Source organism: Planococcus koreensis (genome assembly GCF_004761975.1).
GTDB lineage: Bacteria > Bacillota > Bacilli > Bacillales_A > Planococcaceae > Planococcus > Planococcus koreensis.
Window position 1 is genome coordinate 1 of the sequence record NZ_RQII01000042.1, and the last position, 57,671, is coordinate 57,671.

The 57,671-nt window shown below is 48.7% G+C and carries 58 protein-coding genes and 1 pseudogene; 16 read left to right on the forward strand and 43 right to left on the reverse strand.

Annotated features, from left to right (window positions below; genetic code table 11):
* Positions 1-114: 114 nt before the first annotated feature.
* The 15 genes from EGV91_RS09895 to EGV91_RS09965 all read right to left on the reverse strand — a co-directional run bounded on the left by EGV91_RS09895 (position 115) and on the right by EGV91_RS09965 (position 14,067).
* Entirely contained in the window at positions 115-423 is a 309-nt protein-coding gene (locus EGV91_RS09895; RefSeq protein ID WP_135503256.1) for a DUF4870 domain-containing protein, read from the reverse strand.
* A gap of 72 nt (positions 424-495) precedes the next feature.
* On the reverse strand, positions 496-1,479 hold the full coding sequence (locus EGV91_RS09900; RefSeq protein ID WP_135503259.1) for a zinc-binding dehydrogenase: 984 nt from the start codon (positions 1,477-1,479) through the stop codon (positions 496-498).
* 5 nt (positions 1,480-1,484) lie between these two features.
* Entirely contained in the window at positions 1,485-2,417 is a 933-nt protein-coding gene (locus tag EGV91_RS09905; RefSeq protein WP_135503262.1) for an ArsA family ATPase, read from the reverse strand.
* A 24-nt stretch (positions 2,418-2,441) separates the two neighbouring features.
* Entirely contained in the window at positions 2,442-2,699 is a 258-nt protein-coding gene (locus EGV91_RS09910; protein ID WP_135503264.1) for a cory-CC-star protein, read from the reverse strand.
* 75 nt (positions 2,700-2,774) lie between these two features.
* Entirely contained in the window at positions 2,775-4,511 is a 1,737-nt protein-coding gene (locus EGV91_RS09915) for a carbon starvation CstA family protein (protein WP_135503267.1), read from the reverse strand.
* A 110-nt stretch (positions 4,512-4,621) separates the two neighbouring features.
* A complete protein-coding gene (locus EGV91_RS09920) occupies positions 4,622-5,533 on the reverse strand; it encodes a ketopantoate reductase family protein (protein WP_135503270.1) in 912 nt (303 codons plus the stop codon).
* Positions 5,534-5,661: 128 nt separating this feature from the next.
* Positions 5,662-6,636, reverse strand: coding sequence for a quinone oxidoreductase family protein (locus EGV91_RS09925; protein WP_135503273.1), 975 nt, complete (start codon positions 6,634-6,636; stop codon positions 5,662-5,664).
* Between the two features lie 11 nt (positions 6,637-6,647).
* A complete protein-coding gene (locus EGV91_RS09930) occupies positions 6,648-8,423 on the reverse strand; it encodes an acyl-CoA dehydrogenase family protein (protein WP_135503276.1) in 1,776 nt (591 codons plus the stop codon).
* Complete coding sequence (locus EGV91_RS09935; RefSeq protein ID WP_175580296.1) at positions 8,413-9,501, reverse strand: phosphotransferase family protein; 1,089 nt, start codon at positions 9,499-9,501, stop codon at positions 8,413-8,415. The genes EGV91_RS09930 and EGV91_RS09935 overlap by 11 nt, the downstream gene beginning before the upstream one ends.
* 3 nt (positions 9,502-9,504) lie before the next feature.
* Positions 9,505-9,912: an acyl-CoA thioesterase gene (locus EGV91_RS09940; RefSeq protein WP_135503279.1), complete on the reverse strand. Its 408-nt coding sequence runs from the start codon at positions 9,910-9,912 to the stop codon at positions 9,505-9,507.
* 15 nt (positions 9,913-9,927) lie between these two features.
* A complete protein-coding gene (locus tag EGV91_RS09945) occupies positions 9,928-10,707 on the reverse strand; it encodes an enoyl-CoA hydratase/isomerase family protein (RefSeq protein WP_135503281.1) in 780 nt (259 codons plus the stop codon).
* Between the two features lie 5 nt (positions 10,708-10,712).
* Entirely contained in the window at positions 10,713-11,591 is an 879-nt protein-coding gene (locus EGV91_RS09950; protein WP_135503284.1) for a 3-hydroxyacyl-CoA dehydrogenase family protein, read from the reverse strand.
* Positions 11,569-12,165 carry a TetR/AcrR family transcriptional regulator gene (locus tag EGV91_RS09955; RefSeq protein WP_135503287.1) on the reverse strand — a complete coding sequence of 199 codons (597 nt, stop codon included), beginning with the start codon at positions 12,163-12,165 and terminating at the stop codon, positions 11,569-11,571. The genes EGV91_RS09950 and EGV91_RS09955 overlap by 23 nt, the downstream gene beginning before the upstream one ends.
* Positions 12,166-12,181: 16 nt before the next feature.
* Positions 12,182-12,955, reverse strand: coding sequence for an SDR family oxidoreductase (locus tag EGV91_RS09960; protein ID WP_135503290.1), 774 nt, complete (start codon positions 12,953-12,955; stop codon positions 12,182-12,184).
* Positions 12,956-13,116: 161 nt separating this feature from the next.
* The gene (locus EGV91_RS09965) at positions 13,117-14,067 is read right to left on the reverse strand and encodes a threonine/serine dehydratase family protein (RefSeq protein ID WP_135503293.1); all 951 of its coding nucleotides are present in this window, start codon (positions 14,065-14,067) and stop codon (positions 13,117-13,119) included.
* Positions 14,068-14,220: 153 nt separating this feature from the next.
* Here EGV91_RS09965 and EGV91_RS09970 point away from each other — a divergent pair, with 153 nt between their 5' ends.
* Both EGV91_RS09970 and EGV91_RS09975 read left to right on the forward strand, forming a co-directional pair.
* Entirely contained in the window at positions 14,221-14,778 is a 558-nt protein-coding gene (locus tag EGV91_RS09970) for an SLOG family protein (protein WP_135503296.1), read from the forward strand.
* Between the two features lie 85 nt (positions 14,779-14,863).
* On the forward strand, positions 14,864-16,354 hold the full coding sequence (locus EGV91_RS09975) for a glycine betaine uptake BCCT transporter (protein WP_135503299.1): 1,491 nt from the start codon (positions 14,864-14,866) through the stop codon (positions 16,352-16,354).
* 34 nt (positions 16,355-16,388) lie between these two features.
* Here the strand turns inward: EGV91_RS09975 and EGV91_RS09980 are convergent, their stop codons facing one another.
* Positions 16,389-17,285 (reverse strand): catalase family peroxidase, encoded by an 897-nt coding sequence (locus EGV91_RS09980; RefSeq protein WP_135503301.1) that lies wholly within the window; start codon positions 17,283-17,285, stop codon positions 16,389-16,391.
* A gap of 96 nt (positions 17,286-17,381) precedes the next feature.
* Between EGV91_RS09980 and EGV91_RS09985 the strand changes: the two genes are divergently transcribed.
* The 3 genes from EGV91_RS09985 (at position 17,382) to EGV91_RS09995 (ending at position 19,768) form a co-directional block, all read left to right on the forward strand.
* Positions 17,382-17,648 carry a GNAT family N-acetyltransferase gene (locus EGV91_RS09985; RefSeq protein WP_135503303.1) on the forward strand — a complete coding sequence of 89 codons (267 nt, stop codon included), beginning with the start codon at positions 17,382-17,384 and terminating at the stop codon, positions 17,646-17,648.
* A gap of 116 nt (positions 17,649-17,764) precedes the next feature.
* Positions 17,765-19,030 (forward strand): erythromycin esterase family protein, encoded by a 1,266-nt coding sequence (locus tag EGV91_RS09990; protein WP_135503304.1) that lies wholly within the window; start codon positions 17,765-17,767, stop codon positions 19,028-19,030.
* A gap of 27 nt (positions 19,031-19,057) precedes the next feature.
* Entirely contained in the window at positions 19,058-19,768 is a 711-nt protein-coding gene (locus EGV91_RS09995; RefSeq protein WP_135503306.1) for a hypothetical protein, read from the forward strand.
* Between the two features lie 83 nt (positions 19,769-19,851).
* Here EGV91_RS09995 and EGV91_RS10000 read toward each other — a convergent pair whose 3' ends face one another.
* Positions 19,852-20,535, reverse strand: coding sequence for a hypothetical protein (locus EGV91_RS10000; protein ID WP_135503308.1), 684 nt, complete (start codon positions 20,533-20,535; stop codon positions 19,852-19,854).
* A gap of 134 nt (positions 20,536-20,669) precedes the next feature.
* On the opposite strand from EGV91_RS10000, the gene EGV91_RS10005 reads away from it, so the two are divergent.
* A complete protein-coding gene (locus EGV91_RS10005) occupies positions 20,670-20,975 on the forward strand; it encodes a hypothetical protein (protein ID WP_135503310.1) in 306 nt (101 codons plus the stop codon).
* A gap of 27 nt (positions 20,976-21,002) precedes the next feature.
* On the opposite strand, the gene EGV91_RS10010 is transcribed toward EGV91_RS10005, so the two are convergent.
* The 4 genes from EGV91_RS10010 to EGV91_RS10025 all read right to left on the reverse strand — a co-directional run bounded on the left by EGV91_RS10010 (position 21,003) and on the right by EGV91_RS10025 (position 24,004).
* Positions 21,003-21,212, reverse strand: coding sequence for a hypothetical protein (locus tag EGV91_RS10010; protein WP_241666166.1), 210 nt, complete (start codon positions 21,210-21,212; stop codon positions 21,003-21,005).
* A 108-nt stretch (positions 21,213-21,320) separates the two neighbouring features.
* The gene (locus tag EGV91_RS10015) at positions 21,321-22,271 is read right to left on the reverse strand and encodes an ATP-grasp domain-containing protein (RefSeq protein ID WP_135503313.1); all 951 of its coding nucleotides are present in this window, start codon (positions 22,269-22,271) and stop codon (positions 21,321-21,323) included.
* A 10-nt stretch (positions 22,272-22,281) separates the two neighbouring features.
* Positions 22,282-23,340: an LLM class flavin-dependent oxidoreductase gene (locus EGV91_RS10020; protein WP_135503315.1), complete on the reverse strand. Its 1,059-nt coding sequence runs from the start codon at positions 23,338-23,340 to the stop codon at positions 22,282-22,284.
* Positions 23,341-23,521: 181 nt separating this feature from the next.
* On the reverse strand, positions 23,522-24,004 hold the full coding sequence (locus tag EGV91_RS10025; protein ID WP_135503317.1) for a PaaI family thioesterase: 483 nt from the start codon (positions 24,002-24,004) through the stop codon (positions 23,522-23,524).
* A 703-nt stretch (positions 24,005-24,707) separates the two neighbouring features.
* Here EGV91_RS10025 and pepF point away from each other — a divergent pair.
* Positions 24,708-26,519 (forward strand): oligoendopeptidase F, encoded by a 1,812-nt coding sequence (gene pepF, locus EGV91_RS10030; RefSeq protein ID WP_135503318.1) that lies wholly within the window; start codon positions 24,708-24,710, stop codon positions 26,517-26,519.
* Between the two features lie 29 nt (positions 26,520-26,548).
* Here pepF and EGV91_RS10035 read toward each other — a convergent pair whose 3' ends face one another.
* The 4 genes from EGV91_RS10035 to EGV91_RS10050 all read right to left on the reverse strand — a co-directional run bounded on the left by EGV91_RS10035 (position 26,549) and on the right by EGV91_RS10050 (position 29,414).
* Complete coding sequence (locus tag EGV91_RS10035; protein ID WP_135503320.1) at positions 26,549-26,818, reverse strand: hypothetical protein; 270 nt, start codon at positions 26,816-26,818, stop codon at positions 26,549-26,551.
* A gap of 99 nt (positions 26,819-26,917) precedes the next feature.
* The gene (locus tag EGV91_RS10040; protein ID WP_135503321.1) at positions 26,918-27,559 is read right to left on the reverse strand and encodes an NAD(P)-dependent oxidoreductase; all 642 of its coding nucleotides are present in this window, start codon (positions 27,557-27,559) and stop codon (positions 26,918-26,920) included.
* A gap of 18 nt (positions 27,560-27,577) precedes the next feature.
* Positions 27,578-28,588, reverse strand: coding sequence for an LLM class flavin-dependent oxidoreductase (locus EGV91_RS10045; RefSeq protein WP_135503323.1), 1,011 nt, complete (start codon positions 28,586-28,588; stop codon positions 27,578-27,580).
* Positions 28,589-28,679: 91 nt separating this feature from the next.
* Positions 28,680-29,414, reverse strand: a complete 735-nt coding sequence (locus EGV91_RS10050; protein WP_135503325.1) for an MBL fold metallo-hydrolase — start codon at positions 29,412-29,414, stop codon at positions 28,680-28,682.
* 126 nt (positions 29,415-29,540) lie between these two features.
* Between EGV91_RS10050 and EGV91_RS10055 the strand changes: the two genes are divergently transcribed.
* From EGV91_RS10055 to EGV91_RS10070, 4 genes and pseudogenes are all read left to right on the forward strand, one after another.
* Positions 29,541-29,855, forward strand: a complete 315-nt coding sequence (locus tag EGV91_RS10055; protein WP_135503327.1) for a YflT domain-containing protein — start codon at positions 29,541-29,543, stop codon at positions 29,853-29,855.
* A 238-nt stretch (positions 29,856-30,093) separates the two neighbouring features.
* Positions 30,094-31,158 carry a YkvI family membrane protein gene (locus EGV91_RS10060; RefSeq protein ID WP_135503329.1) on the forward strand — a complete coding sequence of 355 codons (1,065 nt, stop codon included), beginning with the start codon at positions 30,094-30,096 and terminating at the stop codon, positions 31,156-31,158.
* A gap of 88 nt (positions 31,159-31,246) precedes the next feature.
* A pseudogene (locus EGV91_RS10065) lies at positions 31,247-32,403 on the forward strand (acyl-CoA dehydrogenase family protein).
* A gap of 6 nt (positions 32,404-32,409) precedes the next feature.
* Positions 32,410-32,709: a DUF3219 family protein gene (locus EGV91_RS10070; protein WP_135503331.1), complete on the forward strand. Its 300-nt coding sequence runs from the start codon at positions 32,410-32,412 to the stop codon at positions 32,707-32,709.
* A gap of 77 nt (positions 32,710-32,786) precedes the next feature.
* On the opposite strand, the gene EGV91_RS10075 is transcribed toward EGV91_RS10070, so the two are convergent.
* From EGV91_RS10075 to glgB, 8 genes are all read right to left on the reverse strand, one after another.
* On the reverse strand, positions 32,787-33,053 hold the full coding sequence (locus EGV91_RS10075) for a DUF3006 family protein (protein ID WP_135503333.1): 267 nt from the start codon (positions 33,051-33,053) through the stop codon (positions 32,787-32,789).
* A gap of 4 nt (positions 33,054-33,057) precedes the next feature.
* Entirely contained in the window at positions 33,058-34,152 is a 1,095-nt protein-coding gene (locus EGV91_RS10080) for an MBL fold metallo-hydrolase (RefSeq protein WP_241666167.1), read from the reverse strand.
* Positions 34,153-34,294: 142 nt separating this feature from the next.
* A complete protein-coding gene (locus EGV91_RS10085; protein WP_135503335.1) occupies positions 34,295-35,104 on the reverse strand; it encodes an SDR family oxidoreductase in 810 nt (269 codons plus the stop codon).
* A gap of 17 nt (positions 35,105-35,121) precedes the next feature.
* On the reverse strand, positions 35,122-37,512 hold the full coding sequence (locus EGV91_RS10090) for a glycogen/starch/alpha-glucan phosphorylase (RefSeq protein WP_135503337.1): 2,391 nt from the start codon (positions 37,510-37,512) through the stop codon (positions 35,122-35,124).
* 8 nt (positions 37,513-37,520) lie between these two features.
* Entirely contained in the window at positions 37,521-38,957 is a 1,437-nt protein-coding gene (glgA, locus tag EGV91_RS10095) for a glycogen synthase GlgA (RefSeq protein WP_135503339.1), read from the reverse strand.
* The gene (locus EGV91_RS10100; protein ID WP_135503341.1) at positions 38,954-39,976 is read right to left on the reverse strand and encodes a GlgC family sugar phosphate nucleotidyltransferase; all 1,023 of its coding nucleotides are present in this window, start codon (positions 39,974-39,976) and stop codon (positions 38,954-38,956) included. Before EGV91_RS10100 ends, glgA begins: the two co-directional genes overlap by 4 nt.
* Complete coding sequence (locus tag EGV91_RS10105) at positions 39,973-41,121, reverse strand: glucose-1-phosphate adenylyltransferase (RefSeq protein WP_277751543.1); 1,149 nt, start codon at positions 41,119-41,121, stop codon at positions 39,973-39,975. The genes EGV91_RS10100 and EGV91_RS10105 overlap by 4 nt, the downstream gene beginning before the upstream one ends.
* A 2-nt stretch (positions 41,122-41,123) precedes the next feature.
* Positions 41,124-43,001, reverse strand: coding sequence for a 1,4-alpha-glucan branching protein GlgB (gene glgB, locus EGV91_RS10110; RefSeq protein ID WP_135503344.1), 1,878 nt, complete (start codon positions 42,999-43,001; stop codon positions 41,124-41,126).
* Positions 43,002-43,434: 433 nt separating this feature from the next.
* On the opposite strand from glgB, the gene EGV91_RS10115 reads away from it, so the two are divergent.
* Together EGV91_RS10115 and EGV91_RS10120 are read left to right on the forward strand one after the other, a co-directional pair.
* Positions 43,435-43,968 (forward strand): SCO family protein, encoded by a 534-nt coding sequence (locus EGV91_RS10115; protein WP_175580300.1) that lies wholly within the window; start codon positions 43,435-43,437, stop codon positions 43,966-43,968.
* Between the two features lie 3 nt (positions 43,969-43,971).
* On the forward strand, positions 43,972-44,301 hold the full coding sequence (locus tag EGV91_RS10120) for a hypothetical protein (protein WP_135503348.1): 330 nt from the start codon (positions 43,972-43,974) through the stop codon (positions 44,299-44,301).
* Positions 44,302-44,391: 90 nt separating this feature from the next.
* Here the strand turns inward: EGV91_RS10120 and EGV91_RS10125 are convergent, their stop codons facing one another.
* Complete coding sequence (locus EGV91_RS10125; RefSeq protein WP_135503350.1) at positions 44,392-45,432, reverse strand: lactonase family protein; 1,041 nt, start codon at positions 45,430-45,432, stop codon at positions 44,392-44,394.
* Between the two features lie 313 nt (positions 45,433-45,745).
* Between EGV91_RS10125 and EGV91_RS10130 the strand changes: the two genes are divergently transcribed.
* Positions 45,746-46,654: a proline dehydrogenase family protein gene (locus EGV91_RS10130; RefSeq protein WP_135503352.1), complete on the forward strand. Its 909-nt coding sequence runs from the start codon at positions 45,746-45,748 to the stop codon at positions 46,652-46,654.
* Between the two features lie 51 nt (positions 46,655-46,705).
* Here the strand turns inward: EGV91_RS10130 and EGV91_RS10135 are convergent, their stop codons facing one another.
* The gene (locus tag EGV91_RS10135; RefSeq protein ID WP_135503353.1) at positions 46,706-47,644 is read right to left on the reverse strand and encodes a ring-cleaving dioxygenase; all 939 of its coding nucleotides are present in this window, start codon (positions 47,642-47,644) and stop codon (positions 46,706-46,708) included.
* Between the two features lie 120 nt (positions 47,645-47,764).
* Positions 47,765-48,409 (reverse strand): hypothetical protein, encoded by a 645-nt coding sequence (locus EGV91_RS10140; protein WP_135503355.1) that lies wholly within the window; start codon positions 48,407-48,409, stop codon positions 47,765-47,767.
* A gap of 191 nt (positions 48,410-48,600) precedes the next feature.
* Here EGV91_RS10140 and EGV91_RS10145 point away from each other — a divergent pair, with 191 nt between their 5' ends.
* Positions 48,601-49,602: an alpha/beta hydrolase gene (locus EGV91_RS10145; RefSeq protein WP_135503357.1), complete on the forward strand. Its 1,002-nt coding sequence runs from the start codon at positions 48,601-48,603 to the stop codon at positions 49,600-49,602.
* An 80-nt stretch (positions 49,603-49,682) separates the two neighbouring features.
* Here EGV91_RS10145 and EGV91_RS10150 read toward each other — a convergent pair whose 3' ends face one another.
* Positions 49,683-50,084, reverse strand: coding sequence for an acyl-CoA thioesterase (locus tag EGV91_RS10150; RefSeq protein WP_135503359.1), 402 nt, complete (start codon positions 50,082-50,084; stop codon positions 49,683-49,685).
* 206 nt (positions 50,085-50,290) lie between these two features.
* On the opposite strand from EGV91_RS10150, the gene EGV91_RS10155 reads away from it, so the two are divergent.
* The gene (locus tag EGV91_RS10155) at positions 50,291-51,544 is read left to right on the forward strand and encodes an MFS transporter (RefSeq protein ID WP_135503360.1); all 1,254 of its coding nucleotides are present in this window, start codon (positions 50,291-50,293) and stop codon (positions 51,542-51,544) included.
* 36 nt (positions 51,545-51,580) lie between these two features.
* Here the strand turns inward: EGV91_RS10155 and EGV91_RS10160 are convergent, their stop codons facing one another.
* The 6 genes from EGV91_RS10160 to EGV91_RS10185 form a co-directional block, all read right to left on the reverse strand.
* Entirely contained in the window at positions 51,581-52,561 is a 981-nt protein-coding gene (locus EGV91_RS10160; protein ID WP_135503362.1) for a proline dehydrogenase family protein, read from the reverse strand.
* A 303-nt stretch (positions 52,562-52,864) separates the two neighbouring features.
* A complete protein-coding gene (locus EGV91_RS10165) occupies positions 52,865-53,479 on the reverse strand; it encodes a PH domain-containing protein (protein ID WP_135503364.1) in 615 nt (204 codons plus the stop codon).
* A 141-nt stretch (positions 53,480-53,620) separates the two neighbouring features.
* Positions 53,621-54,118: a TspO/MBR family protein gene (locus EGV91_RS10170; RefSeq protein WP_135503366.1), complete on the reverse strand. Its 498-nt coding sequence runs from the start codon at positions 54,116-54,118 to the stop codon at positions 53,621-53,623.
* Positions 54,119-54,150: 32 nt separating this feature from the next.
* Entirely contained in the window at positions 54,151-55,458 is a 1,308-nt protein-coding gene (locus EGV91_RS10175; protein ID WP_135503368.1) for a DUF4139 domain-containing protein, read from the reverse strand.
* A gap of 151 nt (positions 55,459-55,609) precedes the next feature.
* A complete protein-coding gene (locus EGV91_RS10180) occupies positions 55,610-55,837 on the reverse strand; it encodes a hypothetical protein (RefSeq protein WP_241666168.1) in 228 nt (75 codons plus the stop codon).
* A 7-nt stretch (positions 55,838-55,844) separates the two neighbouring features.
* The gene (locus EGV91_RS10185; RefSeq protein ID WP_135503369.1) at positions 55,845-57,509 is read right to left on the reverse strand and encodes a formate--tetrahydrofolate ligase; all 1,665 of its coding nucleotides are present in this window, start codon (positions 57,507-57,509) and stop codon (positions 55,845-55,847) included.
* Between the last annotated feature and the right edge of the window lie 162 nt (positions 57,510-57,671).

Below are 57,671 nucleotides of genomic sequence, written 5' to 3' on the forward strand. Positions count from 1 at the left end.
CGCTCTGCAACGGGCGAAATACGCTCTACAAACCTTAAAATACGCCCCATAACCAGCAAAATACGCTTCTCACCCGATTTTATTCCAATAAAAAAAGCCCTCGAGGGGCTTTTTTCATTGATACCATGCTCCGACAATCGGATAATCGAATTTTTCGTTGTTCAATGCTTTGATGATGCCCATAACCGGCACGATGATCGTCATCAAACCGAAAATGATGATCATCGGAATGCCGATGATGACAAATATCAGCAAACTTGAAATGAAGATCAACACGCCCATCGCAAGCTGGAACAGCAATGCCTGAATCGACAATTTCTTCACTTCTTGGTCGCTCGTAATCAGGAACACGATAAACGGCACTAAAAATGGCGCAAAGAACGCGCTGGCGTGGACGAGCACTTTCAACCCTGTGTTTTCCATCCTCTTGACCTCCAGTCAATTTTCTTGCTTCTTACCTATTATACGGAGGAGCGGCTGAAAAGTTTCAAGAATTTATTCGCTGATGCGCAAAACGACTTTGCCGAATTGCTTGCCGGCAGCCAGGTAATCAAAAGCTTCCTGGGCTTCATCCAAAGCAAAAGTTTTATCGACTATTGGATGCGTAGTGTATTGTTCCATATGGGCAATCAAGTCGCGCAGTTCTTCGCGGCAACCCATCGTTGAGCCGAATAATTGGTATTGGCCGTAGAAAAAGCTGCGCAAATTGAAATCGACGTTGTCTGCAGTGGTCGCACCGAAAATGACGATGCGCCCGCCTTTTTTCAGCGCTTCCAACGACCGGTTGAATGTGGCGCCGCCGACGCTGTCAATGACCAGGTCAACGGTTTCGTCTGCTAATTCTTCAACCCAGTTGCTGTCTGTTGCGATGGCGCGGTCTGCTCCGATGCGCAGCGCATGTTGGCGCTTTTCTTCGCTGCGCGATGTCACGATGACGCGGGCTCCGGTATTTTTCGCGTACTGAATGAGGAATGTCGCCACTCCGCTGCCCGCTCCCGGGATGAACAAAGTCTGCCCTTTTTCCAATTGCCCTTTTGTGAAAAGTGCACGGTATCCTGTCAGCGCCGGCAGCACGAGGCCACCCGCTTCTTCCCAGCTCATATGGGCCGGTTTGCGCTCGATCTGCTCGGCAGAAATCGCGATTTTCTCAGCGAACGTCCCGTGGTCCGGCATGCCGAGAATATCAAATTCCGCCGGCGGTGCGTCGCTATTGGCAAACCAGCGCAATGCCGGGTTGATGATGACTTCGTCCCCTTCGGAAAAAACCATCACCCCTTCACCCACCGACTCAATAATGCCCGCTCCGTCAGAACCGACCACCAATGCCTCAGGATTGTCGCCATAACGTTTCAGCAACCCAAGGTCGCGGCGGTTGATGCCCGCTGTTTTCAAACGGACGACAACTTCGCCGCTTTTCGCCTCCGGCTCTTGCATGTCTTTCAATTTAAATTGCCCTGCTTCCATAACAAATGCTTTCAATTGCGTCACCCTTCCGTAAATTGTGCACTGAACAGTTCCAATTGCTCCATGCTGATGATATCTTGCGAGAACAACGGAATAAAAATCAATTCCTGCTTCGGAAATGTTTCTTTGATCAGCTCCAGATACTTCTGTTCGTGCTTTTTCCGTTCCATCAAAAATTCGCCATCCGCCTCTTCAGGCAGCACCTTGTTTATGATCAGCGTCTTTACGTGCAGATGGTATTTATGCAAGAGCTCCAAGGCTTTTTTCGTTTCCAGAATCGGCAGGCGCTCCGGATTCAGCACAAAGATGAAGCCGGTTTCCTTTTCGTTCAACAGGATGTCGCGTGCTTTCGAAAACCGTTCCTGGCGTTCGCGCAGCACTTCATAAATGGGATCCTCCCTCGGCTGGCCGTCATTCAAGAGCGCCGTGTAGTTTGCATTTGTTTTCCGCCTTTTTTCGAGCAGCCCTTCGATCCACACGCCCATCAATTCAGGCAGCGTCAGCAAACGGATGGTGTGCCCGGTCGGCGCTGTATCAAAGACCAGCTTATCAAAATTTTTGCGCTCTTCCAAAATGATATGGATCAGTTTGTCGAACAACGCCGCTTCATCCGCGCCAGGAGAAGCTTTCGCCGTATCGAGCTGGCGGTTCACTTCCTCCATCATGCTCGTATGGACCGTCCCTTTGATGTTCGCCTTTACCCCTTTGATGTAATTATCCGTTTCGATTTCCGGATCGATTTCAAGAGCAAAGAGATTGTCGGCGATTTCGATGGTCTTGCCGCCGATTTCACGGTTAAAGATGTCGCCGACATTATGCGCCGGATCGGTGGAAACCAATAAGGTTTTATGGCCTTCCTTAGCCGATTTCCAAGCGATTGCGGCTGCCGAAGTTGATTTCCCGACCCCACCTTTGCCGCCGACAAAGATGATGCTTTTTGTTAAGACATCCATTAGTACCCCTCACTTCCTCAATGTTCAACAGCAGCGGATGCCGCTTAAAGGAGATTTTTCCATCCCCATCCGCAAATGCCAATCGTGAAATTCTTCAATCATATACGGGTACAATTCAAGCGTATAATAATAGACGGGGTTCGGGATCCCGAGCATTTCCGAATACAGCATCAACAGGAACATGTCATCCTCAGCACGCAATTCGCGCGCGATTTCGGTGCGGTGCGGCAATTCCAAGACTTCTTCGTAATAAGCGATCAGTTTTTTCAGCTTATCAAGCATGTCTGCACACCCCCTTCATATGTATAAAGAGAAGGGATCACAGCGTACATGATCCCTTCCGGCAGCCAAACCCGTCTATTCAATCTCTTCAAATCCAGGATCTTTTTTGCTGAGCAGCGCTTGTGCCGCTGTCAAGATGATCCACAGCGTAAAGACGAAAATGATAGCACCGAAAACGAAGAGCAATGTATTAGGCGAATCTGCGTACCAAGCCCATTGCAGGAATACCTGCTGGAACATCGCCCATAGCGTCATGAACATAAGGAAAATCATCGGTATGATGGTGATCATGTAATTTCGCCCGAGTTTTCTCAGCCAAATCGAGATCAACAATAAGCTGATGCCGGCCAATAGCTGATTCGATGTACCAAATAACGGCCACAGCAAGTATCCGCCTGAGCCGAAGCCGTTAGGCCCTTCCGGAATCAACACAAGTGCCGCACTTGCCACGACTGCGATTGTTGTCGCGACGTGTTTTTTCTCCAATGAAGGAATGTTGTACTCGACTCCCAGCTCCGAGATGATGTAGCGCATCAAGCGGACAGAAGTATCGAGCGTCGTTGCAGCGAACGATACGACAATGATGGATACGATGGTCGCAGCGACTTCTCCAGGGATCAACAACCCTTCAGCCAATTTCGAGGCCCCTTGGATAAATGCGCCAAGGCCCGCTCCGCTCGACGCCTGGAAGCTGCTGTAGGTTGCAAAAAATGCTTCACGGTCCGGGAAGAACGTGATAACCGCAATGATCGAAATTAAGGCCAGAACCCCTTCGCCTACAGCTCCTAAATAGCCGACAAAACGGGCATCGGTTTCTTTATCGAGCTGTTTTGATGAAGTCCCGGATGACACAAGCCCGTGGAAGCCGGAAATCGCGCCGCAGGCAATGGTAATGAATAACAGCGGGAACCAGGAAACATCTGCGTCAGGGTTTGAAATTGGCGCTGTGATGTCCGGATTCGTAAACAATAGCCCAAGGTACAAGATGCCCAATCCGACGATCAATTGATGTGAGTTGATAAAGTCGCGCGGCTGAAGCAATTGCCAAACCGGCAATGTAGACGCGATATAAACGTAGATCATCAAGACGATGATCCAAATGAAGAACGCCGTCGAAATGGCACCAAGGCCGAATAATCCTGCACCTTCTTCTCCACCCATATAGCGGACCAAATCGATTTGCAGGAAATCCACTTGGCTTGAGATGACGGCTGTAAAATACATGACCGCCAGCGCTACAAGTGAAGGCACCAGCATTTTCTTGTTTTTCTTATAAACTGCATGGCCAATCCACACCGCCAACGGAATTTGGATGAAGACCGGCAGCACACTGGCCGGGAATGAGATGAATAAGTTCGCGATTACCCAAGCGAATACAGCGTTGACCATAAGCACCAGGATGAGGATGATAAAGAGAAACAATACTTTCCCGCGCTGGCCGATCAATCGGTGCGCCAAGGTCCCGACCGACTGCCCTTTATTGCGGACAGACAGCACCAAAGTTCCAAAATCATGGACCCCCGCTGCAAAAACCGTTCCCAGCACAACCCATAGAACCGCAGGCAGCCAGCCCCAATAAACCGCGATCGCCGGACCAAGGATCGGCGCAGCTCCCGCTACAGACGTAAAATGGTGGCCCCACAAAACAAATTTGTTTGTCGGGACGAAATCCACACCATCTTTGTATTTGTGAGCAGGTGTGACGTAATTCGGATCCAATCTAAAAATCTTCTCCGCGACGAATTTCGAATAAAACCGGTAACCTAAAATGAATACAAAAATTCCGATTGCCGCTAACGCGATTGCATTCAAGCACCTCAACTCCTCGTCATTTTTTCAAGCCACGTACACGCTTGTTCTTCAAGCATAAATAACTTCCAGAAGAATGTAAACGTTTTCAGAGGAATTGTTCAATTATTCCGTTAATTTATTTCGTAAAGTTTTAATTTCGTATAAATCGCGTCAAGAACCGGGACGGCAATTTTTTCAGCTGCTGCTTTCTCCAAAAGATATCCCTGCAGGTGGTCGGCTTCGATTGCCTGCCCCTTCTCCATGTCGCGCTGCATCGATGATTTCATGCCAGGCTGAAGCGAATTGATCTTGGCCAGCTGATTTTCCGCAATCGTTTCTTTTACAGGGGCGCCGATCGCTTTCATGACTGACACAAGTTCCTGCAAGAGTGCTGCAATGGTGCGCTGGCCGGATTCCAAATCGCGAATGGGGCCGATCGGCGACTCCATTGCCGCAGTAATGCCTGACATCGCTGTGATGAACAAATATTTATGCCACATATCCTGTTCAATATTCGCACTCAGGGAAAAATCGGCTTTTGTGCCCTCGAACGCTCTTTGCACTTCGAGGATGCGGCCGGTCTCTTTTCCTGATCGCTCACCAAAGACCAACTGATTCATCGGGCTCGTCTGGACGATTGTGCCGTTTTCGTCGAGCGTGGTTTCGATGAAACAAAGCCCGCCAAGCACCCGCTCTTCTCCGAACGCCGCCACCAAGTCATCGACATGTGAAATCCCGTTCAATAACGGAAGAATCATTCCGTCTACGCCTACGTACGGACGAATGTCTTCGATTGCGTCTTCCAGCTGATAGGATTTTACCGTTAAAATGACCAGATCAAACTGTTCTTCTTGCTGCTGAGCGGTAATCAGTTTCGGGACCAGTTTGACGTCACCGTTAACACTTTTGATATTCAAGCCGGTTTGCTCAAGCTGCGCTTTCCTGCGGCTGCGGACTAAGAAAGTGACATCCTGTCCAGTCTCCATCAGCCTCGCACCAAAATAACCGCCGATTCCTCCGGCTCCAACTATTAAAATTTTCATATTAACCCTCTCCCTTCTTTATATTGTCTCATTATTCTTGCAAATACCCCAAGGATTTTTACTGCGGTCCATAAAAAAAGGCAGAGCGCTGCTGCGCCTGCCTTTTCCGTATATGCACATTTCCACACTCAAGGCTTGAGCACGAGTTTGCCGATTGTCTTCCGGCCCTGCAGCATTTGATGGGCCTGCGCCGCTTCTTCAAGCGGGTAACTCCCACCTATCGTCAGCGTCAACTGCCCGCTCGCCATATAGCCGAGCAACTCTTTGAAGCTTTGTTGGAACAGCACCGGGTTGCGCATGATCTGTGGCAGGAAAAATCCGATGACGGATTGGTTCTTGCGCATCAATTGGCCAGGATTGAACGTGGCTTGCTGGCCGCTCGCCGCTCCAAATATCACAAGTCGGCCGAATGAGGCGAGGCATTTCACCGTTTGGTTGAAGACATCTCCGCCAACCATTTCCAAGGCAACATCAACGCCTTTTCCTTCGGTGATCTCTTTTACTTTCTCCACCCAGCCGTCTTCCGAATAATTCACGACGTGCGTCGCACCCATCTTTTTCGCGTGCGCCAACTTTTCATCGGTGCTTGCCGTGGCGATGATTTTGCTGGCACCGAAGATTTTTGCCAATTGCACAGCGATTGCGCCAACTCCGCCTGCCGCCGCGTGGATCAACACGGTTTCGCCCGGTGCGAGGCGTCCCATTGTCTTGAGGATATGATAAGCACTCAACCCTTGCAGCGGCAATGCTACCGCTTGGTCGAAATCGACATTATCCGGAACCGGCGTCAACACCCGCTCGTCAACTGCCACGTATTGCGAATAGCCGCCGGATTCGATCAATGCCACCACGCGCTGTCCTTTGCTGAAATTCCGGACATCGTTCCCTGTTTCCACAATAACGCCAGCCACTTCCGAACCCGGCACATACGGAAGCGCAGTCGGCACGACATACTGCCCTTCGCGCCTGGCCGTATCCGCGTAATTGACGCCGCTCGACTTCACTTCAATCAATACTTCGCTGCTTCTTGGCTGCGGTTTTTCCGCGTCGCTCCATTTCAGGACTTCGGGTCCGCCGAATTCTTCAAATTTGATGACTTTCATTTTGTTCCTCCTTATGACGTGAATTGTTCCGCCGCCAGTATTTTCTGTGCAATGCTGCGTTTCGCTGCTTTGGCTCCTGACCGCTGAAGCCTGCTCAACTCTTTCGTAATGGCAGGAACAGAATCATGCAGCTCCCTTTCAGAAGCTGTGCCTTGAAGAAGCTTCCGGGCGTTGAATTCAGTTTCCAGCAATGCTTCATCTACCAGTGCATTTGCCATCTCGATTTTCAAAGCCGCCTGCAGTTCGCCATTAACGTCTATCGCTTTCGCTGTTCTCAAGACAGCCGATTCAACAGCGAATAAACCAATAGCGATATCGGCCAAGTTCATCAATGTTTCCTGTTCATCCGCTAATTTGGATCCGTATGTCCGGTAGGCGATGCCTGCACACAACAGAAAGACGCGGCGAATCGCTTGCACCGCTTCTATTTCCCGGGAAATAACGCTGATTGAACCGACTTTGGGAGTCTGCATTTCTTCCATAGCCTGCGCGGCAGCGGCTTCAAGCGGTATTTGCCCTTTTCCAGCCGCTTTCAGAAGATTCCCTGGGATGAGCAGCCTATTCACTTCATTGGTGCCTTCGAATATCCGGTTGATGCGTGAATCGCGGTAAATCTGTTCGATTTTGTATTCTTTAATATAGCCATAGCCTCCGTGCAATTGGAGCGCTTCGTCCGCCACAAAATCCAAAGTTTCTGAACCGTATACCTTGCAGATGGCGCATTCCGTTGCGTATTCCATCATTCGCTTGGCGATCAGTCCATGGTCCTCTGCATCATACAGCCCTTCCAATGCATCTTCGAGATGCCCTGCTGTCCGGTATTGCAGCGATTCCGCCGCATAAATCCGCATCGCCATGCCCGCGATTTTTTCTTGCGTTGCAGTGAAATCCGCAATCGCTTTACCGAATTGCCGGCGTTCTTTCGTGTATTTCACAGTCAGCTCCAACGCGTATTTGGCTGCCCCCATCGTCGCCGAGCCCAAGTTGAAACGGCCCAGATTCAGGACATTCAACGCAATGACATGGCCTTTTCCGACTTCACCCAGCAGATTTTCAACCGGCACTTGGCAATCTTCGAAAATCACTGAACGGGTAGATGAGCCTTTGATGCCCATTTTCTGTTCCTCAGCCCCCAGCGCCAATCCCGGAAAATCCTTTTCGACGATAAAAGCCGTAAAAGCGTGATTGTCCACTTTTGCGTAAACGATGAACGTATCGGAAAACGCCGCATTCGTGATGAACATCTTCGTGCCGTTCAGCAAGTAATGGGTTCCCTCGCTATTTAATGTTGCCGTCGTCTGGGCTGCCAAGGCATCCGATCCTGCATTCGGCTCTGTCAGGCAGTATGCACCGATAAATTCACCGGATGCCAACTTCGGCAAATAACGGGCCTTCTGGTCAGCCGTACCAAAATACGTGATCGGCAATGTGGCGATGCACGTGTGATTCGAATGCGCGACGCCATAGCCGCCAGCCGGTCCGAGCGCTTCCCCGACGATGCCTTTGCTGATTTTATCCAATCCGAGTCCTCCGTATTGCTCCGGCACACTATGTCCCAGCAAACCAAGTACCCCTGCTTTATCCAATAACGTCTTGACCAGCGTGAAATCCTGCTGCTCGATTTTCTCGTTATGCGGCCGTACTTCGTTTTCCAAAAAACGTTTCGCCGTTTTGTAAATCATTAGGTGTTCTTCTGTAAAGTCTTCGGGCGTGAACACCCCTTCTGCAGACGGCGCTCTATATAAAAAGCTGCCGCCCCGGTATGCCAAAGTTTTATCACTGACCATTTCCGCCTGCCTCCTTTTTCTTCGCCGTCTTAAGGGCGTGGTTAATGAGGATTTCCACGAACGGGGCAAGCTGCGCAAACCGTTTGTCAGCGGTTTGCCCCTTTTTGTACCGGTAATAAATTTGCTGGCAGATAACCGCCAATTTAAAGCTTGCGAACGTCACGTAGAAATCGATATTCGACACGTCACGCCCGCTTTTTTCCGCATAACGCTCGATAAATTCCTGCCTCGTATAAAACCCTTCCGTAACTGTCACGGGCGCTTTCCCAAAACCTTTCTTCAGCGCTTCCGGATCATCCTTTTCCATCCAATAACTCATTGCTGCGCCAAGATCGGCCAGCGGATCGCCAACTGTCGTCATTTCCCAGTCGAACAAGCCGGTGATCTCACTGAAGTCTTCGGAAAACATCGTGTTGTTCAATTTGAAGTCGTAATGGATGATAGCAGGTTCCGGCGATTTCGGAATATGCGCAAGCAGCCAAGCGGCCAATTCTTCCGCTTCCGGTATATCGTCCGTTTTTGCGCGTTCGTAGCGGCTGATCCATCCTGTCACTTGGCGCTCCATGAACCCCTCCGGCTTCGCCAGTTCAGCGAGCGCTGTCCCTTTATAATCGATGGCATGCAGCTCTACCAACTGGTCCACCATCAACTCGGAAATCCGGCGCCCTAATTCCGCAGACGGCTCAACGCCTTGCGGAAATTCCGTGTCGAGCACGACGCCATGCCGCCTTTCCATGACAAAAAACGGACTGCCGACGATTTTCGTATCATGCGAAAAAACGTATGGCTTCGGTGCAGCTGGAAAAAGTGGATGCAATGCGGAAAGAATGGTGAATTCGCGTTCCATGTCATGAGCCCTCGGCGCTACGGGCCCAAGCGGCGGACGCCTCAATACCCCTTCCCATCCGCCGATGGCCAATGCGTAAGTCAGATTCGAATGCCCGGCACCAAATTGGCGGATTTCCAATTCACCTTCAGACAACCCGCTAATCGTGCTTTTCAGAAATTGATGCAGCTTGGCGCTGTCCAGTTCTTCTCCTGGCCGTACCGCTATCGTTCCGTTCAGAGTTTTTGCCATCTCTTACACCTCTTCCACATACTTCTCAAGCTGGCTGCGGATATTGTCCGGCAAGCGTTCACTTTTCTGCTTTTTAAAATCAAAACACACAGCGCCCGCCTCGCCTTCCGCAATCAATTGGCCGGTTTCAGCATCCTCAATCCGGTGGCCGATCATGAAACTCGAATTGCCGATTTTGGTGATAAATGAACTGATTTTCAACTTCTGGTCAAAAAATGCCTGATTGGTGAAATTACAGGTTGCCGACAACAAGATGACGTTCCACTTTTCAAGTTCCATCTCAAACCCCAGCGCCCTGAACAATTCAATCCGGGCTTCTTCCAAATAGATGAAATAACTGATATTGCTGACATGCCCGAGGGCATCCGTTTCACTGAAGCGGACTTTCACCGTGATTTCATGCGCTGCCATCTTTGCTGCACCCCTTCACTTGTTTTGGAATTGCGGTGTTCTTTTATCGATAAAAGCCTGGACGCCTTCCCGGACATCGGCCGTCTGGAACACTTCTTCGAACAACCCAGCTTCAAGTTCCACCCCTTGCCCGACCGTCAGTTCCATTCCTTCGCCAACCGCCTTTTTGATGCGGGACAAAGCAGGAAGCGAAAAGCCCCCGATGCGCTGCGCCATTTTCCTGGCCGTTTCCATGCCCTGACCTTTCGGGACGACTTTATTGACAAGGCCGATTTTTTCCGCCTCCGCTGCAGAAACAGCTTGTCCCGTAAACATCAATTCCTTGGCTTTCGCCTCTCCAACAAGGCGCGGCAGCCGTTGTGTCCCGCCTCCGCCTGGAAACAGCCCGAGCGTTATTTCTGGAAGTCCGATTTGTGCGTGGTCCTCGGCAATCCGAATATCGCAGCACAGCGCCAATTCGCATCCCCCGCCGAATGTCAGTCCGTTCAGCATGGCAATCACCGGCTTTTCAAAGCACTCGATCCGATTTAAAATCTCATGCGTTTCCATGAACTTGCCCTTCAGTGCAGGCTGTCCGATCAAGTTCGGGAACTCTTTGATATCCGCACCTGCAGCGAATACGTTTTCACCTTGGCCAGTAAGAATAACCGCATTGACGCCCACGTCTTCTCCCAACTCGCCGAACGCTTTATCCAGCTCTTTGAACACTTGGCTGCTGATGACGTTCATCGGCGGATTCACGATTGTGACCACCGCATAGCCCTGAGCTTTTTCTATATGTACAAGTTGCGCCATTCCGCTTACACCTCCACTTTCTGATAATCGTAAAACCCTTTGCCTGTTTTCCGGCCCAGCTCGCCATTTTCCACTTTTTCTTTGATGAAGTCCGCCGGTTTGTCTGCCGGATCGCCTGTTTCTGCGTATTGCTGCTGCATGACGTCGTAGACGATATCGATGCCCGACAAGTCCATCAATTCAAACGGGCCGATAGGATGGCGCAGCGCTTTTTTCACAATCAAATCGATTTCCTTGAAATCCGCTATGCCTTCTTTGTATAAATGGAGCGCTTCTTTTTGCAGCGCACCCAGCAAACGGTTCGCCACAAAACCCGAAATTTCTTTGCGCAGCAAAACACCGGTCCTGTTTATGCGTTTGCAGAGCTCCATCGAAACTTGGGCTGTCGCTTCCGATGTTTCATCGCTCATGACGACTTCCACACAGTCCATGACAAGCGGCGGGAAAAAGAAATGCATATTGCAGACCCTATCCGGCCGGCCCGTCGCTTCAGCAAGGAGCGAATTGACGATGGTCGAACTATTGGATGCCAAAATGGCATGAGGCGGTGCAAGCTGGTCTAAACGTTCGAAAATCCCACGCTTTACATCCAATTTCTCTACAACTGCTTCGATGGCATAATCTGCGTCGCCAGCTGCTGCCTCCAGACTTTCCGTAAATGACAAATTGCTGAATGCTGTGTTTTTTTCTTCTTCCGTCAATTTCTTTTTGGCGACCCATTGATCCATTACCTTTCGGAGCGCACCTTCCGCTTTGCGCAATGCTTCAGCATTGACGTCGTTCAATGTTGTTTGGAAGCCGCCCAACGCACAAAGCATTGCGATCTGCTGTCCCATCTGCCCTGCTCCGACGACGCATATTTTAGTGATTTGAAATTCCGACATGTTCTTTTCCTCCTTCGCTCATAATGCCATTCAATAGCATATCGCTGAAAATTTCAGCGAGCTTTTCGGCTGGGATGCTGCCGGCTGGATTGAACCATTGATAGCTCCAATTGGTGACGCCCAGAATCGCGAATGCTGCCATGTCCGGCTGGATTTGGCGCCTGAATTCTCCGGATGCCACCCCATCACGCAGCAGCTCTTCAATATTCATGCGGAATTGTTCCCGCTTTCTTTTCACAGCCTCTGCATTGGCTTGTTTCAGGTGGCGCATTTCCCGGAAAAACACACGTCCGCTTGGGCCGTGCTGCTCAATGTCGACAATCAGCAAGCCAATGATGGAAGTAATCTTTTCGCGGCTGCTTGCCTCTGACTGCCGAATAGCCTCCTGCCGCATAAGCAAGTCGCCGATATAATCCGAATGGATGTCCATCAGCAATTGCTCTTTGCTTTGAAAATAATAATAGAACGTCCCTTTCGTCACGCCAGCAGCTTCGACAATGTCTTGCACCGATGTCGCACTGAACCCTTTTTCTTCAAACAACCGGATGCTTCCCTCTTTCAGTTTCGTTTTCATCTCCAGCCCCCGCATTCTAGATGGCGTGCATGCCGCCGTCGACAATGATGACATCACCCGTCACGTAATCTGAAGCTTTAGATGCCAAAAATAGTGCAGCCCCTTTCAAATCTTCTTCTGTACCGAAACGATTGAGCGGTGTTAGGTCCAATAATCCGCTGCCTCCCCTTTCAATAAGTCCTTTCGACATCTTTGTCGGGAAAAATCCAGGCGCAATCGCATTGACGTTGATGTTGTGCTGGCCCCATTTAGCAGCCAAGTCTTTCGTAAACGTAATGACTGCTCCTTTGCTGGTGTTGTAGCCGATAGTGTCCATTAACCGCGGATCAATCCCGCCAAGCCCTGCAACTGATGCGATATTGATGATTTTCCCGCTGCCCTGCTTGACCATTGCTTCACCCGCTGCCTGGCTCATCAGAAATGTCCCGGTGATATTGACATCGATGACTTTGCGCCAAGCATCGAGCGGCATCTCCAGCACCGGCGCTCCCCATGTCGCGCCTGAATTATTGACGAGAATATCAATCGCCCCAAACTCTTCCAGCGTTTTCTTGACGACATTCTCAACATCTTCCGGTTTGGTGACGTCGCATTCCAACGCCAGCGCCCTTCCCCCTTTTGCTTTCAATTTTTCCGCCATTTCTTCACAGGCTTCCACTTTCCTTGAGCACAGCACCACATTTGCTCCAGCTTCGGCAAAGCCTTCGGCAATTTGCGCGCCCAGCCCTCGTCCGCCTCCCGTCACAATAGCCGTCTTGCCGTCCAATTTAAAAAGGTCCATAACGTTCATCTGCCATTCCCCCATCCAAATTAACCGTTCCTCACATACTAACTAGTTGGTATGTTCAGAATACTTAAATTAATGTTAACGTTTTCATTTGACGAATGCAAGACCAAGGGAATTTTAACGCCCCTATAAAAAATGGCTGGAGAGCAGAACTCTCCAGCCACCTATTCTGGCAAAATTGCTTGCAGCTCTTTTAAATCAACATTGCCTCCAGACAGCACCACCGCAGCTTTCAGATTCGCATCTTTCAATTCCCCGAACAAGAGCGGGGCTGCCGCCATTGCACTGGACGGCTCCACGAGCTGCTTGGTTCTTTCCGCTAAAAATTGAAACGTTTTTTTAATGTCGGCTTCCGACACTAATAGAAGGCCGTCCAGGTATTGCTGTAAAACCGGAAAGGTCATGGCTCCGGGTTGAGATGTCCGCAGCCCATCGGCAATGGTAAAGCTTTCCGGGATCGATGTGATGCGGCCGTTTTGGAGCGACAGCCACGTATCATTCGCCTCTTCAGGTTCTACGCCGATTACCTTGATGCCGGGATTCACGTTTTTCACAGCCGCGAGGATGCCGCTGATCAATCCGCCTCCTCCGACTGGCACGAGGATGACATCGAGACCTTCCACTTGCTCAAGCAGTTCGAGCCCGATGGTGCCTTGTCCCGACATGATGTCTTCATGGTCGTAAGGCGGAATATAGACGCCGTTGTTTTCCGCGGCCAATTGCTGCGCTTTCGGGATCCGGTGAGCGGAAGTCGTGCCGCAATAGACCACTTCCGCGCCATACGATTCAATGGCTGCCACTTTCACCCGGCTGGCAGTTTCCGGCACTACGATGACAGCCTGGACGCCGAGCTGTTTTGCCACATAGGCTACCGCTTGGCCATGGTTGCCTGAAGAGGCAGCTGTAATCGATGCTACTCCATCCCGCACCGCATTTTTGACGGCGTTAGCAGCTCCCCTGATTTTAAAAGAACCTGTTTTCTGCAAATGCTCCGCTTTAAAATAAACCTTGTTGCCGCTTGCCAGATCGAATTGTTCAGAACTTAAAATCGGTGTGCGGTGGATAATATCCGCAATGTTCATTTGAGCCCTTTTTACGCTTTCGAGGTCCACCATAGCTAACGCCTCCTTATTATGCCCTCATTTTAACACAATTCTGAAAAACAATAATCGTTGGATGGTGAACCTAAGTTGTTTCGCAATTTAGCTTTATTCTTGATATCCAGCGGGTAGTATATACTGAAAGAAAAGATAGAAAGGAAGCTTACAATGATTAAACGTTTAGTGGTGACCGGTTACAAGCAGCATGAACTTGGCATTTTTGACGACAAAAACCCCGGCATCCGCATCATCAAAAAAACCCTCGAAGACCGGCTTCGGGTGTTTCTGGACGAAGGTCTTGAATGGGTGATTTTAAGCGGCCAGCTCGGCGTAGAAACATGGGCAGCGGAAGTGGTGCTTGATTTGAAAGACGAGTTTCCTCAATTGCAATACGCCATCCTCACCCCTTTTGTCGATCAGGAAAAGAAATGGAATGAATCCAAGCAAGAAAAATACCAAATGATCTTGGAGCTGGCGGATTTTCACCGCAGCCTCACCAACCGGCCATATGAGGCGCCATGGCAGTTCATTGAAAAAAGCAAATTTTTCCTACGCAACTCAGACGCCATGCTCATTGTCTATGACGAGGAAACGGATGGTTCCCCTAAATTCACGAAACGGGATGCCGAAGCATACGCAGAAACCCACGATTACAAAGTGTTCACGATAACGGCGGACGACTTGCGCATTGCGGCTGAGGAAGAACAAATGAATGAGTGGGACTGAACTACTCGGCCATATCGTTTGACCTGAAGATGGTTTTTCGATAAATTTAAATGTCATCTAGAAAATATCCACAAAAGGAGAAACTATGAAAAAAGCTTCGAAAGTATTTTACATCACATTCGCTTTAGTCATCTTGACCGTCGCCTTTGGCGTCATCGCACCACAAGCCTTTGAAAAAATCACAGGCAATATCCGGTCTTTCATCGATACAGGATTCGGCTGGTATTATTTAATGCTTATGGCGTTGATTTTAGTCTTCACATTCATCATCATCATCAGCCCTTACGGCAAAATCCGGTTGGGCAAAGATTCAGACCGCCCGGAATTCTCGACCATTTCCTGGATTTCCATGCTATTCTCGGCGGGAATGGGGATCGGCCTCGTCTTCTACGGAGCATCCGAACCGCTTAGCCATTTCGCTGTACAGCCGGCCACTGCCGAACCAGGCACTGACGCCGCATTCAAGGAATCCTTGCAGCGCACTTATTACCATTGGGGAATTCATGTATGGGCCATGTACGGCATCGTAGCATTGGCACTCGCATTCTTCCAATTCCGCAAAGGAGAGCCTGCGTTAATTTCATCAACACTGAAGCCGATTTTCGGAAAGAAAATGGAAGGTCCGCTCGGCACACTCGTCGACGTGCTCGCCGTTTTCGCAACCGTCTTCGGAGTTGCCACTTCACTCGGCTTTGGCGCTGCTCAAATTAACGGCGGGCTTGCATACCTTTTCGGAGTGCCGCAAAGTTCAACCGTGCAATTCCTTATCATCGCTGTCGTAACGGTATTGTTCATCAGTTCCGCATGGTCCGGGCTTAATAAAGGCATCAAGTACCTGTCCAATACGAATATGGTATTGGCTGTTATCCTGCTGATTTTAGTGCTTGTCCTCGGACCGACTTTGCTCATTTTGAATATGTTCACCGAAACCTTCGGCAATTATGCACAGAATTTGATCAGCCTCAGTTTCCAGTCAGCTCCGCTTGATGCAGAAAATCGCCAATGGCTCAATGACTGGACGATTTTCTACTGGGCTTGGTGGATTTCCTGGGCACCATTTGTCAGCATGTTCATCGCACGCGTTTCAAAAGGCCGTACCATCCGCGAATTCCTGATTGGCGTCGTCTTGACGCCGACCATTTTCGGAGCGTTATGGTTTGCGGCATTCGGCACAACGGCCATCGATTTGCAGAAGAACGGGACCGATTTGGCAGGATTCCCTCCTGAACAGACCTTGTTTGCGATGTTCAACGAAATGCCTCTCGGATTCGCTATGTCGATCGTCGCTATCTTGCTGGTCAGCACGTTCTTCATCACGTCGGCTGACTCTGCGACATTTGTTCTTGGCATGCAGTCGACAAAAGGCTCGCTGCACCCAAGCAACCAGATCAAAATCCTTTGGGGCATTGCACAATCCGCGGTCGCAGCCATTTTACTGGCAGTCGGCGGATTAGCCGCTGTGCAAAACACCATCATCGCAGCAGCTCTGCCGTTCTCACTGGTCATGATCTTAATGATTGTGTCCCTGTTTAAAGCTTTGAATACGGAGATGAAAACCAACAGGACCCGTAAATAAAAAGAGCTGTCGAGAAATCCTCGACAGCTCTTTTTTACGTTCCTTCCGTCCTTCTTGCATGGGAAATAGAATAGGCCAATGAACGGAATGCAAGAATCCGGTCTTCCGAACACGCTATACCTGGAACCATTGCCGTCGGATCAAAAAGGATGCCATTATCTTGCAGCTGGCTGCCGCGGATTTCCAGATGCCCCGCGACGATTTTCCGCCGCTCTTTCGGCCATTCTTTTGTCGGATCATCGGTTGGGTCGCCCGGCTCTCCGATGATGATGTTCAGACGGAAGCCAGCCGGCCCTTTTTTCAGGCGGCTTTCAAGCTCTTGTTCAAAATGCCCGAATTCCATCGCTTTTGCATCTTTTGGCGATAATGCCGCAACTCCGGCATCTGGTTCCCATTCGTATTTAACGGGTGTGCGGTTGCCTTTATGATCGATGAAATAAAACGCGTGCATAGCATAATAGCGCCCTTTCACAAAGCTTGCGGGGGCATGCATTTTCCGCAATACTTTGATGGCTGCACGGCTGTCCGGATATTTGACCAGCAATTTCACCAATGTCCGCAACGGCAGCCTGCCATTTTTAAGCGACTTCGCAAGGCCCAGCATTTCAGTGAAGGTTTCCGGTGTCTTGGCGAAAAAAACCGGCGCATTTACGCCGACGATATTCGTCAGCCTCCCGCCAGGCAGTTGGAACTGCACAGCCATCCCTTTGACAGGCGACATCGCGTCGGTCCACACCGGATTGGGCGAGCTGTGCGAGAAACGTACGGCTGCTCTTGTTTCGCCCGCTTGCAGATGCGCCGCATTTCCCGTAGCTGTGAACACCGCTTCATAAATGACGCCCCGGGCATGCGCCCGGCGATATCCGTTATGCTTGCCGAAAACTTTCTCAATGCGGTCGATGGCCATCCCAGCCAATTGCTTTTTCTCCATGCGATCACCTCTTTATTAAAAGATATACCCGCTCGTGAATAATTTTAAGTATTTCGGGAATACTAAAGAAGGCATATTTTTAGAGGAGGAAATCACATGGATATCAAACACAGTGAAAACAAATTTACGATTGTAAAAGACGGCGAAGAACTCGGCGTGTTGTCATACGTTCCAAGCGGCAATGTTCTGACGGTTGACCACACGGAAGTTTCGCCTCAGCTTGAAGGCCAGGGAATGGGCAAAAAGCTGGTCGAACATGTTGTAAATTATGCGCGCCAAGAAGGCAAATGCATTGATCCGCAATGCCCGTTCGCCAATGGCGTTATCGAAAAGACTCCGGAATTTCAGGACGTCTTGCAGTAAATCATCGGACATCCGCCAAGAGCGGATGTTTTTTTATGCCCTTTAACGGACCTCGTTTCAATTGCGGCTATACGGGAAAACCAAGAGTAATAGCGGAATAGAAAGGGGTTTTAGTTGTGGATATATCGCTTGAAGAAGCCATAAAGAAACACGCCCTGCCTTACCGGTCTTCCGAAGACTTGAACAGGATTGTCGATGCCATCGGCAGTTCCAAAATCGTTTTGCTCGGAGAAGCGACCCATGGCACTTCCGAGTTTTATACAATCCGTGCCGAATTATCCAAAAGGCTCATCCAGGAACGGGGGTTTACCATCATTGCCGTTGAAGGCGATTGGCCGCCTTCGCATGCTGTCAACCGCCACGCCAAAGCTTATACTGATGCTGAACAAGAAAGCCGTGAAGTGCTGCAGGCTTTCAACCGCTGGCCGACCTGGATGTGGGCCAATGAAGAAGTCGCCGATTTCGTTGGATGGCTGCGGCTGCACAATGATCAAAGCGCACAGAAGACGGGGTTTTACGGAATCGACCTTTATAGTTTATGGGAATCGATGGAGGAGATTATCCGGCATCTCTCCGCAGCGGACCTTTCCGGAAGCCATCTGGAACTGGCGAAAAAAGCACTCGCCTGCTTTGAGCCGTTCAGCCGAGATCCGGAAAAGTATGCGATGTCTGCCATCCACCCATTCAACCGGTGCATCGAAGAAGTCGACAAGTTGCTGTCAGCGCTGCGGCAAGACGAAGCACTTTATAAAGATGAATGGGAAACCGCACTCAGCTTGAAAATCAATGCACTCGTCGCCAGAAATGCAGAAGATTATTACAGCGCGATGGTGCGGGACGACACCTTGTCGTGGAATGTCCGGGATGGGCATATGGCTGAGGCCATAAACGAAATCAGGGATTCCCATGGCAGGGATGCGAAAATCATCATCTGGGAACACAATACCCATATTGGAGACGCCCGCGCCACCGATATGCACAGAGAAGGCATGGTCAATGTGGGGCAGCTGATGCGCGAACAATTGCATGCCGAGGGCGTTTTCGCGGTCGGCTTCGGCACTTATATGGGTTCAGTCATTGCAGCAAGATCTTGGGGAGCGCCTTTCCAGAAGATGACCGTCCCTCCCGCGCGCCTCAATTCGTGGGAAGAATTGCTGAACCGCACCGGTGCCCACGACAAGTTGCTGCTTTTCGGCGAGGACAATCATGCTCTCTTCAATCGCTGGGTCGGACACCGTGCAATCGGCGTCGTCTACCATCCTGAATATGAAGCCCGTGGCAATTACGTGCCTTCGAAAATATCCCAGCGCTACGATGCCTTCATTTTCATCAATGAAACGACAGCGTTGACTCCGATTCCGATTGAAAAACCGATTCTATGACAAGTTTCTCTTTGGGGGGAGAATACGATGGACAAAAAACGAAGTCTTATGCTGATTACAGCTACCGTCCTGATGATTGCTCTAGCTTTGCTGCTTATGTTTATTACCGGAACTGGCTTCCTTGACCGGCTCGAAGGCTCCAACGCACCTGCGAAAGGACCCGAGCCGCCTGCTACAGGGGAAGTTTCCAAACCTGTAGAGGAACCCGCCCTTCCAATCGAAGAGCGCTTCCCTGCTGAAAAGGAACTGGTGGTCCAAATTGAAGGCACCGAAGAAAAAATCACCGGCCGCCTTCATATCGGCAAAAATGAATCGTATATCATATACATCGATGAAGAACGCTATAAAATGGTGTCCGGACAAGAAGCGGATCCGGACATGATTGTTCCAAAAGAAGCGTTGCCGGAAGGCTATCCTGAAGTATCGATGGCAATCCTGCATACCCCTGACATTGCACCAGCTGATCGGGCCGTGGAGCTTGCCGAACACTTAAAAGCTGTCTTTCCAGACTTGAAAGAGACGGAAAAAGTCGAGGAACCTGTTGAAGGATTTCTGCTTCACGGCATCGCGAATGGCGGCCAGGAATGGGATGACCCAGTCATCAACGCTTACGTTGTCAGTGATGGGCAGCAAGGCAGCTTTACCTTGAGTGAAAAATATTTCCTGGAAGCTGCCGAAGGCCACGGTGCCCGATTCTACTCGATGGCCCAGGAATTCATGGCGATTGCGCCTGAATAATGGCGGAATAGCTTACGCGGCACTCTTTCCATTTCCGGATGAAGGCATAAAAAAATGCGGACCGCTTTGGTCCGCATTTTTCATTATACTAACTCATCCGCTCCTGAGTTGAGGGAATAAAGGAAACTCCAATTATCCGCTTTGTATAATTGGCTGAATGTCATCTTATCGCCTGTACCCATTGTGGCCACATCTTGTTCAATCGCCACGACCATAGTGGTTGCGCCATTTTCAAGATTCAGGTAGACATCTCCGATAGAAGGTTTGATGGCATTCTTTTCTTTCAATTCCTCTTCCAGCCCCGCATCTTTTTCAAGCTGCTCTGCTGGCACTTTGGATTTGTCGTAATAAGCGATATCGTTGCTTCCCGGCTCTTGGCCTGGCGCCATGACGAAAAACTCTTTCGCTTTTACCGTGTTCTGGCGAGTTGTGATAACGTCTCTGCCTTCCACCAATTCAACTCTCTCAAATTCGTTCAATGCATAGTGGTCCGTATAATCCGGGTCCGGCTTCGAGATGAAAATATAGCCGCCCTGCTCTGCTTCAAGGTCTTCACGCAATGTATAGCGCGTCCCCATCAGCATGAACGAATCCATGTGTTTCGGCTTATAGAAGGTTACATCTTCCGCCTTGCTCTCAAACTGCTCCATGTCTTTGATCCGGTACATCAGCACCGACTTTTTAGCCAATGGTTTTACCGAATACACTTTATGCAGCTCGTTGTTGAAGTAGACGAATTGTCCCTTCCTTACTTGCAATAATTTCATGTTATGCCCTCCGATCTTAGCTTTGCTCTCGCGTTTATTCTAGAGTAAATGAACATAGAAGTCCATGCATGTACTCGAATTGGCTGTTTTGCTATAGTAGGACAAGAAAACAATTTGCAAAGGATGTGCTGAAAATGGAATTCGAAAACCGCGAAGAATACATCATCAAGAAATACCAGCAAGATGAAAACACGATGATCCAGCTGTTTGTCCACTGGTGCGCGGCCCGCCAATTGGACCCTGTTGCACTTTACCAGCAAGCCTATCCCCATCAGGAAAAGAACCCGGCATTGCTTCTCGCTATAGAAGAAAACGCTGCCGAACCGGAAGAAATCGAAGTGGGCGACGACACGATGCTGGAAATCCTTCAGATGTTCGGCAACGACGATCTGGCCTTCGCTGTTTCCGAAGAAATCAGCAAAGCGCCACGCAAAAAATAAAGATCGAATGCGCTTCGCATTTGATCTTTATTTATGTTTTTTTCGCAATGCCTTCGCTTTGTTTTCAATATAGCTTGTCCGCAGGTTCTCGTAGCGATTTGACGCTACATTGCTATAGATTTTATCGAAATACGAATCATCGTTTTTAGTTTCTTCTTCTGTTTCTTCTTCTACTTCCTCTATCCCTTCTGTTCCTACCGGTTCAACCGTTTCTTCTTCCTCTCGCTTCTTATCCATTTTCAACGCCCTTTCTTGTTCTTACTCTTTTACTGAGTTTTTCCCGGATAAAGCAGGCCTTAAACAAAAACGGGAAGGCTCCGCCTCAAAGAAACGGTGCCTCCCCTATTAAACAAAAGCCTTTGCGCCTTTTAATTCCTTACCAAGAAAATTAGCCAATTCCAGCATGCCGTACTTGCCGTATGCAGCTTCAGCATCTGCATTGTAATTTGTATTGGTGTTCACGTCATATGTGAAAATATCCCCCACGCTATTGCGAATAAATTCGATTCCCGCTACCGCAATATTATTTTGGCGCAGAAACTCTTCATATTTCGCGATGATTGGGTCATTGAATCCTTCAACCACTTGGAATTTCGGTTTTTCTTCTGCTTCTTCTCCGACTGGGCAGAACAGGTCATCAATTCGGCATGCGTCTGCTGGACAGAGTTCGAAGCCTTCTGATGTATCCACTTGTACCGCATAGACAAACTTGCCGCCGACAAATTCACAGCGGGTGATAAACGGCTCAGGCGCCTGGATATATTGCTGGACCAGTGTAATGCCGTCAATCGACGGCTCGAAACCGTCGCCGTTCAGGTGTTCATGCAAAGCTTCCATCGAGTGGAATAATTGCACACCAAGACCTTTTCCGGCACGGTTGTGTTTGATGATGAAAGACGCTTCACCCAGTTTTTCCGCCGCTTTGACGATTTGTGCCTTGCCGTTTGCCGCGATTGTTTTTGGCGTATCGATGCCTGCAGCGTTGAGCGCCATGTACTGGTTCACTTTGCTCACTTCCAGGCGCAGCGCACGGCTTCCGTTGAACACTTTACGTCCGTGGTGTTCGAGCCAGACAAGCACGGATTCTGTCAATTCGGGTGCGTAGCGGTGGCCGCGTGTATGCGATGAGGCACTCATACGGCTGTAAAATACGCCTTCAGGCGGCGCTTCGTTCAAATCCACCAAGCCTTCATCAATAAACCAGTTCTCATAAGGCAATTCCAATTCATCAAGCCGTTTGAATAAATGCGTTGTCCATTCCTCATTTTCGTGAATTACGTATATTTTTTCAGTCATCGTCTTCCTCCTAATTCGAAAGCGTTTGAAGCGCTTTGCGTTTTTCTTCCACCAGCGGCATCACTTTTTGTGAGAAGCGCTCCATCTCTTCCAATTGCGGAGAGAATTGCAGCAGCAATAAACCAAGCCCTGCTCTTTCGTACGCAAGAATACGGTCCGCAATCTCGTCGGGTGTGCCGATCAAGTTCGGCCGCAGCCCGCGGTTGGAAACCGAATAGTCTTCCAGCTTCACTTGCTGTTCCAATTGGGATTTTGAGACAAAATCATTATACCCTACATAACCGCTGGCATCTTTCATGTCGACGATGCGGGCATATTCTTCTTGAACTTCTTCTTCGGTATCACGGCATACCACATAAGCTGCCATGCCAAATGATTGCATCGGCTCTTTCCCTGCCGCTTGGCGCAGATTTTTCATGTCTTGGATTTTCGCTTCGATTTCGTCCACCGTGCCGCCATGCATCACATAGGCGTCGCAAGACTCGACAATCGATTTTTTGCCGCGGGGGCTTTCGCCTCCTGCATACAAAATCGGATTGGGCCGTTGAACCGGTTTCGGCTCAAGGCGCGCATTCTGGATGTCGTAGTATTTCCCTTTGAAGGAAAACTCTTTTTCGCTCCACATGCCTTTGACGACTTGCAGGAATTCATCGGTGCGATCGTAGCGTTCATCATGTTCGGTAAAGTCGCCGCCGTATTGGCGCGCTTCTTCTGCCCACCAAGCGGAAACCACATTCAAAGTAAAACGCCCATTGGAGATGCGATCAATATTGGCAGCCATTTTCGCTGCAATGGCCGGATTATGGAAAGCCGGCCGAATTGCAGCCATGATTTCGATTTTCTCCGTTACCGACGCCAAAGCGGCAGCAGTCGACCAAGCTTCAAGGGAATCAGCTTCCATTCCTTTTATATCGTTCAAATTCAATTCAGCGATCAATGTTGTGTCGTAGCCCCATTGTTCAGCGCTTTGCACGACTTGTTTCGCATACTCAAAAGTTGCTGGCATGTTTTCATCTTCCACATTGCGCAGCCATCCGCCAAAAATCGGTAACCAAAACCCATATTTCATCTATGATCGCATCCTTCCGCATCTTACTATCAAAATCGTGAAAACATTCACTTTATTCAACAGAATAAATTGATTATATAGCAAACCCACTATTCTTACTAGTAAACTAGGTTATAAACGGAAAAAAAGCCTACCTTGGCCAAGGTGGACTTTCAACGCTGTTAAAATCAGCCAATCAAACTCATTTATTCGCAAAAGAAGCTGGCATAACTACTGCCACCACTTCCCCCTTCGCACAGAGCACATCTCCCGCAAACACGTCGACAGCCACTTTGAATTTCTTCGGATGGATTTCTTCTACGGTCCCAACCGCTTTCAGCACTTGCCCATCAGGGGTCGGCTTCAAGAAATCCACATGCAGCGACGCAGTCACAAAACGTGGAGGCTCTTCGAAGCTTCCGGGTTCAAAGCCATTTTTTCGGTGCAGCGCAAGTGACGCGGAACCCGTGCCGTGGCAATCGATCAATGATGCAATCAGGCCGCCGTAGACGAATCCGGGAATAGCCTTATGTTGCGGACCGGGTTTATAGTAGGTCACTGTCTCGCTGCCGTCCCATCCCGTGCGGAAATGATGCCCTTCCGTATTCAGCCGGCCACAGCCGTAGCACCAGGCAAAATCTTCCGGATAGTCGTCTTGAATAGCATGTACGATTTCTTCCACCATCGGTCTCCCTCATTTCTGCGGAATCCGTTTATGTATACATGTTGTTCCGCTTATTTCAACATTTTACCACAGCAGCCTCCAATCATCTGATTACTCTGACTAATTTCCGTTAATTTAAGGCAAAGGAAAAAGCATGACCCTTTTCATCAGGCCATGCCTTTCCTTTTACCGCCCCTCGAATGTTCCCTGGAGGGGATCGCACGCGGAAAATTCTCGTTCAATTCTTCTACAATGTTGATGCCTGACGAAATTTGGTAACCCTCGCCAATGCATTGTGTTGCGCTAACTGTCATTTGCCATTAAGGCTTTTGCTTCGCATGTACCTCTCAGCGAAATTGGTGTTTCTGCAGTTAGACGTACTAGATGCACTTCCACAAAAAACTTACTGTTTACTGATTTGACACTGTCTGGATAGAAACCTTGTGTTGCAATTGGTCCCTGACAAGAGTTGCATATCGCCAGTAAAGCAAAATTTTCCGCCAAGGCTGTGCAAGTCATCGTCTGGATGCGTTCATAAACTTACTTCGTTTATACGCGTTTCCCTACGTTATTCCGCCTTGTACTTAATGTATTCCACGTAAACATTTTCTTAAACCTATTTTTAGAATTTTTTAATAGATTCTAAAAATATTTTTACAATCGCCTTTGCGCTCTATATACTGATAGATAGTTCGATATCCGTAATATACAGAGGAGAGATGAAATGGTTAAAAGTTTGCCCCTGCGCTCAGAGGTACCAACAGAAGAAAAATGGGATTTAACTAGTTTGTTTGCATCCAGTGAAGACTTTGAGCCAGTACCTGAAGCGCTTGAAAAAGAAGCTGAAGCTTTCAGCGCACAATTCAAAGGGACGTTGGCAGAGCCGGCTTCAATCGTTGAAATGCTGGAAGCCTATACTGCTTTATATGAAAAGATTACTCAAGCAGGCGCCTATGCAAGCCTATCGCTGAGCACCGACCAATCGAACGATGAAGCCCAGATGCGCGCGAGCCGTTTCGGTTCGGCAGCTGCGAAAATCGGCAGCAATCTTTCTTTCGTCGCAAGTGAACTATTGGAACTTCCGGAAGCCACACTTGAAGCGGCTATTGTACAAGCACCACCTTTTGAAAACTACTTGAAAAAATTACTGCGGCGGAAACCGCATCAATTGCATCCGGAAGCAGAAAAAGCCTTGGCTGCTTATTCCGCCACGTTCAATGCGCCTTATGGGCTTTACAATACAACCAAGATGCTCGACATGTCATTTGATAATTTTGAAGTAGGAGGCCAGAAATACCCGCTAAGCTACGTATCTTTTGAAGGCGATTGGGAGGCCGAAACCCGCACCGATCTTCGCCGTGCGGCATTCACCGCCTTTTCGGACAAACTTGAGGAATATCAGCACACGGCCGCCAAGACCTACGATATGGAGCTTCAAACCGAGAAGACAACGTCCGATTTGCGCGGTTACGGCTCCATCTTCGACTATTTATTGTTCGACCAGGAAGTCGACCGTTCGCTTTACAATCGCCAAATCGATTTGATCATGAAGGAATTGGCGCCCCATATGCGCAAATACGCTAAATTGCTGCAGCAAGTGCACGGACTCGACAAAATGACTTTCGCCGATTTGAAGATTTCGCTCGACGCTTCCTATGAACCTGAAATCACGGTTGAAGAATCAAAAAAATACATTAACAAAGCGTTGGCTGTCATGGGTCCGGATTACTTGGAAATGGTCGAGCGCTCCTACTCGGAACGCTGGATTGATTTTGCTCAGAACAAAGGCAAATCGACAGGCGCCTTCTGCTCGAGCCCGTATGGAAGCCACCCTTACATCCTGATTTCCTGGACCGGGCGCATGAATGAAGTTTTCGTGCTGGCGCATGAGCTTGGCCATGCCGGCCATTTCCATAACGCCAACCGGGAGCAGAACATCTTCAACGCGCGCCCTTCGCTTTACTTTATCGAAGCGCCTTCAACCATGAACGAAATGCTGGTGGCGAACCACCTGCTCGCCAACTCGGACGACCCGAAATTCAAACGCTGGGTCATTTCCACAATTGTCGCCCGGACTTATTACCATAACTTCGTCACGCATTTGCTTGAAGCAGCCTACCAACGGAAAGTATACGAACGCATTGATGCTGGCGAAAGCGTCAATGCCGGGATTCTCAACACAATCAAACGCGGCGTCCTGGAAGAATTCTGGGGCGACGCGGTCGAAATCACAAGCGGCGCCGAACTGACATGGATGCGCCAGCCCCATTATTACATGGGCTTGTACCCGTATACCTACAGCGCGGGGCTGACGATTTCAACCCAGGTTTCCAAACGCATTCTGAGCGAAGGCCAGCCGGCTGTCGACGAATGGCTGGACGTACTGAAAGCTGGCGGCACGAAAACCCCGGCCGAACTCGCCCAAATGGCTGGGGTGGACATCACCACCGAAAAGCCGTTGCGCGACACCATCGCCTACATTGGTGAGTTGATCGATGAACTCGTTTCACTGACAGAAGAAATTGATCAAGCATAAGACAATGCAAGCAAAAAAGCCCTGAGCAATCAGGGCTTTTTGTCTGGGCGGTTTTCGGCATCGCCGGCATCCGCTTTATGCTGTTGGGTTGCCGCATCTTCGGCTTGCTGTTTCTTGGCAGGTGCCTCAGCTTCGTTATAAAACGCTGGATAGCCCTGTTCTTCCAATTCCTTCACTTGTTTTCTCGACGCTCGGATCAGCAGCCGGACAATGAATATGGACAATAGGAAAATCACCAAAATTGAAATGATCCCCGGAATGTACTCTGACTTATCTTCAGGAAAATATAGAAATTCCATGTTTTCGTTTCCCGCCTTTAATGAGTGAATTTCTTTTCATTATACAGGATTGGATTTTCCAGCTGGGCGTTGAACGTGAACATTTAGTGGCAAGCCTACTCAATGCCCTTCCGACACGACCGTAAACCGTTTGTTCAAGTGGCGCGGATGGTCGATTTCATCAATTAACGCAACTGCATAATCCGGATAGCTGACATAGCTCTTGCCTTTCGAATTGAACGTGATGCTGTCTTCGCCAATCTGATAATGCCCTGTCCGGCCTCCTGTTGGGTCGAAGAAAGCCGCCGGGCTAAGAAACGTCCATTTGATGCCTTCAGAAGCTTCCAAATCAGAAAGGTTCTGGGACTGCCCAACGGCAATCGCTTTAAAGGCTTCCGGGAACTCCGGTGTATCGATCAGCCGCGTCATCCGGGCTTCATCGACAAACAAACTGCCGGCGCCGCCAACGACGATCAAGCGTGTACCAGGAGCCCCTTTCATCGCATCAATCAAGCTTTTCCCTGCCACGGCATGCAGCTCGGCTTTTTCCGGCGGAACGCCGAACGCATTGACAACCACATCAAACTCCCGTAAATCTTCGGCAGTCAATTCATCGATGTTTTTCTCCATGACGGCCGCTCTTTTTTCAACAAGCTTCGAGGCGTCACGCACTATCGCTGTGACGTCATGCCCCCGCAGGAGCGCTTCTTTCATAATAAAACCGCCTGCTTTTCCAGTTGCTCCGATAATCCCGATTTTCATGTCTACCGCCTCCATTAATTAGAGTTGATCTACAGCTTCTTTCAAGATTTCAAACGAACGCTTTCTCTTGTCTTGGTCATAGATATACGATACTGCCATCAATTCATCAATCTGCAATTCTTCAATAAACGGTGCTAACTGGCGTGCAATCGTTTCTTTGCTTCCGCTGAACGTATATTGTGCCATACCGCGCACCATATTTTCTTCAGGGAAGGTCCATCTGCCATCCATCGTTTCGACTGGCGGCTGCAGGGGATTCTTGGTGCCGCGGATGACATTCAAGTAAAACATTTTACTGGAAGTTCCAAGTACAGCTGCTTCTTCATCGGTTTCAGCACCTACAACATTAACGCAAACCATTACGTAAGGGTTTGCCAGGTATTCAGAAGGCTGGAACTGGCTGCGGTAAATCTGCAGCGCCTGCTTCAGCTGCTGCGGCGCGAAATGCGCTGCAAAAACATACGGCAAGCCGAGGCGTGCGGCAAGCTCCGCGCTCGAAGTGCTAGAGCCTAAAATGAAAATCGGCACTTCCGTTCCCACGCCCGGATAGGCGTGGACCATGCCTTGGTGTTCAAGCGGTTTCAAGTAATTCTGCAATTCCACTACGTCCTGCGGAAATGCGTACGCTGTCTCCTGCGAAGTGCGGCGCAGTGCGCGGGCAGTCTGCATATCAGTGCCTGGTGCACGGCCTAACCCTAAGTTAACGCGGCCTGGATGCATCGTTTCCAAAGTGCCGAATTGTTCCGCTACGACGAGTGGCGTATGGTTTGGCAGCATGATACCGCCTGAGCCGGCTTCAATCGAGTCCGTGCTGTCCAATACTTTGGAAATCAAGATCGATGTAGCTGAACTGGCAAGTGTCGGCGTGTTGTGGTGCTCGGACAGCCAAAAACGGCGGAAACCGAGTTGTTCGACATGCTGTGCTAAGCTGATCATGCTGTCAATTGCCTCTTTTGCTGTTTGTCCTTGTGAAATGGCAACCAGATCCAAAACGGATACTGGCAGTGTTTTACTATTTTGGTCCATCATTAAACTTCCTTTCAACGAAATCTAGTTTAACAATAAGACTAATATATCTCGAAGACAAACTATCTGCTTGCCTTGCTTCTGGCGAAAAGCGTTACAGGTTTTTGCTTTCGCCGATTGCGGCAAATTGTGCAGGACCGCCAAACGAAGCACGCGCCGCTTCCAAAATTTCGGTTGGGTCGTCGTATTGCGGCAGGTGCGTCAGCCACAATTCGCGTGCACCTGCGCGTTCAGCAAGCTCACCAGCCTGTTTCCCGCTCAGGTGTCCTTTGATGATGCCGACATATTTTTCATACAGGTTCGCTTCGGACACCAGGAGATCGGCGCCTTCCGAAAACGCCACCAATTCCTCTTTCCACTCCGTATCTGCTGTAAAAACGACCGATTTCCCTCCAGCCGTAAATTTCAAAGCCAGGCAATAAACCGGATGGATCGTTTCGCAGAACGACACTTGCCATGGCCCGATTTCGATTGGCTGGTCGGCCTGAAGCGCCACCCCTTCCGTAACGCCTTTATAAGACAAGCTATCGAACATGGCTTTATCCCGGTCGTGCGCGAAAATTGGGAAAGGCGTTCGCCATTCTTTCAACTGCATGCCGACCATTGCTGCATGCTGAAGCACGCCGATGTCTGCTACGTGATCCGGATGATAATGGCTGATAACTGCTGCGTCGATGTCTTTCAGTTCTGTATAGTTCTGGACAGCCGCAAGCACCCCACTGCCGCAATCAACTAAACAGCGGAAACCATCCTGTTCTATTAGAAATGAGGAAGTTGCTTCATTTTTATTGGGGTAGCCGCCCCATATGCCAATCGTGGTTATTTTCACAAAAAACAGCACCTTTCTTTAAAAGCATTTTTTCCATTATAACGGATTCAGCCAGTCCCTACCTGTTTACGCTTTTGGGCATCGGGTATATAAATGATGTAATTAAAACCCATTGGAGGGATTAATGTGATCGTAAAACTAACAGTTGAAAACGCATTGCAAGCAAAAAAGGAAATTGAGAAATTGGAAAGCCAAGGCTACCACGAAGACCATATCTACCTTTTTGCACATGATCCTAAGCGCCAGCACGACATCGCTGATGCGTTGGATGCGGAAGATCCGGATTCAGGTTTCTTGAACAAATTAAAAAACCTGACTACCTCACGCGGCGACCAATTGCGTTCTGAAATGCAATCTGTCGGTTTGACTGAACAGGAAGCCGACCAGTATGAAGAAGAATTGGACAAAGGCAAACTTGTCATTGTCGCCAAAAAAGACTAATCGCTTCACCAGCCGTTCCTTCGGGGACGGTTTTTTTATGTCCTTTCCTTTTTTTAACGCCTAATTATTATTCAATTCAAACTATTCAACTGATTTTCAGATAAAATATTTAAAGAAAACAAACTAGTAATATAGACATATCAACGATTTATGCCATCCTCTTCATTGTGCCTAGTGATCATTTTTGCTATATTTGAATAAGGTTAATTTTCCAAATTATTTCATAAGGGGACATTCGATGAAGAAGAGTTTAAAAATGGGAAGCGCTTTTATCGGCATTATCGTTGGAGCTGGCTTCGCATCAGGACAGGAAATTATGCAGTATTTTACCAGTTTCGGCATCCTTGGAATTGTAGCAGCACTTATCTCGACTGCGCTATTCGCTTACCTGGGCATGAATTTGACGCGGCTAGGCAGCCGGATGCAGAAATCATCCCATAAAGAAGTGGTTTATGGCATCAGCGGCAACATCATTGGCCGCATCGTCGACTACATCATCATTTTAACGCTATTTGGTGTAGGCGTTGTCATGATCGCTGGAGCCGGCTCCATCTTTTCGCAACAATTCGATTGGTCGCCTGTGCTGGGCAGCACAATCATGACAGCGCTCATCCTCATGACAATCATGTTGAATGTCGATAAAGTCATTGCCATCATCGGCAGCATTACACCATTCCTTATACTGATGGTTGTCGGGTTGACAATCTACAGCCTTTTGACAATGGACCAGTCGTTCACAGCATTGGATCCAATCGCAAAAGAACAGCTGTCAGCTCTTCCAAACTGGTTCCTTTCTGCCATCAATTACGCGTCATTCAATATCGCTGTCGGAGCTTCGATGTCCATCGTCATGGGCAGTACGGAGAAAGATGAAAAAGTGGCGGCGAGAGGCGGACTGTTCGGTGGGCTCGGCCTTGGAATCCTGATCATCCTTAGCCATTTGGCCATCTTCTCAAAAATCGATGTTGTCGGCAATTCCGAAATGCCGATGCTGCAAATCGCCAACGACATTTCCCCGGTTCTCGGAATCTTCATGTCTGTCATTTTATTCGGCATGATTTTCAATACCGGAGTCAGCATGCTATATGCTTTTGCCGCCCGATTCTTTCAATCAGGCACATCGAAGTTCAAGATTTTCGTCATCGTCATCTGCTTGGCCGCATTCGGTTTAAGCTTTGTTGGCTTTACCGAACTCGTCAATATGTTCTACCCGATTGTGGGTTATCTAGGATTTTTCCTGGTTGCTGCCTTGATCTGGGCAGACATCAAAAAAACAGGCAAACCTGCATTAGTAACAGAATAAATGAAAATAAGCCGCCAAAGCATGCTGTACATGCTTTGGCGGCTTTTCATGTTATGGTTTTAGAAACACTTGCCGGAAGGAGCTTTTTATGGACTCATTTATAAAAACACCCCAGCAGCAAAAAATAATTGAAGAAATCCGTTCACTTCAACAATCGTTCGAGCAACGGGAACCCGAACTGGATGCCATCGGTTCGTTTCCTCACCAAAATATCAATGACTTGAAGAAAATCGGTTATCATACGCTGACGCTGCCTGCTGAATACGGTGGACAGGGCTTCGGCTTGTACGAATACATATTGGCCCAGGAGGCGATTTCCCAAGCTTCCGGCTCCACCGGCCTCGCCATCGGCTGGCATACTGGCATCGTTCTGGAATTTGCCGAGAACCGCCATTGGCAGCCAGAGCCAGCCCACTGGCTAATGGATGCAATAAAAGAAGGCGCCCTGATTAACACGGCCGCTACTGAAAGCAATGCCGGAAGCCCCACCCGCGGCGCATTGCCGAAAACCACAGCGCTTCGCGACGGCGATGACTTTATCGTCAACGGCGAAAAAATCAATACTTCAATGGCTCCTGCACTCGATTATATATTCGTTACGGCTGCCAATGAACAGGACGAGATGCTGACGCTAGTCATACCTAAGAGCGCTGCGGGCGTCTCAATTGAACAAAGCTGGGATATGCTGGCCATGCGTGGAACGGCAAGCCAGACTTTGGTGCTCGAAAACGTCCGGATTCCCGCTTCCTATGTTTTAAAAACTGCTGCCGCGAAAGCCCCTGCCAAAGGCTGGCTTCTTCATATTCCAGCCTGCTATATCGGGATAGCGCTGCCGCACGGAATTACGCGCTTGGATTTGCTGCATCTTATATACCGGCCTCACTGGGCAAACCGATTTCCGAAACACCGAGCATCCAAAGCCTTATCGGAGAAATGGAACTGGAGCTCGCAACAGCCAGGCACCTTCTATACGGCACAGTTGAGCGCTATGAGCATGCAAAAGACAAGGCTGCCATGCAAGGCGCACTTGATGCGACGAAAATAGCCGTGACTCAGGCTGCCATCGGCGTAGTCGACAAAGCCATGAAGATTGTCGGCTCCCGCGCCCTTTCCGAATCCAGTCCCATGCACCGTTATTATTTGAACGTTCGTGCAGGCCTCTACAATCCGCCAATGGAAGATATGGTCAAAGCACAGCTGGCACAAAAAGCGCTAGCCGCTTTTCCCCAAACAGACAAGGAGTGAACAATTATGGGCTTACAGATCCAATTGAACGATCAGATTTTCGATGCGCTGAGCTTTTCAGAGGAGTCGACCACTGATTCAGCCAGCCAAGAATTGCGCCGGAAAATCATTTTTGATTTCAAGGTTACCAGTGAAAATTACCATGATGTTGCTGTGCTGCTTTATGAAATGGAGTTTCATGTGCGCATACCGGAAAAAGACTTGGATTTCCAAGCATCCATCTCAAATTATTCCACATCGGTGACGAACCTTTACTTGGATGGCCAAGTGGCCGACTATCATTTGGAATTGATTGAAAAGCCATAGCCCACCAAATGGCCCTTGGAAAAACGGTAAAAAGACAGGAAGCAGGCATATTTCACATGCTGCTTACCTGTCTTTTTTCATTCGCCTCTTTTAAAGCGGCTTTTACCGCGTTTCGCTTTCAACCTTCTCATTAATGCTTCCGCCTTGTCCTCTTTTGCCGCTGCGGTTTTCGCATCCAGCGCAATCGATCTGATTTGGTGGCCGTCCAGTTCAATGTCGAACCAGGAATGGACCTCACTGCCCTCAGGCAGCCAGGCAGCGGGAAGGACGATTTCCTTCTGCAGCTCTTCTATCAAAATGACTGCCAAGCAGCCGTCTTCAATCCGATCGAGCATCCCTTTCATCCCATCATCCCCCTATGCATGCCAATCCTTGTTCTTTTATCGCGTCAATCTTTCCTTGTCCAATGCCTTTGATGCTGTCCAACTCTTCAATCGCGTCAAACGGACGCGCTTCTATGATGGCTTCTGCCAGTGCAGGGCCGATTCCTTCGATTTCCTGAAGCTCAGCAGACGAAGCGATGTTGATATCAATGCAGCGGTTTTTCCCTTCCACAGCAATGCCGTCTTTTTCAATCAATACTTCATAGGAAATGCCATCCGTTTCGACACGGACAGTCCCATTGACATCCGTACCGTACACTTTGGCTCCAGCATTTTCAGCGGCCGCAATCACTTCGGCATGTGGATGGCCATATGAGTTGTCGATGCCTGCACTATAAATAGCCACTTCCGGGCTGACAGCTTTCAAAAAAGCAGTTCCGCTCGATGTGTTCGACCCGTGATGGCCCAAATGCAAAATTTCCGCGTCCAGTTCTGCACCGCTATCAATCATTTCCTGCTCTTCTTTGACGCCGGCATCGCCTGTCATGATAAAACTTACGTCTTTATAGGTAATCTTCATGGAAATGGATTCCTCATTGCCTTTGCCGGTCACTTCAGCAGGATGCAGCACTTCGATTTCCATGCCTCCGACATCGAACGTTTCGCCGGTGCGCGGTTCATAATAATCGGTGCTATTCGCCTCGATGGCTTCCAATGCACGGATAAACGTATCTGACGTGCTGACATTGCCCGACAGCCACACTTCGCTGACTTCGAATTGTTCGATCACCTTATCCAGCTGCCCAATATGATCTGAATCGGGATGCGTGCCGACAACAATATCGATTTTGGACACACCCAGCTTTTCCAGGTATTCGACAGCATCGGTATCATTCCAATTTCCTGTATCGATCAATATCGCGTAATCTTCCGTTTCGAACAAGGTTGCATCTCCTTGACCGACATCAATGAAATGCGCAGTCAATTCGCCGGCATTCCTTTCCGGGGGTGCCGGCTTTTCCGTATCGTTATCGGCGGGCGTCTTTACACGTTCAAGGCATCCCGCTAAAAAAAGCGCCATGACAAGTATACCGACTAAAAATAACCATTTTTTCTTCACAGTCGCTCTCCTCTTTCCTTGTGGAAATTTTACCATATCAGCCCTTTTGCATTCTCGCACAAACACTTTTATGGCAGAAAGAAAAGGAGGCACAGCAAAAAGGAGGCGGTTCTGGATTTCTCCAAAACCGTCCTCCCTTCTTTTAAGATGACATATAATCTCCGCCGTTGATGTGCAAAAATTGTCCGGTCATATAGGAATTTTGCGGATCCGCCAAGAATACGAATGCTTTTGCAAGTTCATAAGGCTGCCCTGGACGTCCGGCAGGAACATCCTTCCCGAAGCCTTCCCCGATGTTGTCGTATAAAGCTCCGAACGTTTCCGGGATCAACGGTGTCCAAATAGGGCCCGGCGCAATGCCGTTCACCGCAATTTCCTCGCGTACGAGCCGACGTGCAAGTGAACGGGTCATCGACACAATCGCGCCGTTTGCACCCGAGTAGTCGATCAAATCCGAATGCCCCCGGTACGCATTGATGGATGCGGTATTGATGATGCGCGACCCTTTTTTCATATGGGGGAGCACAGCTCTTGTGAGATAGAGCATGGCGAACGCTTTAATTTCAAAGGTTTTCAGGATGTTTTCGTCTTTCAAATCAAGCGGTGACGTTTCGGGGTATTGGTATCCGGCATTATTGACCAGGATATCAATTTGTCCAAATGAGTCCAGCGCAAACTGGACCAGCCGGCTGCTGTTTTCCGCTTCCCGCAAGTCGCCGCTTTGCGCCACCGCTTTGCCTCCGTAACTTTCTATGAGCTGAATCGTTTTCAGCGCGCCTTCTTCATCGCCCAAAAAGCCGATGACCACTTTTGCGCCTTCTTTGGCAAAGGCGATAGCAGCCGCTTGGCCGATGCCGCTACTGCCTCCCGTAACAATCGCTACCTTGCCTTCAAGAATACCGCCAGCCTTGTAATCTCTTAAATCGGTGTTATCGAATTCTACATCCGCCATACTCACCCTCCTCTACGCTATAAAAGGTTGCTCGGCACCCTGCCGAGCTGCCATACTTCGTCCGAGTATTCCTGTATCGTACGGTCGCTTGAAAAAATACCCGATTGTGCGATATTGACTACAGACATCTCCTGCCAAGCCAGACTGTTTTCAAAAGCGCTAAGCAATCGCTCATGGGCTTTTCCGTACTGCTGGATATCTTTCAATACAAAGAACGGATCATTGCAGTCGACCAGCTGGTTTCGGATAGCGGATATATTTCCCTCACCGTCCGAAAGGCTGCCCTCCAATAATTGCGCCATGACTAGCTGCAAATCCGGCTCGTGCTGAATGATATCCGGCGGATAATAGCTTTGTTCTTTTTCAAATTGCATCACTTGCCGGGCAGTCAATCCGAAAATGAATGCATTATCTTCCCCGACTTGCTCGACAATCTCCAAATTGGCGCCATCGAAGGTCCCTAATGTTATGGCGCCATTCATCATAAACTTCATATTGCCGGTGCCTGACGCCTCTTTCGAAGCCGTCGATATCTGTTCACTGACATCTGATGCCGGAAAGATTTTTTCTGCCTTGCTGACGCTATAGTCTTCAATAAATACGATGTGGAGGTGCTTTTTCGCCAACGGATCGTTATTGACTTGATCCGCAACAGTGTTGATGAGTTTTATAACCTCTTTAGCATACCGGTAGCTGGGTGCCGCTTTGCCCCCAAAAATGAATGTCCGAGGGTAAGGCCGGAAAGACCGGTCAGACAAGATGCGGTTATACAGCATTTGTATATGGAGGATGTTCATCAATTGCCGTTTATAGCCATGGATCCGCTTGATCTGGGCATCAAATACCGATTCAGGATCCACAATAATATCCTGATGCGTTTTAATGTAATCTGCCAGCTGCCGCTTTTTGGCTATTTTTACCGCTTGAAGATCCTGGAGAAATGCGGGATCCTTGCTGAAACGATGGAGTTTATGCAATTTGATCGGCTCACGGATCCATTCATCCCCGACAGCCGATGTGATTAAGCTGGACAACTCGGGATTCGCTTTCAAGAGCCAGCGGCGATGGGCAACGCCATTCGTGATATTATGGAATTTATGAGGAAAATGATCGTTCAGTTCTTTCATTTCACGCACTTTCAGAATTTCGGTATGCAGTTTAGCAACGCCATTTACTTTATAGCTGCCTACCACAGCGAGCGTCGCCATATGGACGACTCCATTTTCAATGATGGCAAGTTTTTTGCGCTGCCACTCATCCAGCGGTTCCTGCTGGGTTTTTTCCTTGAAGCGGCGGTCTATTTCCTGGATAATCATATATATTCTCGGCAATAGCCGTTCCAGCAAAGAGCTGCTCCACTTCTCCAAAGCCTCTTCGAGAATCGTATGGTTCGTATAGGAGATCGTATGATTCACAATTCCCCATGCTTCTTCCCATTGCATGCCTTCCTCATCCATTAAGATCCGCATCAACTCCGGGATCGCCAGTGCCGGATGCGTGTCATTGATTTGAATCGCGACATGCCGCGCTAAATCACTTAACGGACAATCGCGGTTTTTCACGATTGTCTGGAGTGAGGCGCTGCATAGAAAATATTGCTGCTTGAGGCGCAGTATCTTCCCTGCATCCAAGGAAGCATCGGGATACAGCCGGTCGGTCACCTCGGCAGTTTCCTGCTCGTACAGTGTTCGCGGTTTGCCTTTAGGCAAAGGGCGGCTGGACACTTCCGCTTGCCACAGGCGCAAGGTATTTACAGTCTTTCCCGCAGCTCCGACAATCGGATAATCATACGGCACCGCTTTGATCCATTCTGCGTCCTTTAGAACCGGTTTTAACCGATTGCTTTCAATGCCCGGTTCAATGGAACCGAAAAAAGGAATGTCCAGCGACAATTCTTCTCTTCTGATGCCCCAACCTTCTTTTTCATCAATCCACACTGTGGGCTGTTCTGTTTGAAACCCATCCTGGAAAACTTGCGTGAACAAGCCGCCTTTATAGCGCAGGCCACAGCCATGCCCGGGAAGTTGCAGAGAGGCCAGTGAATCCATAAAGCAAGCGGCCAGGCGGCCAAGCCCGCCATTGCCCAAACCAGGTTCAGGCTCCAGCTCTTCGATGGCATGCAAATCGAAACCAAGCTCTTTCAGCCCTTCTTCCACGAATCCATGGACATCCAAATTCATCAGATTCTGCCCCAAAATCCGGCCCATTAAAAATTCAATGGAAAAATAGTATAATTGCTTGCGCTTCTGTTCTTTATACTGTTGATTCGTCTGCTCCCAGTCGTCGTACGTCCACTCTTTCACCATAGCCGTCAAAACCGAATAAACGGTTTGCAGGGACTCTTTGTCTTCCCGTTGTTCCAGGCGCGCCACAAAATTCTCTTTGAACCGCTCTTTTGAACTGAACATCCCCATCCTCACCTTTCGGCAATCGCATTATAGGCTTCCGCATAGATTTCGGCAGCACGCTTCCATGAGGAATCGCGCTGCATGCCATTTCTTTTGATGATTTCCCAATGTTCCGGATTCTGATACAATGCCAACGCCCGTTCCAAAGCAGCTTCAAAGCTTTCATTTGCAGAAAAATCACTTAAAAATCCGTTGCCGGTTTTTGCTGCGGTGTCGTATTCGACTACCGTGTCTTTTAATCCACCTGTTTTATTGGCTACAGGGACAGTGCCGTAGCGCATCGAAATGAGCTGGCTCAGCCCGCATGGCTCGAAATGAGAAGGCATTAGGAACAGGTCGGCTCCGGCGTAAAGAAGATGGGCAAGGTCTTCGTCAAAGCCGATGTATACAGCGGCTTTTTCAGGAAACTCGGCAGCTAGGTTTTTGAAAAGCTGGGCAACTTCTTCATCACCGGATCCCAGTAAGATGAATTGTACATCTCTTTCCTTCAACAGCTTCGGCAGCAGCTCCTGCAGAACGTCCATCCCTTTTTGTTTTGTGAGACGGGAAACGATCGCCAATAACGGGATATCCCCCCTCACCGGAAGATTGAACCGTTTTTGGACGGCGCGCTTATTGACCGCTTTCCCTTCCATCGAAGTTTCGTCGTATTCCATTTCAATCACCAAATCGGTAGCCGGATTGTAGAACTCGGTGTCCAGCCCATTCAAAATGCCGACGAGGCTTTCGCCCTTCTGCTGCAGCAAAGTTTCCAGCCCTTCGCCGTAGCGGGCGGTCAAAATCTCTTCTCGGTAAGTCGGGCTGACTGTCGTCACTTGATCTGCAAACAAAATCCCCGTCTTCAGGATATTGAAATAGCCTTTCCACTCGGCCGTCCCGTCCTCATAATATGCCCCATCCATCTCATACTCCTCAGTCAATACGCTTTTTGGCGAATTCCCTTGGAATTGAAGGTTGTGGATGGTCAATATGGTTTTTATGCTGCTATTCATCGCCGCGTAGCGCGGATCTTTTTTCATCAAGAATGGGATAAGAGCCGTGTGCCAATCATGCAAGTGCAAAATGTCCGTTTGCGCTCGCTGGTTTTCTACGACTGCAAGTACTGCCCGGCTGAAGAACGCAAAACGCGTATGGTCGTCCGGTTGGCGGTAAATCAGATCCCTGTCATAATAGGCGTCGTTTTCAACGAAGATGTAATCGACTCCCTTCAGCTCATAGCTGAAGGTCCGGCAACGGTGATTCTGTCCTTTAAAGGGCACTTCCACTTCTTCTCCCAACGTGAATTCCTTTTGGTATTCCTGTGGGATCAAACTGTATTTCGGCAAGACGACCGTCACTTCACAGCCAATTTCCACCAGCGCTTTCGGCAAGGCACCCATTACATCTGCCAAGCCCCCCGCTTTTACAAAAGGCGCACATTCTGCGGCCGCCATTACAATTTTCATCTGACTTCCTCCTTCAAAATCCGTTCCCCTTTGCGCAGCACAATCGGCTCTTCTGCTGTGCCTTTAAGTACTGTACCAGCTTCTATAAAGACATTTTTATCAGCGATGACATAGGCCAAATCGCAATTTTCTTCAATCGTGCATTTCTGCATGATGATGCAATGATCCGCCTTCGTGTTTTCCTTAATAACGACTGCCCGGCTGATGATGCTGTCGACAACAGTCCCTCTGATTGTGGATCCATTCGCCACTAGCGCACGCTTTACCGAAGAACCTTTCATATAACGCGTAGGCGGCTCATCTTTCACTTTGGTGTAAATCGGACGTTCCGGCAGAAATAATGCATTGCGTTTTTCCGGCTCCAGCAAATCCATGGATGCTTTGAAATAGCTGTCAATAGAATCAATGACGGCGCAATAGCCCTCGTATTCGTAAACACCGAATTTATAGCTGCTCTTCTTCCTTCTGACACAATCTTCCACGCTGAAGACCTGATTTTGGCGGTAGTTCTTCAAAAACTCAATAAGCAGGCTTCTCTTCAGGATATAGCTTCTAAGCGGCTGGCCGTTGCTCACCGCTTCCGTCACATCCGCGCCGGACTCGATATGCGATTCCAGCATGTCTTCGTAATCGATTTGGGAAACCGTAAAACAGTTCGTGATTACTGCGTATTCCTGGCGGCTTCTTTCAAAAAAGACCATATGCTCTTCCAGTGCGGCAAATCCGCCGACGCTCATTTGTCCGCTGTCTTTAGTGGACACAGGCAAGAAGAACAAACCATCTTTCCGGCGGTCAAGATCCCAGCTTTTCCCTCTTCCGATATGGTCCATCAGCGAAACAAATGGATAGGAAGGGAAAACGCCTACGGATGTGATGCCTGAATTGACGATGTTGGATAACGTGAAATCGATGAGCCGGTACCGGCCAGCGAACGGGATGGATGCAGCTGAACGGTACAAGGTCAAGTCTTCCAGACCCGGCAATTTTACAGTGGCATCAATAATTGCTACTAATTTCATACTTCAGCACTCTCCTTCCATTCATCGATCATTTCTTGCGTCAAAAGGATGATTTCTCCTTCAGGATCGCCCATTTCAAAGTTTTTCGGGATTACCAGGTCAGGCGGGATGATCGTTCTAGCCAGTTTGGCGCCAGCGCCGATTACCACACAGTTCATGACGACGCATTCGTAAAGGGATGCACCTTGTTCAATGTGGACTTCCTGGAAAATGATCGACTTTTCGGCTTTGCCTTCAATAACACAGCCTTCGTTGACAAAGACTTCCTGCAATTCCCCTGTTTCCGTCACCACTTGAGGCGGCAATTGCCGATTGGAGGAAAAGATTCGCCAGCCCGGATCATGCAAATTCAAACCTGAATGGGCGTCCAGCAAATCCATATTCGCCTCCCACAGGCTTTCAACAGTCCCGACATCTTTCCAATAGCCTTTAAATGGATATGCGACCAATTTCTCGCCCGCTTCGAGCATCAACGGAATGATATTTTTCCCGAAATCATGGGAAGAGTTTTCATTGCCATCATCAATGGTCAAATATTTCTTCAGCTTTTGCCAATTGAAAATATAGACACCCATCGACGCCAAATTGCTTTCCGGCTCTTTCGGTTTTTCAACAAATTCTGTGACGTTCATATCTTCATCCGTGTTCATGATGCCAAAGCGGCTCGCTTCCCCCCAAGGCACTTCAATGACTGAGATGGTGGCATCCGCTTTATGTGATTTATGGAATTCCAGCATTTTTTGGTAATCCATCTTGTAAATATGGTCACCGGACAGGATGAGGACGTATTCCGGATCTTGCTCCATCAAATACGTGAGATTTTGGTAGATGGCATTGGCGGTGCCGTTATACCATTTGATGCCATCCATTTCTGCGTACGGCGTCAACATCGTCACACCGCCATTTCTTCTATCCAAATCCCATGGTGTGCCAAGGCCGATATAGCGGTGCAGCATATGCGGCTGGTACTGGGTAAGGACGCCGACTGTGTGGATCTCCGAGTTGACGCAATTCGATAAAGGAAAATCGATAATCCGGTATTTTCCGCCAAATGGAATCGCCGGCTTCGCGATATTATAGGTCAATGATTTCAAACGGCTTCCCTGGCCGCCAGCCAGCAGCATCGCAACTACTTTGTTTTTCAAATTCATCCACTCCCATCTTTTTTTGTTTTCCAGACACTCATTGTATAAGCGGGCAAGTCGATGGCGATGGAATAATCCTGTCCATCCCATGGTTTTTCGCGGGTATTGTGGACCGTTCCGAGCCGTGGCTCCTGGCCGCCATAAGCGCTGTCATTCGTCGTAAAAACTTGTTCGTACGGGGAATCAACAGGAACTCCCACTTCAAATTTACTGTAGCTGCGGTCCGAGAAATTGCAGACGATGATGCATTCGTCTTCCGGATTCCGCCCCCTGCGGATAAATGCAAGAACGCTTTGCTCATGGTTATGCGGATCCAGCCACAAGAATCCATCCCGATCATCATCAAGCTCATGCATTGCTTTTTCAGTCCGGTAGAACACCAGCAACTCCTTGGTGAACAGCGCTATCTGGCGATGGGCTTTGTAATCGAATAAATACCAATCCAACTCCGGCTGAAATGCCCATTCTTCGCCATGTCCGAACTCTTGACCCATGAACAGCAATTTCTTTCCGGGATGGACTGCCCAAAAACCGAGCAGCAAGCGCAATTGCTGGAATTTCTCTTCCAGGTTCCCTGGAAATTTATGGAGCAAAGATTTTTGTCCATCCACCACTTGGTCGTGCGAAAAGATGGAGATATAGCGTTCCTCATAGTAATAAGTCAACGCAAAACTCAGCATATGGTGGATATCCCCACGTTCAGCGGGCGGGGTCTGCATATAGCCCAGCGTATCGTGCATCCACCCGAAATTCCATTTATAGTGAAAGCCGATGCCGCCATCTTCCACTTCGCCAGTTACTTTCGGATAATGCCAGGCATCTTCGGCAATGAGAAGCGCTGCTGGATGCCGCTCCCGCAAGCGGGTCGTCAACCTCTTCAAAAATGACGCCCCTTCTTCGTTCGGGACCCGGCTTTCGTCATTCGGCACATACAAGAGCTTCATCAGCGCATCCATCCTGAACCCGTCGAACTTGAATTCTTCCAGCCAATAATGTGCGCTTGATAACAGGAAGCTTACGACTTCCCCCCGCCGAACATCGAAGTTCAATGTACCCCATTCCGGGTTGAACCGCCGTTCCTCTCGGGAATCCTCATAGAGAACAGTGCCATTGAACAATGCGAGTCCATGAATATCCTGGCAAAAATGCCCTGGCACCCAGTCCAGAAAAAGACCAACTCCATTTTCCGCACATTTGGAAACGAAAAATTTCAAGTCATCCGCTGATCCATACCGGCTTGTCGGCGCAAAATAGCCGGTTGTCTGATAGCCCCACGATTCATCGAGCGGATGCTCGGTAATCGGCAAGATTTCAATGTGGGTGAAACCCTGCCTTTTGATATAAGGAATCAATTCCCCGGCCAATTCACGATACGTCAGAAATTTACCGTCTTTTGCTTTTTTCCACGTACCAATGTGCAGCTCATAAATCGCCATCGGTTTTTCAAAATGCCCTTTGGACTGGATCGCCTTATAATTCAGCGCTGATTTGGACCATTCGTGCTTGGAACTTCCAGCAACTACGGAGCGATTAGCCGGCCTGACTTCCCCGGCGCGGGCAAAAGGATCTGATTTCGTCAAGATTTCCCCTTGAAGGGTTTCGATTTCATATACGTAAACGGCATCTGCCATTCTCCGGTTTATCCGAACCTGCCAAATGCTGGCGTCTCTTGGATGAGGTTCCATCGGATATCGCCCGTCCGTCTCCCCCGCAACAATGCTGCAAAGAACCGAAACACGCTTTACGTCCGGTACCCAGACAGTGAAAACCGTTTCATCCCGATCAGCATGCGACCCAAAATACAAATAAGCGTCCATCATATGCCCATTGTGGAAATCTGCTAATTTTTCATCCGTCAGCTCTGTTTTGCCATTGACCAAAAAAACACCTCCCAAAACTGGGGCATATTATCCTTCGTTTCCATCCCATACAGGACTATTTCCATTCACTTGCGTTTTTCATTTTTAACCGCAGCAGCCCCTCTCCTGTCTACTGCGGGGTATACACGTCTATACCCATCGCACTTTAAATGCACTCCGGAATACAGCAAATATATAGATAATAGTATTCTGCACAATAGGCTATAATTCCTTGTAAAAAATCGGAATTTAAAAAAAGGTTTGAAAATACAGGAGGCAAGGAGCAGATTCCCTTTCACTTTTCGTTCTTAATATTTACACATAAAAAGCATTTCAAGGTCTTGTCCGAATGCGGTTATTGTTCTACCCTTAAGGCATGCGTGTTTAATATAGAAAGGATCTGGATCATTTGAGTAAAAAATTCTGGATTATTGCGTTCTTGCTGCTGCCTCTTATGCTTGCCGGTTGCGGCAATGGCATTGAAGACCCACTTGATTGGGAAATAGAAGATTTCACTTATACAAATCAGGAAAACGAAGAATTCGGCCTTGCAGATTTAGAAGGCGAAGTTTGGCTGGCCGATTTCATCTTCACGAATTGCACGACTGTTTGTTTGCCCATGACTTCGAATATGGTAGAGCTGCAAAAGCAATTCAAAGAAGAGGGCCTCGACATTAAGATCGTTTCTTTCAGCGTAGATCCGCTTGTCGACAAACCGGAAGTATTGAAATCCTACGCTGAAAATTATGGTGCCGATTTTGCATCGTGGAATTTGCTGACCGGCTATACTCCGCAGTCCATCGACAAATTCGCCATGGAAAATTTTCGCACTATCGCCAGAAAACCGGAAGATTCCGATCAAGTGCTCCACGGCACGGAATTCTATCTCGTGGATAAAAACGGAGTTGTCATGAAAAGCTATAACGGCGTCAATCCTGTTGTTGAAGATATCATCTCTGATGCAAAAATCCTGCTGGCGGAGGAATAGGCCTTGAACAAGAAAACTGTAGGGGTTGCCGCTATTTTCCTGGTATCCGCAGCCTTGATCGCTTTGCTTTTCTTGCCGCGGGAAAATAATCCATCGCCTGATGAGCGTGTGGTATTGGAACACACATACCGCACATACATCGCACCTTCATGCTTTGAAGAATCAAATCCGACTAATTTCATCGAAGACAGTACACTCCAGCAAGCACGTAAACTCGGCTACCCGCCTGATACCGTATGTACTGAAAAGGCGTTTCAGGGAAATCGTGACAGCTTCTTCATCGATTTCCTGAAAGAGCTGGAAATTTTGGAAAATGACACGCCTGATTGGTAAGAACAAAAGCGGACAGCAAAACGGCTGTCCGCTTTTTTCTGCTGTCAGCCAGCAGCGAATCCTCTTAATTCAACGGTGCCCGCACTTTTTTTAGCGTGTTCCTGCATACTTTACGCAAACCGGCACTTTCGTCCGGACCGCTTTCCCATCAAATTTCGGCATTCCCGCATTGTCGATCTTCAGCACCGTCAGAGACCCGGATTTTTCATTTGCTGCAATAAGCCATTCAGCTCCAGGTGCCAAGGCGAAATGGCGCGGCCCTTGACCGCCGGTTTCTGCAAATCCCAATGCATTCAATGTTCCATCATCTTTGATCGAGAAAGCGGCAATGCTGTCATGCCCACGGTTTGAAGCATACAGGAACTTGCCATTTTCCGAGACCGCCACTTCAGCGCTTGTATTTTGTCCGTGCCAGCCTTCGGGCACGAGCGACAGGATCTGCAGCTTGTCAATGCCTGCCCCTTCACTTATTCCATAAACAGCCAGTGTCGAGCTCAGTTCTTCCAACAAGTAAAAAACCTTCAGAGATGGGTGGAAAGCTACATGGCGAGGCCCTGCACCAGGCGCCGATTCAATCACGCGCTGGTATTCGAGCTTGCCGTTTTGAAGGTCCATTTTATAAATGTGAATCTTGTCGATGCCGAGATCAGGTACCAGAAACAGCTGTGTCCCTGGAATTTGGGAAACGGAATGCGGATGGGCTGCATCCTGCCGGTGTTCATCGGGCCCTGTCCCTTCATGTGCGGCTGAATCTGCCAAAGCGCCGATTACTCCATCCTCATCCAACGGAAAGACATTTACATTGCCTCCGGAATAATTAACCGACAGCAGCCATTTGCCTGATTCATCAACAACCGCATGCGCCGGATGGGCACCGTTAGACGGCTGCCGGCTGATTTCCGTCAACGTTTCCGCTACTAGTCCGAAGCGCCACGACACAAGTTCCCCATCGTCCGTTTCGCTGCAGGCAATGAATAGCTCTCCCGCCGGGTGGAACGCCAAGTACGAAGGGCGTTCCACTCCCCGTGCCCCTGTCTTTTCCATCAAACTCCCGTCCGCCGGATTGAACTGCCACAGCTTGATGCCCGGCTCATCGGCCCTGGAATATGAACCTGTCAAAAAATACTGCATCTATCCGCCCCCTCAAACTGTATATCATTTTAGAATATTCCGTCTTTTCAAGTATACGGGAACTGCCCGCATCTTTCAATTTCCTCCAGGCGATTTAAAGTTAGGAAGAAGGGCGCCCATCGACTATAATAAGAAGTGGGATTCTGTAAACGTTTTCCCATTCCGGCAATGCTGTAAAACGATGCTTCGCCTAATCGGCGAAGAACAAAACAGCGGATTACCAAACTCATGTTTTAAATAAGAAATCATGGCGGCAGCTGCGTCTTTTATTTCGGAAGGCTTCAGGCATCCGAAAAGTATAGGAGGAAAAAAAGTGGGGTTAACTAAAGACTTTTTTATTGCTTTGTCAAAGAACCAGGTTCTGAATAGCGGGGCGAAAAAATGGGGGCTCAAATTGGGCGCCAGCAAAGTAGTCGCAGGCACAGACATCGACAGCATGCTGAAATCGGTCAAAGAATTGAATGCCGACGGAATCAGCGCCACAATCGATAATTTGGGCGAGTTCGTATACAGCCGGGAAGAAGCGCTGGAAGCGAAAAAAAATATCCTCGCAACGTTGGAAGCGATACAACAGCACGGCGTTTCCGCCCATATGTCCGTCAAGCTGACGCAAATCGGCTTGGACGTCGACCCTGGATTTTGCTTGGAAAATATGCGTGAAATCGCTGAAGCGGCTGCACGTTACGCCATTTTCATCAATATTGACATGGAAGATTACAGCCATCTCCAGCCGACACTCGATATCCTCCACACACTGGTGAAGGAATTTGATAACGTCGGCACGGTCATCCAAGCTTATCTGTATCGTTCTGAAAAAGATTTAGAGCTTCTGAAAACGGTTCGCTTGCGCTTAGTCAAAGGCGCTTATAAAGAAATCTCAGAAGTGTCCTACCAAAGCGCGCAGGACATTGACAGCAATTATTTGAAGCTGATCAAGATCCGCTTGCAGCAGCCAGGCTTCACGTCGATTGCAACCCACGACCACGTGATCATCGATGAAGTAAAACGTTTTGTCAAAGAACACAACATCCCACTCGACCGTTTCGAGTTCCAAATGCTTTACGGTTTCCGTACGGAACTTCAAAAGCAATTGGCACAGGAAGGCTACACATTCACCGTCTATGTGCCGTTCGGCGAAGATTGGTACGGCTACTATATGCGCCGTCTGGCAGAGCGTCCACAGAACATCAACCTTGCACTGAAAAGTTTTGTCTCCAAATAAAACAAAGAGCGCGCTTCGGAAGTTCGGCTTCCGAAACGCGCTTTTCTATTTTCAATCCACTTCGCGGATTTCCAGCGGAGCCAGATCCTGCTTCAGCCGATTGCGGTATTGTTCGTATTGTTTAGGCAGCATCAGCTCCTGCCCCATTGCTTCCTGCGTTTCATCCACCGTAAAACCTGGTGGGTCAGTGGCGATTTCAAATAACAGGTCGCCGTATTCACGGAAATAGATGGCATTGAAATAATTCCGGTCTTGTACAGGCGTTACACCAAGGCCATACGCTTCAATTTGATGCTTCCAGTCTAATTGGTCTTTGTCATCTTTCGCACGCCAAGCAATGTGATGGACCGTTCCGATGCCAATTTGCCCGATTCCCACAGGCGCCAATTTCACATCGACGGTATTCCCGAGTTCGGCCGGGGAGCGGAAACGCAGCATGCTGCCGTCTTCACCAATTTTTTGAAGGCCCATCACCGTTTGGAGCAGCTCAGCAGTTTTTTCAGCATTGGACGTATACAAAACAGCCCCAGCGAAACCTTTGACCGCTGTTTCCGGCGTCACTTCACCGAATCGCCAATCGTTCGCCTTGCCTCCCGCGCGTTCGACCAGTTCCAACTGCAAACCGTGCGGATCATTGAAAGCCAAATATTGCTCGCCAAAACGCTCAACTTTTTCAACCGCTACGCCGAACTTAGCCAATCTCTTTTCCCAAAATTCCAAAGCATTCGGTGGAACAGCGTAAGTCGTCACGCCGACTTGCCCGTCGCCGATTTTCCCTTTATAGGCATTTCCCCAAGGGAAAAATGTAATGATGGTCCCCGGCTCGCCTGCAGAATTCCCGAAATAAAGATGATACGTTCCCGGGTCATCAAAATTAATGGTCTTCTTAACCAAACGCAGCCCCAACACACCTGCATAGAAATCAGCATTTTCCTGTGCCTCTCCTACAATCGCGGTGATATGGTGAATGCCTTCCGTCTGTTTTGCCATGAACAACCAGCTCCCTTACTTTTGCTATGGATTTATTTTACCATCCAAATATCTCGAATTCAAGACACTTACTGCCCGCCGCATGTGCCGAAGCAGCCAGCAAGGCGGAGGGCCACTTTCCTACACATTCTTTCCTTCTTTCTTTAACTCTTCTTTCAGCTCTTTGATTTCTTCTTCCTTTTCTTCCTTTTCTTCCACTTCACGTTCTTTAATCTCTTCCACTTTCTCCATTTCCTGCTGGTATTCTTCTTCCACTTCCGTTGTCGACGGCAGGAAAGGCTCATCGTTGTAATCGGTGCGCCTTCCGTAGCGCAGCATCTCGTAGATGATCATGCCATTATTGGGCTTGCCGTTGGCGGTCTTCATCGGCACTGCATCAAATAGCACAAAATAGAAGACATAGAAGACGAACCGGTTCCAAAACGTCGCATAATCTTGCAGCATACCATTTGCGAGCATGGCGTTAATGGTAACGGCTACGGCAACGTTGACCAGTATCGGGCTGGCGTATAAGGCGACATAGGAAAAGCGGCTTGTCCTTTTCAGCGAATCGTAGGAGTACCAGCTATATAAGTGATAGTACTTTCTAATGTCGAATATCCAAAACTTCATAATTCGCGGGCCTGAGCCGATTGTGAGGCGCGGATTCTGTACACCGACAATGGGGCTGATGACCAAATATCCAATTTCTCTTATAAAAACGACTATCGGTAAAATAATGAATGCTGATATGACCAAGGCTATCAAATCGGTTAATCCGAACATTTTTCTCACTTCCTCTTTTTGCGTTCAATTCTTAATACCCGGCATCTGCAGAATCGAATCTTATCCAAATTATCAAATTAATCATCTATATCAGCTAAGTTAGTACAATCGACCCTATCTTTCCTCCTATACTCCTAGATAAGATAGGATAAATATTTAAAAGCAATATCACTTCAAAAAGGATGTGGACTATGGCCCGCCTGCATAAAAATTTAAGCCCACATAAACGGATTATCTCTTTCTCTTTTATTGCGTTGATGCTGGCAATGGTCATTTCAGAATTATTCATGACTTCTTTTGACGCATCTGCTTCAAAAAAACCAATCAGCTCTTCTGTCTACACCGCTCCGCCAAATCTTGCAGCTATTGAAGAAAATGTTTTGGCAGCAGAAAACCTGGTTTATAGCGACCTGGAAGATAGTGTCCTGGACATCTATTATCCGAAAACAATTGATAAAGCGCTTCCTGTCATCCTGTGGATTCACGGAGGCGGATATATCGGCGGCACGAAAGACATGCGCAAGAATTACGGCATGGCATTGGCTAATGCTGGCTATGTAGTGGCCAATATCGATTACGCGCTTGCCCCTAAGCAATTGTATCCTGGACCTATCATTCAAGCGAACGAAGCTCTTGAATATCTGCAAGTGAATGCAGCCCAGTACGGCGGCGACATGTCCCGCATTTTTATCGGCGGCGATTCCGCTGGTGCTCAGATTTCCAGCCAACTGGCGGCAACCATAACCAACCCTGCCTTGGCCTCTGCCGTCAGCATAAATCCTGCGATTGATCCCGGCGCCCTGCGCGGCACCATACTTTTCTGTGGCTTATACAATATGGAAACAGTCAGGGCCACCGCTTACCCGCGCATTGATCTGTTTTTGAATACTTATACGGGAACCGAACGCTTTGAAGACTTCGGCCGCATCAATGAGTTATCGACGGTCGGCCATGTCACCGCCGCTTACCCGCCTGCATTTATCAGCGCTGGTGATGCTGACCTCCTGGCTTCCCAGTCGGTTGAGCTTGCCGATACTTTGAAGGCAAAAGGCATTGCCGTTGATGAGGTATTTTTCGAGGGCAGCGGCAAAGGGCTTGGCCACCAATACCAATTCACATTACACACCGAAGAGGCACAGGCGACTTTCGAGAAGACGCTGGCATTCCTGTCCGCACAGTCTGAGCCTAAGTAAATACCAAAGGAAAAGGAATCCCCGAGAGCGTGTAAACCGGCTTTCAGGGATTCCTTTTTTAGAGATGATCCAAGACTGCATTAATGCTGTTCTTCGTACCGATGGTTTTCCAATTCCTTGCGAATGCTATCAGGAATGCTTTCAGACTGTTGCTCTTCCAAATTATAATTTACATAGACCACTGTATTTTTTGCGCATAATTCGTTCTTTTGATACAGCTCTTCGTAAAGTTCCAGGCTGCTGTTGCCGATATTTTTAATCCAGGTTCTGATTTCCACATTTTCTCCGAAGTATATTTGCCCAATGAATTCCAAAGTCGTTTTGACAATGACGAGTTTCCATTTGGCAAAATCGTGATCTGGTGTGAACAGGCTGAATAGTGGATTTCTCGCGGCCTCGAACCAGACCGGGAGAGTTGTGTTGTTGATATGGCCCACCGCATCTGTTTCTGAAACCCGCGGCGTCAAAATTGTGCGATACATGAACATCCTCCTTTTAGCTGATTATGCTTCTAGTCTACCATTAGCAGACCCCAATCGCTTTTCGATGGCTGCGTACTTTCTTCAAATTTCAAGTCTGCATTTTTCGCTTTGGCCTGCCTGCGTTGAAATCAGGCATTGATTTACAGGATGGAAAGCCATATATTTAGAGAAGCGAAATATTTACGTATCGAAATGGGTGAAACTTAATGATTCTTTGGGCAAACGAATGGAAAATGAAAATCTTGTCCTTCAACCGCAACGTTAAATTATTCATGCTGGCGAATGTCCTGCTGCAAAGCGGCTTGGGTGTCTTCATGGTCATGTATAACCTCTACATAAAAGAGCTGGGCATGCCCGAAACGGTGAACGGCAACGTCATATCCATGACTGCCGCAGCCGCGGCAATCATGCTGATTCCAGCAGGCTTCCTCAGCGATAAATTCGGCCGCAAATGGATGCTTCTCGGCGGCGGCGCAGCCGGTGCTGCAACATTGTTCTACCGCAGCTTTGCAGTCGATGAAACACAATTGGTGGCTGCTGCTTTCTTCACAGGCTTATTCATGGCCTTCGTGCAGGTATCCGGAATTCCATTCCTCGCCGAGCATTCCAAATCCTCCGAGCGCGTCCATCTGTTCAGCGTCTATTTCGCCTTGATGACCTTGGCCAATGTGGCAGGCAGCCTGCTCGGAGGCGCTGTGTCGGATGTGTTCCAATGGCTTTTGTCGATGGACGCAGTCGGTGCCATTCGCTGGTCGCTTTTTGTCGGCGCTGTCCTTTACACAGCCGGGCTGATACCGCTGCTGAAGCTGGACAACAAGCCGCCCGCCCCGCAGGAGAAGGTGAATACGCGCATCGACATCGACACGGACGATGCCGGTTTGAAGATAAATTTGACAGCCATTTTCCACTTCTCATTTGCCAGCCTGTTAATCGGGCTGGGCTCCGGTTTGGTTGTCCCTTATTTGAACCTCTACTTTGCAAACCGTTTCGATGCTTCAAATTCGTATATCGGCCTTATCCTGGCTTTCGGCTCTGCGATGACCGTCGTGGCGATGCTGATTGGTCCTCTGCTGGTTGCGAAAGTGGGGAAAGTAAAAGCGATGCTCCTCTTTCAGCTGCTGTCTATCCCTTTTCTCATTTTAACTGCCTATACAACTTCGCTGCTGCTGGCGTCCCTCGGCTTTTTGCTGCGCCAAGCATTGATGAATGCCGGGAATCCTATCCAAAGCGCCATTGCAATGGAAGTCGTCCATGATAAATACAAAGGGCTCGCCAACTCCGTCAATCAAGTAGTATTCAATATCGGCTGGGCTACAATGGGGCCGATCGCTGCTGGCTTGGTGATCGCATTTGGATCTTATTGGGGATATGCCTACGCATTCACCATCACTTCCGGTCTCTACCTGATTTCCGCCAGCTATTTTTATTTCATTTTCGGCAAACGAAAACTCCAGGAATAACAAAAAAGGATGGCCCGGTTATGGCCATCCTTTTCGTTATCTTCTTTTTTTGCTTTTCTTCGTCATACGGCCGAGCAGGAATGCTCCCGCAGCAAGTCCGATCGCTTTGTTGGTGCGTTTGTTGAACACTTGTTTGACAACAAGATTCAAGTTTTGTGGGCGCTCTGCCAGGCGGCGCATGAAATAGCCGTACCAGTCGTCGCCGAATGGCACATAAACACAGAAGTGATAGCCTTTATTCGCCAAGTCCAATTGCATGTCTTTACGGAATCCATAAAGCATCTGGAATTCGAATTTATCGCGCGAAATGCTGTTCTTTTCCACGAAGTCGATAACGTGGTTGATGATGTTGTGATCGTGCGTCGCAATAGATGTGAACTTTCCATTGAGCAAATGATATTCGATCAGCTTGATGAAATTCGCGTCGATTTCCTCTGCAGTCTGGTAAGCATATTCAGCCGGCTCTTTGTAAGCGCCTTTGACGATGCGCAGGCGAAGGTCCTTATGCTTTTCAATATCGTCCATTGCCCGGTAGAAGTAAGCTTGGATTACTGTTCCGACATTGTCGTAATCTTTCAGAAGAGTATCCAGCAAATCGTATGAAGGCTGTAAATGGCCATAATCTTCCATGTCCAAATTGATATGCATATCGTATTTGCTTGCCGCATCGACGATTTCACGTAAATTTTCATAGCAGAAATCATAATCGATATCTAAGCCGATTTGGGTAGGTTTTAAGGAAACATGTGCATCTACTCCATTTGAATGGATGCTTTCAATAACTTCTAAAATGCTGTTTTTCGCTTTGAGCGCTTCTTCTTTTTCAAAAACAAATTCGCCTAAGTTATCAACTGTGCAGCTGATGCCTTTTGCATTCAATTCGCGGATGCTTTTGATCGTCTCTCCGATATCCACTCCCGCTACAACAGTTTGCGCACCTAATTTAAGGCCATATTTCTTAGCCGCACTGGTTAGAAATTGGTTTTTTGACAAACCGATAAATACGTCTTTTAACATAATTTTCCCTCCTGATCCAATTCACCCAAAAGCGCTTTCTATCCAGTGGCATCGGGAATGATTTCCACTTTATTTACTGTTCGCTCTAATCAAATTTAATTGTAATCTTTTTTCTTGGAACCTGCATCAAAAAAATACCGTTTATCTCGAAAAGAGCTATAGCATCGCCATAATTTCATCAAATTTCGACAACGTTCCATGATATCGCACAGTGTATCATGCGGCCGGCCGCCTCGGCTATTCATCGCTTGAACTAAAAAAGAGCCTTGCCGCCCATTATTGGGCGGAAGCCTCTTTAAAAAATCAATTATTGATGTATTTCTCGAACACATCGCCAAAATCTTTGACATGGTATTGATTGCGGACTGATGACATCCACGTGAATCCGAAGTCGGTGAGTTTGGAATACTGCACATCCAAAGCGACATCGTTCGGACGTGAATTCTGCAGCACGACGACAGCCTTGTCCAAGCTTTCATTGGCCATGGAGATCAGTATCTTATTTTCATACGTGATTTCCGCAATGCGCAGCAACGATTTATACAGGTCCGTCAATTTCTCGATCTGATTTTTTTGAACGTCGATCTTGAATGGAATTTCGCCAAGTTTAAAGCCGATTTCAACATCCAAATCAATTTTCCCTGCCGTTTCCATAAAGACATCCGAAATAAAATGCTGGGAATACGGGTAGCGCCTCAAGGTGCGTTTTGAAGACATCGCGCTTTCGCCGTCAACATGGATCAACGCGAGGTTTGTAAAGCAGTATTCATCCGCTCTGGTTTTAATCAGGAAAAAGATTTTTTCCTGGTCTTCATGCATGACATAATCGTCAGCGTCCGTCTTGTCATAATCCTGCGGGTCGATGATTTTCCCGACATCCGATAATCCTAATGCGTCTGCAGCCATTTTCTTGAACATGTTTCCATTCCCCTTTTCATGAAAATTAATAATCCTTCTGTAAGAAACTGTATACAATTTTCTCCATTTTATCAAATGCTGGCAAGATGCGGAACAATAAAAAGCCGCGGGAAGTTTCCCGGCGGCCCCTTTCCTTATCGATCATTTATTTAGCTTCCAAATCGAAGCGTTCAAGCCCATTGCGAATGTTACCCACGCGATGTAAGGGATCATGAGATTGCCGGCCGTTTGATCGTATCGGTAAAACTCATATGTCGTCCACGTTATTGCTGCAAGCATCAAAACCGTTTCCGCAAGCGCGGTGCCGCGCAGCCCCCATTTGAAGAACAGGAATGACCACAGGAAGTTCAGGCCCAATTGCAGATTATAAGGAGCCAATACTTTCTGCGTTTCGTTTTTCAATATGGCTTTTTCCGCCGCCCGGTATTTTGCAACTCCCATGGAAGTGTACAAAGCAGTCCATGCCAACGGAAAAATCCAAGGCGGCGGGGAAAAAGAAGGCTTTTCCAATTCAGCATACTCTTCTTGGGTATTGCGGTTTGCAAACGCTCCGGCTAATGAGCCGCCGACGACCGGCACCATTATGCTCATTGCCAGTTTTCCAGGGTTGATCTTGCCATTCACTTTCAGGAATTCCATGCTATTTCCTCCTTCAGTTTTCATCTGGCTCTTTACAGGGGCCTGGGATTTTCTTCGCCGCCTTTGTCCACGACATAGGTGAACTCCACTGCTACCGACTTTTCTGCGCCCACCCACACGCGGAATTCAACGATTCGCGAACTTTTCACCTCGTAATCGTGCGATGAAGATTCCATTTTCCACAAAGGTTCAAAAATTTCATGGTCGATATCGATCTTCACGCCTTCTTGTTTTTTGTTCTTCACTTCGTAGATGCACGTCACAACTTCCAACTTGCCGCGGCGCTCGCGCAGCGCTTCTCGGCTTTCCGACAAAATATCGGCTGCTTGCCCGATTTTCAGCGATACGGTTTCTCCATTCGGCGTGTGCTCCAAAAAATCTTCTCCCGCAAATTCCAGTTCTCCGTCCACGTCCTGCTCAAAAACTTTCATGAGCCCCTTCGGCAGCGGAATGCCCAATCCGTTGGCGCTGCTGTTCTTAAACTGCAGCTTCACGGCCGCCTGTCTGCTATTCCGTTCAACCACATACGCTTTTTTGTAACTCGCACCTTCCATCCGCATGAAATTGATCTGTTTTAATTGGCCATTCAGCAGCGTGACCGGCCGTTCCAGTGTATAGGCATGGTAGTCAGCAAAGCCATGTTCTTCGACTGGCAGGTCAGCGCCCATATTCTTTTGCTGCATGAAACCCGATGCACGGAACAGATGGGGCGTTTCATAACGGTTCACTTCACCGGAAATGAATTTGAGCGCCGCGTCCGGAAAGCTGGTCCCGGTTTCATTGCGCAGCTTGATCCAACCCGAGAGGCTGACCGTTTTGCCGGCGATTTCAGCAACATAAGATGCCTCCCACTCAATGCCTTTCGTCATATAAGAGACTTGGACTTCTTGCTGCAAAGGCATCGGAGCGATCTGGAAAATCAACGAAGGCCTCAGGAAAAGCCCATCCGGCAATGCCGGCAAGACTAAGCCGCCTGGCGGATTGATGAGAATCTCGCCATTATAGGTGCGTTCACCAACGATGCCGTCCGACGTACTCAACAGGCGCATCGCCATTTCTTCTCCCGCTTCCTGGTTGCGGACCGTCACGACCTGCCCAATGTACTTTCCAAGCAGCTTTTGCCCATCAGCCAAGTCATAATCATAATTTTGCTCAAGCACTTGAAGGCCCCGGACCATGACCGAATCCGCCTCGATATGCTCCGCGATATCCATGAACTGGATTTCTGATACCGGTCCGGATGATTCCAGCAGCCGCACTTCTTTCACCAGCCCGAAACCGCCATTGTATACCGTTAGGCGAAGTGATTTTCGTTCTTCTTGCGTTGACTGTATTTTCATAAAAACACATCCTCTCAGCAATTTAAGTCCTTTGAAACCGCACTTCCTATTTTCCATATAGTAGCATATATCCGGATTTTCTATCACATTATTCTGAATACGGTTTACAGTTTTCTCCTGGAGCGAATAAAGAGCGTACAAAAAGACCGCTTCAGCGATTGAAGCGGTCTTTTAAATAGGTGATGGTGTATTGCCGGCAGCCGTCCGATAATGGGGAGCGTTCGGGATGGACGAGTTCGCCGTACAGCAGATCGCCCAAAAACCGCACCTCTTCACGAAATTCGCGCCCGGTTTCGGCGTCATACACCGATAATTGAATGTAAAGCGAGGATCCGCGGGCGACAAAGTCAATCAATGAAACCATATGTTCGTTGGCCATGCTTCTATTAAAACAGCCCGACTGCTTTGCCGTCTGAATCGACATCCATATTCAAGGCGGCCGGCAGTTTCGGCAAGCCCGGCATCGTCATGATATCGCCCGTCAGGCAAACGAGGAATCCAGCGCCCAGTTTCGGGATGATTTCCCGGATCGTGATGGTGAACCCTTCCGGGCGGCCCAAAAGCTTCGGCTGGTCAGACAGCGAATACTGCGTTTTCGCCATGCAGATCGGCAGCTCGTCCCAACCGTATTTCTTCAGTTCCAGCAATTGTTTTTGTGCTTTATCCGATAATTGGACATCTGTGCCGCCGTAGACTTTCTGGACAATGGCACGCAGCTTTTCTTCCACTTCATCGCTTTCGTTGTAAAGGAATTTAAAGTCCGTTGGGCGCTCCAGCTCTTGTTTCACCAATTTCGCCAGTTCAATTCCGCCTTTTCCGCCTTCGGCCCAGACATTGGTCATGGCAATCGCGACGTTCTGGGCTTCTGCCCATCCCGTAATCTCTGCCAATTCCTCTTCTGAATCGCCGACGAAGCGATTTAACGCCACCACCGGTTCGATGCCGAACTGCCGGATGGTATCAATGTGCTTGGCCAAATTGACCATGCCACGTCGCACCGCGTCCGGATTCGGTTTCGCCAAGTCGCCTTTTGCAATGCCGCCATGCATTTTCAACGCACGCACAGTGGCTACGATGACCACGGCATCCGGATGGAAACCGCCTTTTCTGGATTTGATGTGCATGAACTTCTCTGCACCCAAATCTGCTCCGAAACCAGCTTCCGTGACCACGATATCCGCCAACTGGCGTGCCGTGTTCGTGGCCATCAAGGAATTGCAGCCGTGGGCAATGTTCGCGAACGGCCCGCCGTGGATCAATGCCGGCGTACCTTCGATCGTCTGCACCAAGTTCGGCTTAAAGGCGTCCTTCAGCAACAATGCCAATGCGCCTTCCACTTGAAGATCGCGCACTGTCACCGGCTCCCGCCCATACGTATAGCCAATGACCATCTGCGCGAGCCGCTCTTTCAAGTCGTCCATTGAAGTGGCCAGGCACAGCACAGCCATAATCTCAGAAGCCACGGTGATGTCAAAGCCGTCTTCACGCGGTACGCCTTGAGCCGGCCCACCGAGACCGATTGTCACATGGCGCAGCGCCCGGTCATTCATGTCAAGCGCACGTTTCCACGTAATGCGCCTCGGGTCGATGGACAATTCGTTCCCTTGGTGCAAATGGTTGTCGATAAATGCCGCCAATGCATTATTGGCTGACGTAATGGCGTGGATATCTCCTGTAAAATGAAGATTGATGTCTTCCATCGGCAGCACCTGTGCAAAACCTCCGCCAGTAGCACCGCCTTTGACGCCCATAACCGGCCCGAGCGATGGTTCGCGCAGCGCCACGACAACCGATTCTTCCAGCTGTTTGAACGCATCTGCCAAACCGACCGTCACAGTCGATTTCCCTTCACCAGCAGGGGTTGGGCTGATCGCCGTCACAAGAACGACCTTCCCAAGAGCTCCCGCCGGAGGCAATGAATTGACATTAATCTTCGCTTTAAAGTTCCCGTAAAGTTCCAGAGCATCCTTTGAAATTCCTGCACGTTCTGCAATCTCCTGAATCGGCAGCATTTTAGCGCCAGCAGCTATCGACAAATCCGTAAATGGCATCCATGTCCCAACTTTCAATTTTTCTTTTTAGTATAACCTGACAACCTGAAAAATAAAATCAACTGCCCAGCAAAAGCGAATGCCTTGCGCAGTTCTGCCAATAAATCCTGCTTTCGCACTATTTTCAGAAGCAAAAATCCCGCACACCGGAATCGGCATGCG

Excerpts from the sequence above, each read along its gene's own strand:
- EGV91_RS09895 (WP_135503256.1), bottom strand. The coding sequence starts at position 423 with ATGGAAAACACAGGGTTGAAAGTGCTCGTCCACGCCAGCGCGTTCTTT.
- EGV91_RS09905 (WP_135503262.1), bottom strand. The coding sequence starts at position 2,417 with ATGGATGTCTTAACAAAAAGCATCATCTTTGTCGGCGGCAAAGGTGGG.
- EGV91_RS09910 (WP_135503264.1), bottom strand. The coding sequence starts at position 2,699 with ATGCTTGATAAGCTGAAAAAACTGATCGCTTATTACGAAGAAGTCTTG.
- EGV91_RS09920 (WP_135503270.1), bottom strand. The coding sequence starts at position 5,533 with ATGAAAATTTTAATAGTTGGAGCCGGAGGAATCGGCGGTTATTTTGGT.
- EGV91_RS09925 (WP_135503273.1), bottom strand. The coding sequence starts at position 6,636 with ATGAAAGTCATCAAATTTGAAGAATTCGGCGGACCCGAAGTCCTGAAA.
- EGV91_RS09930 (WP_135503276.1), bottom strand. The coding sequence starts at position 8,423 with ATGGTCAGTGATAAAACTTTGGCATACCGGGGCGGCAGCTTTTTATAT.
- EGV91_RS09935 (WP_175580296.1), bottom strand. The coding sequence starts at position 9,501 with ATGGCAAAAACTCTGAACGGAACGATAGCGGTACGGCCAGGAGAAGAA.
- EGV91_RS09940 (WP_135503279.1), bottom strand. The coding sequence starts at position 9,912 with ATGGCAGCGCATGAAATCACGGTGAAAGTCCGCTTCAGTGAAACGGAT.
- EGV91_RS09945 (WP_135503281.1), bottom strand. The coding sequence starts at position 10,707 with ATGGCGCAACTTGTACATATAGAAAAAGCTCAGGGCTATGCGGTGGTC.
- EGV91_RS09950 (WP_135503284.1), bottom strand. The coding sequence starts at position 11,591 with ATGTCGGAATTTCAAATCACTAAAATATGCGTCGTCGGAGCAGGGCAG.
- EGV91_RS09955 (WP_135503287.1), bottom strand. The coding sequence starts at position 12,165 with ATGAAAACGAAACTGAAAGAGGGAAGCATCCGGTTGTTTGAAGAAAAA.
- EGV91_RS09960 (WP_135503290.1), bottom strand. The coding sequence starts at position 12,955 with ATGAACGTTATGGACCTTTTTAAATTGGACGGCAAGACGGCTATTGTG.
- EGV91_RS09965 (WP_135503293.1), bottom strand. The coding sequence starts at position 14,067 with ATGGTGGACCTCGAAAGCGTAAAAAGGGCTCAAATGAACATTGCGGAT.
- EGV91_RS09970 (WP_135503296.1), top strand. The coding sequence starts at position 14,221 with ATGATTAAACGTTTAGTGGTGACCGGTTACAAGCAGCATGAACTTGGC.
- EGV91_RS09975 (WP_135503299.1), top strand. The coding sequence starts at position 14,864 with ATGAAAAAAGCTTCGAAAGTATTTTACATCACATTCGCTTTAGTCATC.
- EGV91_RS09980 (WP_135503301.1), bottom strand. The coding sequence starts at position 17,285 with ATGGAGAAAAAGCAATTGGCTGGGATGGCCATCGACCGCATTGAGAAA.
- EGV91_RS09985 (WP_135503303.1), top strand. The coding sequence starts at position 17,382 with ATGGATATCAAACACAGTGAAAACAAATTTACGATTGTAAAAGACGGC.
- EGV91_RS09995 (WP_135503306.1), top strand. The coding sequence starts at position 19,058 with ATGGACAAAAAACGAAGTCTTATGCTGATTACAGCTACCGTCCTGATG.
- EGV91_RS10000 (WP_135503308.1), bottom strand. The coding sequence starts at position 20,535 with ATGAAATTATTGCAAGTAAGGAAGGGACAATTCGTCTACTTCAACAAC.
- EGV91_RS10005 (WP_135503310.1), top strand. The coding sequence starts at position 20,670 with ATGGAATTCGAAAACCGCGAAGAATACATCATCAAGAAATACCAGCAA.
- EGV91_RS10010 (WP_241666166.1), bottom strand. The coding sequence starts at position 21,212 with ATGGATAAGAAGCGAGAGGAAGAAGAAACGGTTGAACCGGTAGGAACA.
- EGV91_RS10015 (WP_135503313.1), bottom strand. The coding sequence starts at position 22,271 with ATGACTGAAAAAATATACGTAATTCACGAAAATGAGGAATGGACAACG.
- EGV91_RS10020 (WP_135503315.1), bottom strand. The coding sequence starts at position 23,340 with ATGAAATATGGGTTTTGGTTACCGATTTTTGGCGGATGGCTGCGCAAT.
- EGV91_RS10025 (WP_135503317.1), bottom strand. The coding sequence starts at position 24,004 with ATGGTGGAAGAAATCGTACATGCTATTCAAGACGACTATCCGGAAGAT.
- pepF (WP_135503318.1), top strand. The coding sequence starts at position 24,708 with ATGGTTAAAAGTTTGCCCCTGCGCTCAGAGGTACCAACAGAAGAAAAA.
- EGV91_RS10035 (WP_135503320.1), bottom strand. The coding sequence starts at position 26,818 with ATGGAATTTCTATATTTTCCTGAAGATAAGTCAGAGTACATTCCGGGG.
- EGV91_RS10040 (WP_135503321.1), bottom strand. The coding sequence starts at position 27,559 with ATGAAAATCGGGATTATCGGAGCAACTGGAAAAGCAGGCGGTTTTATT.
- EGV91_RS10045 (WP_135503323.1), bottom strand. The coding sequence starts at position 28,588 with ATGATGGACCAAAATAGTAAAACACTGCCAGTATCCGTTTTGGATCTG.
- EGV91_RS10060 (WP_135503329.1), top strand. The coding sequence starts at position 30,094 with ATGAAGAAGAGTTTAAAAATGGGAAGCGCTTTTATCGGCATTATCGTT.
- EGV91_RS10070 (WP_135503331.1), top strand. The coding sequence starts at position 32,410 with ATGGGCTTACAGATCCAATTGAACGATCAGATTTTCGATGCGCTGAGC.
- EGV91_RS10075 (WP_135503333.1), bottom strand. The coding sequence starts at position 33,053 with ATGAAAGGGATGCTCGATCGGATTGAAGACGGCTGCTTGGCAGTCATT.
- EGV91_RS10085 (WP_135503335.1), bottom strand. The coding sequence starts at position 35,104 with ATGGCGGATGTAGAATTCGATAACACCGATTTAAGAGATTACAAGGCT.
- EGV91_RS10090 (WP_135503337.1), bottom strand. The coding sequence starts at position 37,512 with ATGTTCAGTTCAAAAGAGCGGTTCAAAGAGAATTTTGTGGCGCGCCTG.
- glgA (WP_135503339.1), bottom strand. The coding sequence starts at position 38,957 with ATGAAAATTGTAATGGCGGCCGCAGAATGTGCGCCTTTTGTAAAAGCG.
- EGV91_RS10100 (WP_135503341.1), bottom strand. The coding sequence starts at position 39,976 with ATGAAATTAGTAGCAATTATTGATGCCACTGTAAAATTGCCGGGTCTG.
- EGV91_RS10115 (WP_175580300.1), top strand. The coding sequence starts at position 43,435 with ATGCTTGCCGGTTGCGGCAATGGCATTGAAGACCCACTTGATTGGGAA.
- EGV91_RS10125 (WP_135503350.1), bottom strand. The coding sequence starts at position 45,432 with ATGCAGTATTTTTTGACAGGTTCATATTCCAGGGCCGATGAGCCGGGC.
- EGV91_RS10135 (WP_135503353.1), bottom strand. The coding sequence starts at position 47,644 with ATGGCAAAACAGACGGAAGGCATTCACCATATCACCGCGATTGTAGGA.
- EGV91_RS10140 (WP_135503355.1), bottom strand. The coding sequence starts at position 48,409 with ATGTTCGGATTAACCGATTTGATAGCCTTGGTCATATCAGCATTCATT.
- EGV91_RS10145 (WP_135503357.1), top strand. The coding sequence starts at position 48,601 with ATGGCCCGCCTGCATAAAAATTTAAGCCCACATAAACGGATTATCTCT.
- EGV91_RS10150 (WP_135503359.1), bottom strand. The coding sequence starts at position 50,084 with ATGTATCGCACAATTTTGACGCCGCGGGTTTCAGAAACAGATGCGGTG.
- EGV91_RS10155 (WP_135503360.1), top strand. The coding sequence starts at position 50,291 with ATGATTCTTTGGGCAAACGAATGGAAAATGAAAATCTTGTCCTTCAAC.
- EGV91_RS10160 (WP_135503362.1), bottom strand. The coding sequence starts at position 52,561 with ATGTTAAAAGACGTATTTATCGGTTTGTCAAAAAACCAATTTCTAACC.
- EGV91_RS10165 (WP_135503364.1), bottom strand. The coding sequence starts at position 53,479 with ATGTTCAAGAAAATGGCTGCAGACGCATTAGGATTATCGGATGTCGGG.
- EGV91_RS10170 (WP_135503366.1), bottom strand. The coding sequence starts at position 54,118 with ATGGAATTCCTGAAAGTGAATGGCAAGATCAACCCTGGAAAACTGGCA.
- EGV91_RS10175 (WP_135503368.1), bottom strand. The coding sequence starts at position 55,458 with ATGAAAATACAGTCAACGCAAGAAGAACGAAAATCACTTCGCCTAACG.
- EGV91_RS10180 (WP_241666168.1), bottom strand. The coding sequence starts at position 55,837 with ATGGCCAACGAACATATGGTTTCATTGATTGACTTTGTCGCCCGCGGA.
- EGV91_RS10185 (WP_135503369.1), bottom strand. The coding sequence starts at position 57,509 with ATGCCATTTACGGATTTGTCGATAGCTGCTGGCGCTAAAATGCTGCCG.